General features: G+C 58.4%; 43 protein-coding genes and 1 pseudogene (1 of these 44 cut by a window edge). 23 read left to right on the top strand and 21 right to left on the bottom strand.

Annotated features, from left to right (window positions below; all coding sequences use genetic code 11):
* Nucleotides 1-112 (top strand): annotated as a pseudogene (locus tag GS612_RS17430) (IS5/IS1182 family transposase); the annotation flags it as partial.
* 8 nt (nucleotides 113-120) lie between these two features.
* On the opposite strand, the gene GS612_RS17425 reads toward GS612_RS17430, so the two are convergent.
* From GS612_RS17425 to GS612_RS17405, 5 genes are read right to left on the bottom strand one after another with little or no spacing between them, the layout of a single operon-like run.
* Nucleotides 121-1137: an Ldh family oxidoreductase gene (locus GS612_RS17425; protein WP_152459696.1), complete on the bottom strand. Its 1017-nt coding sequence runs from the start codon at nucleotides 1135-1137 to the stop codon at nucleotides 121-123.
* A gap of 11 nt (nucleotides 1138-1148) precedes the next feature.
* Nucleotides 1149-1778 (bottom strand): DUF3726 domain-containing protein, encoded by a 630-nt coding sequence (locus tag GS612_RS17420; protein WP_171642035.1) that lies wholly within the window; start codon nucleotides 1776-1778, stop codon nucleotides 1149-1151.
* On the bottom strand, nucleotides 1775-3463 hold the full coding sequence (locus GS612_RS17415) for a hypothetical protein (RefSeq protein ID WP_171642033.1): 1689 nt from the start codon (nucleotides 3461-3463) through the stop codon (nucleotides 1775-1777). Before GS612_RS17415 ends, GS612_RS17420 begins: the two co-directional genes overlap by 4 nt.
* A gap of 4 nt (nucleotides 3464-3467) precedes the next feature.
* Nucleotides 3468-4442 carry a membrane dipeptidase gene (locus GS612_RS17410; RefSeq protein WP_171642031.1) on the bottom strand — a complete coding sequence of 325 codons (975 nt, stop codon included), beginning with the start codon at nucleotides 4440-4442 and terminating at the stop codon, nucleotides 3468-3470.
* A complete protein-coding gene (locus GS612_RS17405) occupies nucleotides 4442-5884 on the bottom strand; it encodes an aldehyde dehydrogenase family protein (protein WP_171642029.1) in 1443 nt (480 codons plus the stop codon). The genes GS612_RS17410 and GS612_RS17405 overlap by 1 nt, the downstream gene beginning before the upstream one ends.
* 103 nt (nucleotides 5885-5987) lie before the next feature.
* Here GS612_RS17405 and GS612_RS17400 point away from each other — a divergent pair, with 103 nt between their 5' ends.
* From GS612_RS17400 to GS612_RS17390, 3 genes are all read left to right on the top strand, one after another.
* Nucleotides 5988-6872, top strand: a complete 885-nt coding sequence (locus GS612_RS17400) for a LysR family transcriptional regulator (protein WP_171642027.1) — start codon at nucleotides 5988-5990, stop codon at nucleotides 6870-6872.
* 116 nt (nucleotides 6873-6988) lie between these two features.
* Nucleotides 6989-10264, top strand: coding sequence for an adenylate/guanylate cyclase domain-containing protein (locus tag GS612_RS17395; RefSeq protein WP_171233695.1), 3276 nt, complete (start codon nucleotides 6989-6991; stop codon nucleotides 10262-10264).
* A 20-nt stretch (nucleotides 10265-10284) separates the two neighbouring features.
* A complete protein-coding gene (locus tag GS612_RS17390) occupies nucleotides 10285-11448 on the top strand; it encodes a hypothetical protein (protein ID WP_171642025.1) in 1164 nt (387 codons plus the stop codon).
* Here the strand turns inward: GS612_RS17390 and GS612_RS17385 are convergent.
* On the bottom strand, nucleotides 11445-15044 hold the full coding sequence (locus tag GS612_RS17385; protein WP_171642023.1) for a flavoprotein: 3600 nt from the start codon (nucleotides 15042-15044) through the stop codon (nucleotides 11445-11447). The two genes, GS612_RS17390 and GS612_RS17385, sit on opposite strands and share 4 nt — an antisense overlap.
* 331 nt (nucleotides 15045-15375) lie before the next feature.
* The gene (locus tag GS612_RS17380; protein ID WP_171642021.1) at nucleotides 15376-16953 is read right to left on the bottom strand and encodes a DUF5928 domain-containing protein; all 1578 of its coding nucleotides are present in this window, start codon (nucleotides 16951-16953) and stop codon (nucleotides 15376-15378) included.
* 143 nt (nucleotides 16954-17096) lie between these two features.
* On the opposite strand from GS612_RS17380, the gene GS612_RS17375 reads away from it, so the two are divergent.
* Nucleotides 17097-17915: a sulfotransferase family protein gene (locus tag GS612_RS17375; protein ID WP_171642019.1), complete on the top strand. Its 819-nt coding sequence runs from the start codon at nucleotides 17097-17099 to the stop codon at nucleotides 17913-17915.
* 155 nt (nucleotides 17916-18070) lie between these two features.
* Here GS612_RS17375 and GS612_RS17370 read toward each other — a convergent pair whose 3' ends face one another.
* Together GS612_RS17370 and ilvD are read right to left on the bottom strand one after the other, a co-directional pair.
* Nucleotides 18071-18523, bottom strand: a complete 453-nt coding sequence (locus GS612_RS17370) for an NUDIX hydrolase (protein ID WP_171642017.1) — start codon at nucleotides 18521-18523, stop codon at nucleotides 18071-18073.
* Between the two features lie 104 nt (nucleotides 18524-18627).
* Complete coding sequence (gene ilvD, locus GS612_RS17365; protein ID WP_171120089.1) at nucleotides 18628-20460, bottom strand: dihydroxy-acid dehydratase; 1833 nt, start codon at nucleotides 20458-20460, stop codon at nucleotides 18628-18630.
* 107 nt (nucleotides 20461-20567) lie between these two features.
* Between ilvD and GS612_RS17360 the strand changes: the two genes are divergently transcribed.
* The 4 genes from GS612_RS17360 (at nucleotide 20568) to GS612_RS17345 (ending at nucleotide 23507) form a co-directional block, all read left to right on the top strand.
* Nucleotides 20568-21131 (top strand): helix-turn-helix domain-containing protein, encoded by a 564-nt coding sequence (locus GS612_RS17360; protein WP_171642015.1) that lies wholly within the window; start codon nucleotides 20568-20570, stop codon nucleotides 21129-21131.
* Nucleotides 21128-21397 (top strand): hypothetical protein, encoded by a 270-nt coding sequence (locus tag GS612_RS17355; RefSeq protein ID WP_152459709.1) that lies wholly within the window; start codon nucleotides 21128-21130, stop codon nucleotides 21395-21397. Before GS612_RS17360 ends, GS612_RS17355 begins: the two co-directional genes overlap by 4 nt.
* A gap of 71 nt (nucleotides 21398-21468) precedes the next feature.
* A complete protein-coding gene (gene sseA / locus GS612_RS17350; RefSeq protein ID WP_171120090.1) occupies nucleotides 21469-22323 on the top strand; it encodes a 3-mercaptopyruvate sulfurtransferase in 855 nt (284 codons plus the stop codon).
* Nucleotides 22323-23507, top strand: a complete 1185-nt coding sequence (locus GS612_RS17345; RefSeq protein WP_171642013.1) for an amino acid aminotransferase — start codon at nucleotides 22323-22325, stop codon at nucleotides 23505-23507. Before sseA ends, GS612_RS17345 begins: the two co-directional genes overlap by 1 nt.
* A 70-nt stretch (nucleotides 23508-23577) precedes the next feature.
* Here the strand turns inward: GS612_RS17345 and GS612_RS17340 are convergent, their stop codons facing one another.
* Together GS612_RS17340 and GS612_RS17335 are read right to left on the bottom strand one after the other, a co-directional pair.
* Nucleotides 23578-24900: an ammonium transporter gene (locus GS612_RS17340; RefSeq protein WP_152459712.1), complete on the bottom strand. Its 1323-nt coding sequence runs from the start codon at nucleotides 24898-24900 to the stop codon at nucleotides 23578-23580.
* Nucleotides 24901-24933: 33 nt separating this feature from the next.
* The gene (locus GS612_RS17335; RefSeq protein ID WP_152459713.1) at nucleotides 24934-25272 is read right to left on the bottom strand and encodes a P-II family nitrogen regulator; all 339 of its coding nucleotides are present in this window, start codon (nucleotides 25270-25272) and stop codon (nucleotides 24934-24936) included.
* Nucleotides 25273-25530: 258 nt separating this feature from the next.
* On the opposite strand from GS612_RS17335, the gene GS612_RS17330 reads away from it, so the two are divergent.
* Nucleotides 25531-27705, top strand: a complete 2175-nt coding sequence (locus GS612_RS17330) for a transglycosylase domain-containing protein (protein ID WP_171642011.1) — start codon at nucleotides 25531-25533, stop codon at nucleotides 27703-27705.
* Nucleotides 27706-27780: 75 nt separating this feature from the next.
* On the opposite strand, the gene leuB is transcribed toward GS612_RS17330, so the two are convergent.
* Nucleotides 27781-28884 (bottom strand): 3-isopropylmalate dehydrogenase, encoded by a 1104-nt coding sequence (gene leuB / locus GS612_RS17325; RefSeq protein ID WP_171120093.1) that lies wholly within the window; start codon nucleotides 28882-28884, stop codon nucleotides 27781-27783.
* A 91-nt stretch (nucleotides 28885-28975) separates the two neighbouring features.
* Here leuB and GS612_RS17320 point away from each other — a divergent pair, with 91 nt between their 5' ends.
* Entirely contained in the window at nucleotides 28976-29503 is a 528-nt protein-coding gene (locus GS612_RS17320) for a redoxin domain-containing protein (protein WP_171120094.1), read from the top strand.
* Between the two features lie 3 nt (nucleotides 29504-29506).
* On the opposite strand, the gene GS612_RS17315 is transcribed toward GS612_RS17320, so the two are convergent.
* Nucleotides 29507-30400 carry a LysR family transcriptional regulator gene (locus tag GS612_RS17315; RefSeq protein WP_152459717.1) on the bottom strand — a complete coding sequence of 298 codons (894 nt, stop codon included), beginning with the start codon at nucleotides 30398-30400 and terminating at the stop codon, nucleotides 29507-29509.
* Nucleotides 30401-30484: 84 nt separating this feature from the next.
* On the opposite strand from GS612_RS17315, the gene GS612_RS17310 reads away from it, so the two are divergent.
* Nucleotides 30485-31393, top strand: a complete 909-nt coding sequence (locus GS612_RS17310; RefSeq protein WP_171642009.1) for a sugar nucleotide-binding protein — start codon at nucleotides 30485-30487, stop codon at nucleotides 31391-31393.
* Here the strand turns inward: GS612_RS17310 and GS612_RS17305 are convergent.
* From GS612_RS17305 to GS612_RS17280, 6 genes are all read right to left on the bottom strand, one after another.
* Entirely contained in the window at nucleotides 31385-32410 is a 1026-nt protein-coding gene (locus tag GS612_RS17305) for an endonuclease/exonuclease/phosphatase family protein (RefSeq protein WP_171642007.1), read from the bottom strand. The two genes, GS612_RS17310 and GS612_RS17305, sit on opposite strands and share 9 nt — an antisense overlap.
* Nucleotides 32407-33237, bottom strand: a complete 831-nt coding sequence (locus GS612_RS17300) for a hypothetical protein (protein WP_152459720.1) — start codon at nucleotides 33235-33237, stop codon at nucleotides 32407-32409. Before GS612_RS17300 ends, GS612_RS17305 begins: the two co-directional genes overlap by 4 nt.
* Before the next feature lie 336 nt (nucleotides 33238-33573).
* Nucleotides 33574-34179, bottom strand: coding sequence for a 3-isopropylmalate dehydratase small subunit (gene leuD, locus GS612_RS17295; protein WP_171206408.1), 606 nt, complete (start codon nucleotides 34177-34179; stop codon nucleotides 33574-33576).
* A gap of 42 nt (nucleotides 34180-34221) precedes the next feature.
* The gene (locus tag GS612_RS17290) at nucleotides 34222-34776 is read right to left on the bottom strand and encodes an HdeD family acid-resistance protein (protein ID WP_152459722.1); all 555 of its coding nucleotides are present in this window, start codon (nucleotides 34774-34776) and stop codon (nucleotides 34222-34224) included.
* Nucleotides 34777-34813: 37 nt separating this feature from the next.
* A complete protein-coding gene (gene leuC, locus GS612_RS17285; protein WP_152459723.1) occupies nucleotides 34814-36217 on the bottom strand; it encodes a 3-isopropylmalate dehydratase large subunit in 1404 nt (467 codons plus the stop codon).
* A 43-nt stretch (nucleotides 36218-36260) separates the two neighbouring features.
* Nucleotides 36261-36356: an isopropylmalate isomerase gene (locus GS612_RS17280; RefSeq protein WP_224857982.1), complete on the bottom strand. Its 96-nt coding sequence runs from the start codon at nucleotides 36354-36356 to the stop codon at nucleotides 36261-36263.
* A gap of 115 nt (nucleotides 36357-36471) precedes the next feature.
* On the opposite strand from GS612_RS17280, the gene GS612_RS17275 reads away from it, so the two are divergent.
* The 4 genes from GS612_RS17275 (at nucleotide 36472) to GS612_RS17260 (ending at nucleotide 39350) form a co-directional block, all read left to right on the top strand.
* A complete protein-coding gene (locus GS612_RS17275; protein WP_171642005.1) occupies nucleotides 36472-37824 on the top strand; it encodes a mechanosensitive ion channel family protein in 1353 nt (450 codons plus the stop codon).
* A 164-nt stretch (nucleotides 37825-37988) separates the two neighbouring features.
* A complete protein-coding gene (gene rsfS, locus GS612_RS17270; protein WP_058276550.1) occupies nucleotides 37989-38348 on the top strand; it encodes a ribosome silencing factor in 360 nt (119 codons plus the stop codon).
* A 44-nt stretch (nucleotides 38349-38392) separates the two neighbouring features.
* Nucleotides 38393-38863 carry a 23S rRNA (pseudouridine(1915)-N(3))-methyltransferase RlmH gene (gene rlmH, locus GS612_RS17265; RefSeq protein WP_171642003.1) on the top strand — a complete coding sequence of 157 codons (471 nt, stop codon included), beginning with the start codon at nucleotides 38393-38395 and terminating at the stop codon, nucleotides 38861-38863.
* Nucleotide 38864: 1 nt separating this feature from the next.
* The gene (locus GS612_RS17260) at nucleotides 38865-39350 is read left to right on the top strand and encodes a flavodoxin family protein (RefSeq protein ID WP_152459726.1); all 486 of its coding nucleotides are present in this window, start codon (nucleotides 38865-38867) and stop codon (nucleotides 39348-39350) included.
* Between the two features lie 3 nt (nucleotides 39351-39353).
* On the opposite strand, the gene GS612_RS17255 is transcribed toward GS612_RS17260, so the two are convergent.
* A complete protein-coding gene (locus GS612_RS17255) occupies nucleotides 39354-39701 on the bottom strand; it encodes a hypothetical protein (protein WP_171642001.1) in 348 nt (115 codons plus the stop codon).
* Nucleotides 39702-39736: 35 nt separating this feature from the next.
* A complete protein-coding gene (locus tag GS612_RS17250; RefSeq protein ID WP_152459727.1) occupies nucleotides 39737-40447 on the bottom strand; it encodes a DUF599 domain-containing protein in 711 nt (236 codons plus the stop codon).
* Between the two features lie 79 nt (nucleotides 40448-40526).
* Here GS612_RS17250 and GS612_RS17245 point away from each other — a divergent pair, with 79 nt between their 5' ends.
* The 7 genes from GS612_RS17245 to GS612_RS17215 form a co-directional block, all read left to right on the top strand.
* Entirely contained in the window at nucleotides 40527-41975 is a 1449-nt protein-coding gene (locus GS612_RS17245) for an FAD-linked oxidase C-terminal domain-containing protein (protein WP_171642000.1), read from the top strand.
* 24 nt (nucleotides 41976-41999) lie between these two features.
* Entirely contained in the window at nucleotides 42000-43100 is a 1101-nt protein-coding gene (locus tag GS612_RS17240; protein ID WP_171641998.1) for an FAD-binding protein, read from the top strand.
* Between the two features lie 4 nt (nucleotides 43101-43104).
* Nucleotides 43105-44418 carry a glycolate oxidase subunit GlcF gene (gene glcF / locus GS612_RS17235; protein ID WP_152459730.1) on the top strand — a complete coding sequence of 438 codons (1314 nt, stop codon included), beginning with the start codon at nucleotides 43105-43107 and terminating at the stop codon, nucleotides 44416-44418.
* A gap of 119 nt (nucleotides 44419-44537) precedes the next feature.
* A complete protein-coding gene (locus tag GS612_RS17230; protein ID WP_171641996.1) occupies nucleotides 44538-45329 on the top strand; it encodes a trypsin-like peptidase domain-containing protein in 792 nt (263 codons plus the stop codon).
* Nucleotides 45326-46141 (top strand): serine protease, encoded by an 816-nt coding sequence (locus GS612_RS17225; RefSeq protein ID WP_171206399.1) that lies wholly within the window; start codon nucleotides 45326-45328, stop codon nucleotides 46139-46141. The genes GS612_RS17230 and GS612_RS17225 overlap by 4 nt, the downstream gene beginning before the upstream one ends.
* Nucleotides 46142-46264: 123 nt before the next feature.
* Nucleotides 46265-46732 carry an Hsp20 family protein gene (locus GS612_RS17220; protein WP_152459732.1) on the top strand — a complete coding sequence of 156 codons (468 nt, stop codon included), beginning with the start codon at nucleotides 46265-46267 and terminating at the stop codon, nucleotides 46730-46732.
* 144 nt (nucleotides 46733-46876) lie between these two features.
* Nucleotides 46877-48914: the 5' portion of a tetratricopeptide repeat protein gene (locus tag GS612_RS17215; RefSeq protein ID WP_171641994.1), read on the top strand. It continues 188 nt past the right edge of the window; only the first 2038 of its 2226 coding nucleotides appear in the window; its start codon is at nucleotides 46877-46879; its stop codon lies off the right edge, out of view.

The following is a 48914-nucleotide window of genomic DNA, read 5'->3' as shown; positions in this document are numbered from 1 at the left end:
TATGTTTGGCAGGCTTAGGGATTGGAGGCGCGTGGCGACACGCTATGACCGTTGTTCCAAGGTCTTCCTATCAGCCATCGCACTCGTAGCAAACTTAATTTACTGGTTATGAATCCTGACCTAGCCTGAGCCCAAAATTGCTTCAATCTTTGACAGGGTTGCGGAGTTCACTGCAACTCCCGCTTTGCTTGACGAAAGCCGGCTCTTGCGGCGGCCATCACCTGGCAGATGCGCGCCGTCCTGAGATCTGATCGACTCAACCAGAGTTGCCATGGCGTTTGAAAACAAACCTGCGGACGACGCCACGGGATCAATCGCAATGAAGAACTGCCCCGTTTTCGGGGGGCCACCGGCCGTTCCGGAAAAAGGCGATGCGTTCAACCCAAGTGTCGATCCGGTAAGGGCTGCGGCCATGACTTCGGTCAGCAAAGCAACACCCACGCCCTTGTAGCCGCCCGAGGGGGCCATGCTGCCTTTCAGTCCAACGTCAGGATCCGTTGTAGGGTTGCCGTCAGCGTCCAGCGCCCATCCGACGGGAATGGCCTTGCCTTCCCTTGCATGCTTCATCACTTCGCTTTTGGCGATGGTGCTGGCGCTCTGATCTATCAGCAGTGCAGGTTGACCATCTGTTCCCGGTGCAGCGATCGAGAACGGATTGGTCCCGACGACAGGTTTCGATCCGCCCGAAGGTGCGATGGATGCTGGCGCATTGGTGAACCCCAATCCGACCAGCCCTGCCTGGGCCAGCCGATACGTGTGATAGCCCAGCACACCGCAATTGTAGCTGTTTGTAATCGCCAATGCGGCGATGCCCTGTTCCTGTGCCGCAGGGATCAGCGCCTCGAAACCCAGATCAATGGCCGAATGTGCAAACCCGGTTTTGGCATCGACGCGGATGAGGCCCGGACGCGGGGTTTCAAGGGCAGGTTTTGCCTGACCGTCGACCTTGCCGCATTGAACATGCTCGCAATAGATCGGGATATACGCCAGCCCATGGCTGGCCACGCCGTCCGCTTCGGTCGCGGCTGTGGCAACAGCCAAAGGGCGCGCGTTTTCTTCGCTTGTGCCGGCCGCAACCAGCGCATTGAATGACAGCTCTTCGATTTCGGCAAGCGAGAGGGTTCTGGTTTCGGTCATCGGGTGGTCCTTCAATCGTTGTCTGACAAGCCTGAACCAGCGCCAAGCAGTCGGGATTCTTCAGTTGCGGGGGCATAGGTGCGATGCGCCACAGTGTTGAGGAATTGCCACGCCCCCGGATCCGGGTCAGCGCGGCTGTGCAAGGAACGGGTGGGTCTGATGCGGCCGGTTTCGGTTATCCCGACGCGATTTGCCCTCTCCATTCCGAAATCTTCACAGCTGAGATGAACACCATCAGTGGTCGCGGAAAACCCGTCCAATGTGATTTCCACAGTCGATTTCCGCTTTTTCGCCATGGTGGCGACAAAGGGCAGCAACAGAAGAGGTACGGCAACATTGGAAATCAGAACTTTGCCTTGCGACAGGGCGTCCGGGAAATCTGATAATGCCGATCCGGTCATAAGGGGGCACAGATCCCGGGCGCCGGTCCACATGCCGTTCCGGGCCTCTGGGATGTGATGTTCCAGGTGCGGCGCAAATTCCTGCTCAAGCAACTGGGCCAGGATCGCAGGCCCGTCAAACCCCTGGACGCACAGCCATCGGGTTGCTTTCGCGGCTTCCTCCGCCACACCCCAGGCATATCCAGCCCCACGGGTTGCGCGTTTGGCGGTGGCTTCCACTTCGTTCAACGAGAAGGTCATTGCGCAACCTCTGGATAAACCCAAAGATCGGCGTTCGCGGTGTTCAGCTCTTCCGGGTAGGGCGCGCCCGCATACATGCAGATACGCACCCACCGATCCGAACGCGGGTCGAAATGCGTCGCCCCAAAGAAAGACAGTTTGGCGCGCAGCATATCAATGGGCATCACCTGCGCGCTGATCGTGTTGTCTCGAATTTCACCGTAGGGTGCGATACGGCTGATTTGCGCGCGGCGCACGCTGTGGCGGTGTTCCGGATGGCGCAACAGAAACTCTGCTATCGGAGCGTCATCAGGCCAGTTCTGCAACGCTTCGAAAGCCAGAGTTGCATCCCGCGCCGGTGCAAGAGGTTGTTCATAGTCCGAGATCGGCTCTTCGAACCGCTCCCCCAGCCGGGGTTCCAGCTTTTCTTCGGATACGTACCAGGCCCGCGCGCAGTTTTCGGCGGCGGACCAATCAAGGTTCAAAGCCCAGTCAAAACTGTTCCGGATCAACGCACGCACCGCTGATACCGGCATGGTCCCATCAATCACCTGTGCAGAGGCGTCGGTGTCTGCCATGCAGCTCGCAAGCCCGTCAACAAGCGCGCCGTAAGGTTCAAGGATCAAAGAGGCCAGCAGCTCCTGACCTTCTTCGGCCAGCTCGGCTTCGGACCAAAGGATCAGACGGTTCCAGGGGTGATCCTGTGTCAGATCATCCTTGGCGAGGTATTTTTCGATTTCTTGCAGATCCGAATTCAGCGCCGCCAGCTTTTCCATCTGCACCGGGTGTTCAGATCGCCACCAGGCGATTGACTGTTTGCAGCGTGCAAAGACATCGCAAAAGACACGTGCCTCATCCGCCGAAGCCACATCAATGGACCGAACGCGCGAGATCGCCTCCTCGCGCACCATGATCCAGTTGTTGAACAGTACCGGGTGATTGACGATGAACGGCGCCATACCCAGGCCGGTCGAATTCCCGATGCCCAGCCAGCGCGCGATGTCCGGATCAAGCTCTGCGGTCTGGTCTTGGCCTTTGACCCGCGCCATGTGCTGTACCAGATCGCGCACAAAGGCGCGGGTCAGATAGACCGACAGCATCTCGATCTGGAACGGGCCGCTGACTTCGGCCCGGCCGGCCGTCTTTTCACGGTCCGCCGCGCCAAACTTGCCCGAACCATAAACGGCCGTGGTCCGCATCAGATAGCCGACCTTGTAGATCTGTTCGAGGTCGGGTTGCCGTCCCGCAGCAAGCTGATCCACCACATGTGCCCAAAGCCGCACGGAACGGTTCGCCCGCGACAGGGACAGTTCGGCTTCGCTGACGCGTCCGGCTTCTTGCAACGGAACATTCTGCGACAGACGGTCGATATCGTCCGCCGTTGGAATGCCGTCAAACAAGGTAAAGGTGGCATCCCAAGCCTCGGCAATCACCCGGTCCGATCGTTGATCGGGTGGCAGGTCATGGGCAAAGGCGACCAGCGAATAGGCCCGATCGAGGCCTTGCGCGGTATAGACCGCATGGCCCACACCCTTGTTGTCAATTTCGAACGCGGGGCGCGAAAAGCTCCAGTTTTCTTCGGCCATGCGACGCGTCAGCTGCCGCATAAAGCTGAGCCGACATTGGTGCAACGATCCCAAACGTGACAGCCGCATGACCGTGGATGGGTCACGTCTGGCGATCTCTGTCTGCGCGTGTGGTTCCATTTGGTTACCTTTGTGGGACGAAGTTCTCGGCAAAGAACCGATACCAGTTCCCGCCCATGATCCCGGCCACTTCGTCATCGTTCAGGCCGGTCGCGCTTAACCCTTTTTCGATGTTGCCAAAGTCCCGGTTGTCCTGGAACCAACCCGGCATCGGTGGGAATCCCGGCGCCGAGGCCGAGCCTTCGCCATAGTCGATCTCTTTTGTCCAACGCCCCACACGCATCCATTCCACGACGCCGTCGGGCTGATCCTGACACAGGTCGGTGCCGATCCCCAGATGTTCGGCCCCGTATTTGTCAGCAGTGCGGGCGATCATTTCGCAAAAGCTCTCCAGCGTGCAATCGGACTTGTCTTTCAGGTGGTGAGGGTAGACCGAAAAGCCCAGCATCCCACCTTTTTCCGTTACCGCACGGATGACGTCATCCCGCTTGTTGCGCAGGGCCGGAGACCATTCGTGCGGATTGGCGTGTGTAATCGCGATGGGCCGGTCCGAGATTTCAGCCGCCTCGATCGTGGAACGGTCCGCCGAATGGCTCATGTCGACCACAAGGCCCACGCGGTTCATCTCTTTGATGACCTGCTTGCCCATGCGGGTGATGCCGGTGTCTTCGGCCTCGTAGCAACCGGTCGCCAGCAGGGATTGGTTGTTGTAGGTCAGTTGCATGAACCGCGCGCCCAGATCGTGCAGGATTTCGACCAGCCCGATATCGTCTTCAATGGGCGATGGGTTCTGAAACCCGAAAAACACGGCGGTTCGGCCCGTATTACGGGCCGTGTCGATATCGCTGACCCAGCGGCCTTTCATGATCAGATCCGGGTATTGCTCGAACCAGCGGTTCCATTTCTCGAAATTCAGAACCGTTTCGCGGAAATTCTCATGATATGCGATGGTGACGTGGATCGCGTCCACGCCCCCTTCGCGCAACTGGCGGAAGATCTTTTCCGACCAGTTGGCATATTGCAGGCCATCGATCCGCATCAGACGGGGCCTGCGCTGATATAGGCGGTTTTGACGGTCGTATAGAATTCAGCCGCCGCCTTTCCCTGTTCGCGGGGTCCGTACGAGCTGTCGCCGCGGCCACCGAAAGGCACGTGGTAATCGGTGCCAGCGGTGGGCAGGTTGACCGTCACAACACCGGTGCGCGCGTTGCGGCGGAAATGCGTGGCGCGGGCCAGCGATTTGGTCACGATGCCCGAGGTCAGGCCGAAATTGGTGTCGTTGACCACGCTCAGCGCCTCGTCATAGCTGCCGACCTTGATGACACTGGTCAGCGGTGCGAACATTTCTTCGCGGTTGATGCGCATGTCGTTTGTGGTGTTCAGGAACACGCCCGGCGACATGTAGAACCCGTCATGAGGCATCTCCAGCCGCTGACCGCCACAGGCCAGCTCGGCGCCTTCGGTTTTGCCCAGTTCGACATAGGCAAGGTTTTCGTTCAACTGCTGCTGGCTGACGACCGGACCCATCTGAACCCCGTCCTCCAGCGCGTGGCCGACCTTGATGGCCTGTGCGCCGGCCACAAGCTTTTCGACGAAGGCATCATGGATGCCGGCGTGGACGACCAGACGCGATGAAGCCGTGCACTTCTGACCGGTGCCGCCAAAGGCCCCGCCCAGCGCCAGCGTCACCGCCAGATCCAGATCGGCATCATCCATGACAGCCAGCGCGTTCTTGGACCCCATTTCCATCTGCACCTTGGTCAGGTTCTGGATCGCCGCGGCGGCAATGCCTTTGCCCACGGGCACCGATCCGGTGAAGGAAATCGCATTGACCTTGGGGCTTTCCACAAGGCGTTGACCGATGGAACGGCCCGAGCCCATCACCAGGCTGAACAGACCCTTGGGGATGTCTTGCCGCGCGATGATTTCGGTCAGGGCCACGGCCGAGGCAGGGGTGATGTTGGCGGGCTTCCACACAACCGCGTTGCCATAGCAAAGCGCCGGGGCGATCTTCCACGAAGCCGTCGCGGTAGGGAAGTTCCACGGGCTGATGATGGCAACCACGCCAACAGCTTCGCGGCGCACGTCAATTTCGATGTCCGGGCGCACGGAATCGGCATTCTCACCGATCTGTCGCAGGCATTCGGCCGCATAGTAGGTGAAGAACTGACCGGCGCGGTAGACCTCGCCCTTGCCCTCGGCCAGCGGTTTTCCTTCTTCACGGCTGAGCAGAGTACCGAGCTCCTCGGCGCGGGCCATCAGTTCGTTGCCGATGGCGTTCAGCACGGCCTGCTTGCGCTCCAACCCATAAGCCGCCCATTCCACCTGGGCTGCCCGTGCCTGATCCAGCGTTGTCTCAAGCTGATCAGCACTGGCCTGCGCGAATATGCCGACCAGATCGCTCAGATCCGATGGGTTGCGGTTTTCGATTTCGCTTTCGCCGGCCAGCCATTCGCCGGCAATCAGATTCAGTTTGGTCACGTCAGGCCCCAAATTCGCAAATTTCAGTTTGCGAAAGAATGGAACTTGCCGGCGACATCAGTCAAACTCAAATAACTTTAGAAAACTTCAGAAAGATTGAAGCATGGCCGTGAAAGTGGAAATGCTGCGGTGCTTTTGCACTGTGGCCCAAACCGGAAACCTTGCCGAGGCAGCCAGCCGTTTGGGCCGCACGCAATCCGCGGTCTCAATGATGTTGAAACAATTCGAAGAGCATCTGGGCAAGAAACTGTTTGAAGGCGAACGGAAAAACCACCTTTCACCGCTGGGTCAGCAAGTTCTCGAGCTTGCGCTCAAACAGGTGCGGGATTTTGACCAGGCCGTTCAGAATATTGAACTGGCGGCACAGGCCGAGCACGGGTTGATCCGTATCGTATCCGTGCCGTCCGTGGGGGCGTTGGTGTTTCCTGCCCTGCTGGATCATATGACGTCTCGCTTTCCCGGCCTGAAGATCGAGCTGCGCGACGGAGATTCGCAGCAGGTTCTGGATGCGGTCGCCGGGGACACGTCTGATATCGGCATAGCGTCCGGCCACTTTCCGCTGAACGGGGTCAGTGCAGAGCCGCTGTTTCAGGACCGCTTTGGTTTGGTTGCAGCGTCCGATCATCCGCTGATGACACGGGCGGAACCGCCAGCCATTTGCGATCTGGTGGCTCAGCCTTTCGTGCGAAACGCCTTGTGTGACTTTATCGAGTCTGCGCCTTTCCGAGAGATTTTGGACAGGGCCGAGGTTACCATTCACAACACGCATTCCCTGATCACGACGGTCAGGGCAGGCCAGTGGATCACGGTCCTGCCGCAGACCGTCGCGCAATTCATTCCGGACGCAGTCGCCTTTCGTCCGATTTCGGATTTGCCGGACAGGCGCGAGGTGTATCTATACGTTCGGGAAAGGTCGCGATTCCGAGAAATCTCGGAGGCCTGCCGTTCATTTGTCCTGTCGAGTGGATTTGGAAATTCAAGCCTGTGAATGCATCAAAAGGGGATTAACCCTGCTCAAAATCACAAATTAATTTGGTTTTTGCAGACTCACGCCCGCTGCCATGCTAGGTTCTCGTTTGAAGTGGGGGACTTCAGAGGGGCGATATGTCTCAAGACCTGAGGGGCTGGTTGAGCGCAAATGGATTAAACGAGTACGCGCAGGCCTTCATTGATAACAAGATCGACTTTTCCATTCTGCCTGATTTGACGGCCGAGGATCTGATCGAAATCGGTGTGACCGCTGTCGGCGATCGTCGGCGGCTTTTGCGTGCCATCGAGCAACTTGATTCCTCGCAGATCGCCGCAGAGCCTGAACCCGCAGCGCCGCACGAACCTGCGCGGCGGCAGGTCACGGTGATGTTTGCGGACCTGACCGGGTTCACGAAAATGTCCAGCAAGCTGGATGCCGAGGATCTGCACGCGTTGCTCAATCAGTTCTTCAGCAAAGTGGACAATGTGGTCGAAAAATACGGCGGACGCATCGACAAGCATATCGGTGATGCGGTCATGGCCGTTTTCGGAGCGCCGATCTCACATACCAATGACACGGAAAGGGCAGCACGGGCGGCAGCTGAAATCCACTCGGTTCTTCCGACGTTATCGCCGCCGCTGTCCTGCCATATCGGTATCTCTTCGGGTCAGGTCATCGCCAGTACGACAGGCAGCCAGTCGCATACGGAATATACGGTGACAGGTGATGGGGTGAATCTGGCGTCTCGGCTGACAGATATCTCAGGGGGCGGCGAGACTCTGGTCTCACATGACATTCAACGCGCGCTGGGCCCGTTGTTCGTGGGCGAATCCATCGGGGTCAAGGCGATCAAGGGGTTGAACGAGCCGGTTGAGGTCTGGCGTCTGGACCGGTTAGCCAGGAACATTCGGACCAGACGGCACAAATTCATCGGGCGCGAGCGCGAGATGTCGATTTTCTCGGCCACATTCGACCGATGCCAACGCCATGGAAAAGGTGAAGTGCATATCGTTCTGGGCGAACCCGGAATTGGAAAAACCCACCTGTCCGAGCAAGTGGCGGAACTGGCGACAAGCCTGTCCTACACGATCCACAACGGCGTTGTGATGGACTTCGGCGCGCGCGAAGGTCATTCAGCCATTCAGACCGTTGCACGCAGCATTCTGGGGCTTGAAGCGTCAGACGGGGCGGAAACCGGGGCGGCCGTTGCTAAAGAGGCCATTGCCAAAGGCTGGGTCAGCCCTTCCAACGCTGCGCATCTCAATGCTTTGCTTGAACTCGAGCAGGATCCGGGCCTGGCCGAGGTCTATGCGGTAATGGACAATAAGACCCGTCTGCGCGGGCGGCGTCAGGTGCTGGAGGAGCTGCTTTCCGCCAGCAGTCGGGAATCGCCCTTGCTTATTCAGATTGAAGACATCCACTGGGCGACGCCCGACATCCTGGCGGCGTGTTCTCATATCGCCGCGGTGACGCGGAACACGCCCTGTGTGTTGATGATGACCAGCCGGGCCGAGGGCGATCCGATCGACAGAGACTGGCAGATGGCCACGGATGGCGCGCTGGTGTCAAAACTGGAACTGGCACCGATGGGAGAAGAGCACGTCAGGCAACTGGTCGAAGAGTTCCGGGCCATCGATCGCGACTTGCTGGAAACCTGCGTCCAGCGCGCCGGTGGAAATCCGTTGTTTCTGGAACAGCTGTTGCGAAACACCGATGTGCTCAAACAGGAAACTGTGCCGGGCAGTATTCAGGGTATCGTTCAGTCGCGATTGGATGCACTGGATCGCGCCAGTCGAACCGCCATTCAGGCGGCATCGGTTCTGGGTCAACGGTTCTCGCCCGAAGTTCTGAATTTTATTCTGGGTGAAGGGCATCTGGACACAAGCAACCTGATCCGCTCGGCGTTGATCCGAGAGGCAGGGCCCGATTTCATGTTTACCCACGCGCTGATCCGGGACGGGTCCTATGCAACATTGGTCAAATCCGAACGTGCCCGTCTGCACCGGCAGGCGGCTCAGTGGTTCGAAGACAAGGATGCAACCTTGCGCGCCCAACATCTGGACCGGGCCGGGGCCAATAACGCGGCACAAGCCTATCTGGAAGCAGCCGACAAATTGATTCAGGCCTTCCGGTTCGACGATGCCAGCCCGCTGATCGAGCGTGCTTTGGAATTGCCGTCCCCGGCGGGTGTCCGATTTGACCTGCTGTGCGCGCGGGGCGAAACCCATCGGTTGCAGGGGTTGTCAAACGAAGCTTTGGACGAGTTCAAAGACGCCGCCCGTTTGGCTGAAACAGACGAGCAAATCGCCCGGGCCCATATCGGGCTTGCGCAGGCGGCGCGGCAAGCAAGCCTGTATCAGGACGCGCTGGAAGCGCTCGACACGGCCGAGGCAGCAGCACAGCGCTGCGGGTCCGAGGAAGATGAGGCCCAGATAAGCTACGTGCGCGGCAACGTCTATTTCCCGCTGGGTCGGAACAAAGAAGCGCTGAAGGCCAACGAGCGGGCGCTCTCGCTTGCCCGCAAGCTGGAATCCCCGCGCCTTGAGGTTGGGGCGCTGAGTGGATTTGGCGACGCCAATTTCATGAAAGCCTCGATGAAGACGGCGGCGGGGTTCTATACCCAAGCCGCTGAAAGGGCGCGCGAAAAAGGGCTGGTTCGGGACCTTGCGGCCAATCTGCACAATCTCAGCGTGGCGCGCAGCTATACTGGGGATGTCGGGCAGGGCCGTGCAGATGCCAATGAGGCGATTGAAATCTCGCAGACCTATTTCGCCTTCGTTCCGGAATGTGTCGCGCAAACATGCCTTGGTGTGGCCGAGACCTTTCTGGGCAGCCTCGACCGTGCGCTGGAAGCCTTTGGGGTTTCTGCCGAAATCGCAGAGCGCGTGGGCGCAAAACGCCTTGAAGCGCAGGCGTTGGAACATCTGGCCAGAACGCAGGTTTATGCCGGCCAGGTCGGGCGCGCACGTGAAACCGGTCTGCGAGCGGTCGAAATTGCGCTTGAACATGGCCGCAACTTTGTTGGACCCAAGGCCCTTTCAGCCCTGGCGATGGCCGAAACGGACCCGGATGAGCAAACGCGCCTTTTGAAACTGGGTTCCGAGATCATCGCCGAGGGATGTGTCGGCCACAGCCATCTGCACTTTTTCCCCGATGCCAGCGCCGTCATGCTGGCGCGTGGTGATTGGGATGCCGCACTTGAATATGCGGAAGGCCTTGCCGCGTTCACCAGGAACGAGCCGTTGCCGATGGTTGACTTGTCCATTCGTCAAACACGGTTGTTGGCCGAGAGCGGAAGGCAGAATACTCCACCGTCACAGCATAGCGGTTTTGCCGGTATGACCGAGCATTTTGCCGCGATGGGCATTACCCAATCCTTGCTGGGCCGCGCGGATTTTCTGACCGGTTAGGCGGCAAGGCAGGAGGCTGAATGAGCGTCGAAAAAAAGGTTTGGCTTATCTCTGGCCTGCTGACCTTTGGGTTGGCCGCCTTGTTGCTCAAGCTTTGGATCGAACTGAACCATTTCGAGGAAGACCTGACGCAGCTGCCCGATCAGGCTTCGGTAGATGCGTATCTGTGCAGAATGGACGTGGCGCCGGACTATCGTTTGAGAACGGGGATTTTCATAAAGTCGTTCAGCTTTCTGGGCGCCAGTGACGTGCGGCTTACCGGCTATATCTGGCAGCACTACAAGGAAAAGGAACATGATGCGATCCTTCCCGCCGAAGGTGAGGTTGGATTTCTTCTGCCCGAAGCGGTCGATACGGCAAGCGGCCTAGTTGAAGAGGCATACCGCTTGTCACAACCCGACGGCGTCTTGATTGGTTGGTATTTTGAACAAACCCTGCGCCAGAGCTTCGACTACACCAGCTATCCCTTCGATCATAAAACGGTTTGGGTGAGGTTCTCGCCCGCTTCTTTCGAGGTCAATATCGCGCTGGTTCCTGACTTCGAGGCTTATCCGGCGACCGGACCGGATGACATTTTCGGGATCGACAACCGGATCGTGATGGGCACGTGGGAGCGAGAAAACACCTATTTCGACTACAAGCTGTCGAAACTGGATACGACGCTGGGCATCCGGCAGAACGCTTACCAGACCAACACGCCCGAGTTGCATTACAACTTCGTCATCAAACGCAATTTTGCAAACGCGTTCATCGTTCACATGATCCCGTTGCTGGTCGTGGTGATGCTGCTGTTCGGTGCGGTCATGACCGTCACGCGCCGCGAGGGGCTGGTAGAGCGGCATGACTTCAGCACGTCCAGCGTGATCGGCACCTGTTCGGTTCTGTTCTTCGTGATCCTGCTGGCCCATGTGCAACTGCGCGAAGGATTCGCCGGATCGCCCGTGATCTACATGGAGTCGTTCTTTTTCCTTATGTACTTCATGCTGTTGGCAGTTTCGATCAACACGTACCTTTTCGCGTCAGAGGCGGTGCCGTCGCTGCGGATCATCCATTATCGGGACAACCTGATTCCAAAGGCCAGTTTCTGGCCCTTCGTGCTGCTGTGCATGGTGGCGATCACGGCCTATAACCTCAGCATCAAGGACAGCTTGGAACCGCCATCGATCAGCACGCGGGAGTGTTAGGCCACCGGTTCAAACCCGGGTTTGGGTTCGCCTTGCGCCATATCCAGCGTGTAGTCGCTCACCACTTCGGATGTACCCTCGCGCCAGCTTTTCAGGTATTTTTCCGGATCCGCGATCACATAGGCATATGCGGGTTTCATCGCCCCGTCGATGACGACGTTGATTTTCTTGCGCACATAGACATTCTCGGGTGAGCCGGGGCCGTGATACCCTTCCAGCCTGTCCAGTTCGCGGAGACCGGATTCGGTGACACGGTAGACCTCTCCACCCACTTGCTTGCCCATCCCCTGCTGATCCACAAGGGTTGCCATGCGATGCAGATACCCACAGTTGGGATTGTCGCAGAATGGTTCCTTCGGGATGATCAGGGGCATTGGCTGCCGGGTGCGCGCCGTTCCCACGAATTCATTCAGGACCGCGCTGTGTGCGTCATGATTGGGGAACCCCTGCTTCAGTGATCCATAGGTGAAATACAGGTAGGAGGGTTCGTTCACCGCTACGAAGCTTTCGTCACGCCCCTGTTCGGGGTCTGCCATCTTCAGGTTGTGATCTTGCGCCCAGGCGTCCAGCATGGAACGGATTTCCGGTTCGATCTGCATGCCCTGAACGAATTCGATGCACGAAGTCGCATCCATGTCTTCAGCCCGCAGCAGGATTTCCACCATCTTCGGTGCCTTGTTCATCACCGCTACATGCAATGCGGTGAACCCGTGATCGTTGACAATGTTGACGTCGATATCCCTGTCGATCAGGTCCTGGGCAGCCTCATAATCCGGCTTGCCCAGATCATGGCCGCTTTCGCCCAGTTCGCCTTCACCGCCCGCTGCATAGTGCAACAGTGAATCTCCATGGGCCTCGTCCACGATGTTGACGCCCACGACCCCTTCGTCGATGGCACGGAACACGCGCTTCCATTCGTTGATGTCATCGGCGGCGGCGGCCTCGCGCGCCCATTTGCAGACGCGATACTTCTGGTCGTCCAATTCCTCGAACGCATCCGCCAAAGCTTCCATGATCTGGTCCGGCGTTGCCATCATGCCGATGCCCATCCGGCCGTTCGACAGGCGGCCTTCGCGCGGTCCGACGAAATCGACCCCAAGCGTCTTAAGCTTGTCGACGTTGTTCTGCGTGGTGATATTGTTCCACATATTCGTATTGCACGCGGGGCAGAGGATCACGGGTTTCTTCTGGTATTGCCAAGCCACGAAGACCGAGGTCAAAAGATTGTCGGCGATGCCATTGGCAACCTTGCCCATCGTGTTGCAGGTGATGGGGGCCACGATGACGCAATCTGCCCAGTCGCACAGTGCCAGATGCGAGGCGCGCACCGGCATGTCGAAATTCAAATAGCGGAAATTCCACTCGTCATCGTCGCGGTAATAGTCATTGTGGGTGATCTTGGCGTCGATCCGTTCGGCACCGAAATCCCGAAAGAATTTCTCGGCCGAAACAGACGGGATCAGTTTCACGTTATGCCCCGCGTCGACAATACGTTCGACAAGCTCGGGGATCTTGTCCGCCGCCGACGACCCGCAGGCGCAGAGCAATACGTTTCGCTTTCCGGCGTTCACTTGATTCATCACCCCCTTGGGGTAGCCGAACGGGTTCTTCTCAAGGCTTGGGGTTTCATTCAGTTCGGATACCGGCAGCCCTTCCTTGCGCATCCTGGCCTGCAATTCACCGGCCTGGATCATGTCTACGATGTCTTCCAGCTTTTCACTTTTGCTGATGCATTTCCCTTTGAAAAACAAATACGGCACGTCCGGTCTTTCGCCCAGCGTCACCAGTTGCCGCCGCATCCTGATCATATTGGGATCGCGCCCGCCTACGTCGATCTGCTTGACGGTCGTTGCCCCGATATTAGAAAGAATGCTGCGCAGCATATAGGACCACGGGTCCTCGTCCTCGTAGAACAGAACCATCGTATTGTGCTTGATGATGCTGGCAACATCGCTTGGGTTTTCGGGCGGTTCGACCTCTTCGATCACCAGCAATGCAGGGTCTTCGAGATCCCGCAGACCACGGAAGATGTTGCTGCGCGGCGCTTGCCAGACCTGCGAGGTTGCCGGGCTCATATCGACTATGGTCACAACGTCTTCATCGTCGTCATAGTCTATGCACAGGCACCAGAACTCTTCGAGCAACGCAGTTTCCCGGAACACGTTGTCCGGCGGGCGGATCGCCTCGATCCCGGTGACGCGATTGAAGTCGATGTTGATCATCAGGTGGCGATTGCTGTCGGGGGTCAGGCTTTTCAACTGCGCCTTGAACCAGTTTTCGGGGGTTTGGATTGATTTGTCATCGCGGGTCTCAAAGCTCTGGAACGAGCTGCTCAGATGCAGGTTCTCGGATTGTCTGATATACTTTTCGACCATGTCGTGCATGTCTTTGGCGGTGGCGACCCGGCGGACAGTATCCGTGAACGACACCTGGGCCGCCCGCAGCAACTCGTCCTCGTCCACCCTGTAATCGCCGTGAATGGCGAGGCTTTCCACCAAAACGCCGATCGAGTTCATGTTGGGCGTTGCCCGGCGGAACAGGTTGCGGCGTTTCTTGGGATCTTTCGCCAGATAACGTGTGCTGTCGACGTAATTGCACCGCTGCTTGAAGGTCTTCAGGTGCGTCTTGACCGCGGCCCGTGCCGAAAACCGCAATAGGCCGCGGGACCGCATCGAGGTTCCGTCACGATCCGACATGGCTTGCCACAACCGTTCGACGGTTGTCACCCAAAGCTTGCCGTATTTCTCAGGGTGCACATCCATCATATGCACCAGCCCCGTGCTTGGATTGCACTTGGCGATGACGGCAAAATGGCCGCCGGGCATAGTCTCGTTGCCATGGGCAAGACCGACCTGGAAATTCGCCACCAGAATGTCGTTGTCACCGCCCAGCCGGTTGGATTCGTCGATCGCCTCAAGCAGCAGCGGCACACTGGTTGTGTCTGCGTCCATGAAATAGGCCTGAACCTGAACCCTCTCGCGCAGCCCCTGCGTGTGAATGTAGGTGCAGGCGACGTCAAAAAGCTCGCCCAGCGAGATTCCGTCGTTCACGACAAAGGACGAGGGCAATGCGCATTCGCGGAAGATGTCATTCACTTCGCAGCTGAACCCCAGCGCCGACATGCTGAGAGCGGCCGCAGTGACACTGCAACAATTGATCGGCTGCTGAAAATTCTGCAACTGAACGCTGACCAGATCACCAAACATCGTTGCAAAACAGGGTTGCCGGACGCTCTCTGGTATCTGAAGCCAGTTCTGGCTGGATAAATACGCCAACCGGGTTCCATCCAGCGCAAGCGCTTCAAGGCTGACAGGGATATCCGAGATCTGAAGGTGTTCTTCATAGAAGTAATCACCGACATCCGCGCTGGCCAATGGTTTCCCGTTCTGGCGCAACTGAACCACGCCACGCAGCACGATATACATGCCGTTCGCTGGCAGAACCGCGTCTCCGGTCACCTCGATACATTCGAATTGTGGGTTGATGACGGCTGGGTCGGCGATCTGAGCCTTGCCCGGAAGAACATCATATATCATCTTCCAGTCTGCGTCGCTTGGGGTGTAAGGTCTGGATTTGGAAATTTGATCTATGGTCACAACTGTGTCCCCCCGGAGTTGCGTTGCAATATTTCAATCTTCGGTCAGCCAGTGCCTCTGGTTCTTCGAAGCTCGGACACCGGTCATTCAGAATAAAAGACCTGCCTGTTATCTGTGTTTGTTCCTGGCAAGGGCCGTGTTGCTGATGGAAAAAGTATGAACAAAATGGCCCAATTGGCTGCACAGTATCCGATATTTGAATAAAAATCACGAGTGCAGTTGCGGAGGCGGCTGCTGCCTTGCGTGGCGGAACATCTGCCATCCGCGATTTGGATTGCGCGGGTCACGGGTGCCAGCCTTCGGGCAGACAATCTGTGAAGGGCTTTGGGGATCAGTCGAGGAAAAGGTAATCCAACTGCATAATGGCTTGGGCTTTGTCTTCACCAACCCCAAGAAACTTGGCAATAACCGCTTCATTGTCGGCGCGCGTGGCCGTTTCCCGTAGGCGCAGGTAATTGTCCAGCCGGGCGGCGCGGATCCTTTCGGATTCATAACCCAGATCGTTGCGAAGGGTCGGCAGCAAGGAAGCAACGGTTTCCGTTGGGCTGTTGTCTCCGGCCAGCCCGACGCGACGCGCGTGGCCGATCAGATAATCGTCCGAGTATTCGCATTCTATCTCAAGCACGTGGGTTTTGGCTTGGTCGCCGCAGAAATCCTCGAGCGCGTCAAGATAGGCCGGGTCAAGGCACAGCACCAGCTGATCCGACCCGAAACTGTCGAACAACAGGCGCAGAACGGCGCGCCGGTGACGAGAGCGCTTAGTCAGTGTGGATTCGATCCCGCCCAGGTCCGGCAGCAACGTTTTTTCTTCGTTGAACAGGTATTCTACGCAAGGAATATCCGTTTCAGATGCGATCTGATCCACAAGACGTTTGGCGACATGCCATTTCTTGCAGACGATCACGAACAGTTCCCGTTCCGGGCCGAGTACGCTCCCGGCTTCCCAGAAGCGTTGTCCGAACCGGCGGCCGATGCGTCCGCGGCCGGTGAGAAACGCGTACAGATTGCGCCCCTCGTTCGAGATCGGGAAATCGACACCCTCACTGGCATAGAGCGAGCCGAGCCGGGCCTTCAACTCATGCGCCTCGGCGCTGATCTTGCGGGCGAACAGATAATCCTGGCCCAGCAACATGTCATAATGGTCATTGTAGAACGTGACCGGCATTCCATAGTCCGAGAACATCAGGAATGTCGGCGTTCGGTTTTCAATCTCGTTTTTTGGGATCAGGTGACGCACCAGCGTCTGAAAGAAGGTTTCATCAGGGATCCACGTGGTCGAAAAAAAACGGATCACATCCCGGCGCTGACGCAGGAAATCCAGAATCATTTCGACGGTTCTACGACGCAGGCACCACCATTGGCTGCCAATCATCATCTGAATGTCCTGGGGGATGTCCCGCGTCAGACCGAGGCGCTTTTGCAATTCATAGGCGGCATAAAACAGCTTGGACTGCGTACGTTCGTTGAAGTAGTGGCGATAGATCAGCCGGTCTTCCTTCATGCCGGTCTTGATCCAGTTGCTTTCAAAGAAATCGTGACTTTCGATGAAATCCTTGTCGTTATCGTCGAGGTAACGGTGCGTGTATTCAGCGGTTTTAATCGCCATGCAGTCACCAGACAGCATGTAGAAATGTGTGGCGCGCGGGAAATTTTCCACGGCGGCTTCCAGGGCGTTCAGCGTGGCCCGGACCAGCGACCATTCTCCCCAACCGCATCTGACGCGTTTTTTTGCAAAGGTCACATTGGGGTTCTGATCCAGTGCGGAACGAATGCGCTCATAGGCTTTGGCGCTGGCGCTGGCGTCAAAATGGATGGCCATGCAATCGCCGACAGCGGTCAGTTGTTCGGCCTGTGCAATGATGGCTTCAGGGTCCTTGTGACACAGCAATATATAGGCGACTTTTGCCATTGAGATTACGCAATATCCGTTTCTGCCTGATTTCAACCGTGATACTGAGGATGAACGATTGAATAAACAGAATAATTTTGGTTCTTTGTAACCAAAAGCTGGCGTATCGGATCGAGACCTGGCCAGCGGAGGAGGCGCAGCAGATGGGGTTTCCCGGTACCTGGATGACCGAGAGCGAAAGCATGGTGTACCGCGTGGTGCCCAAATGTGCCTGCTCGACCATTGGTCAGATCATGTATTTCTCGGATCATGGTCAGTTCTTCGACGGTGACATCCATGATGCCAAGGACGGCATGCACAAATGGGCATTTGATCAGAGCCAGGAGCTGATCTCGAACAATGTGCGCAATCACGCGTCCTATTCGTTCACTTGCGTGCGCAATCCCTACACCCGCATCCTCAGCTCATTCTTTGACAAGATCTGCGGCATTCAGCGCAACGGCAAGAGATACCGCGGCAATCTGGTGCCGACGCTGATCTATAACTACGGGATCGAAGTGGGCGGCGACGACGGCAAGGGAGAGTTTGACCAGATCGCCAGCTTCCGCCGGTTTCTGCTGTTTGCGCGCGATACGATCCGGTGGCGGCGCCCGATGGACCCGGACATTCACTGGTCTGCGATGTCAGGCCACGTGTCCACTTTCATCGTGAACGGCGGTCATTATGACCGGATATTCTGGACAGAAGCGTTCAATGACGGGATGCAGGATGTTCTGGACAATGTCGAGCTGAGGCACCCGGTCAAATTGTCCGAGATTCCACGGTTCAATGAATCCGAAGGGCACGGGCCAAAACGTGCGCATCCGGTCGAGGACTACTTTGACGATCTGTCAATGCATCTGGTCTATGAGATCTACAAGCAGGATTTCGAGCTGTTCAAATACGACTTCGAAAACCCGGCGAACAAGATGCCGATCGGTGAAATCGATCTGGATGAAATCCACGCCAAATTGGGCGACTGACGGTGGGGTGCTCCTGCCCGTCGTCGATATTTCTTGCGAAACATCTCCTCCGGTTGGGCCCGGCGCCGCGCGTTGCGCGGCGCCGGGCCCAAGGCCAAACGTGGCATCAGCGAAGCTGATGGTGCGATTTGGGCGCGGGAGGGTCTTTTTGCGTTTCAGTCTGAGCTCAGGTGCTGTTTGAGACCGTTGGGAAAAAGCTGCGGTCCGTCACGTGTGCCCAGTTTGCGGATGTCGCGCCAACGGGCGGTGCAGATTACCCCGTAGTCTTCGCGGAACGTGATGGGTGCATCCGGCAATTCTGCTGGATTTGCAAGGCGCACGTCCGCAGCGAAAATGATCTCATGCCCAAACGATCCTTCGTGGGTGTAGATGTTTTCGAGCACCAGCGGCGCATCTGATACTTCGACATCAACTTGGAGTTCTACACGAAACTCGCGTTTCAGCGCAACTTGCCAGGTCTCGCCAAACTCGATGCTTCCGCCAAGCGGGTGCACACCTTTCAACACGTTGTCGTCGTCACGAACATCTGCCACAAGCAGCCGGGGTCCCCGCCAAAGCAAGCCAATGGCTTTGACACGAATACTATTTTGTGGACGCCAGATAGTCATGTCTCAGCACCGGAACAGCTGATTGGACGGAAGAAGGCCCCGCTGATTTTGAATAGCGAGGCCTTTGAAGCTATTGCGGTTTTGATGATTTGAAAACCAATTCGTCAGACTTGACGCACAGCACCTTTCGCAGCGCTTGTCGTCAGCTTGGCATAGGCTTTGAGCGCAGTGGACACTTTACGTTTGCGCGGCGCGGCGGGCTCCCACCCTTTTGCGTCCTGTTCAGTGCGGCGGGCGGCCAGCTCTTCATCCGAAACCGCCAGATGAATGGTGCGGTTGGGGATGTCGATCTCGATCGTGTCGCCATTCTGAACCAGACCGATCTCACCGCCTTCGGCCGCTTCGGGTGAGACGTGGCCGATCGACAGGCCTGATGTGCCGCCCGAGAAACGGCCATCGGTCAGCAACGCGCAGGCTTTGCCAAGTCCTTTGGACTTCAGATATGACGTCGGATATAGCATTTCCTGCATCCCCGGGCCTCCGCGCGGGCCTTCATAGCGGATGACGACCACATCGCCTTCTTTCACCTTGCCCGTAAGAATGTCGTTGACCGCCTGATCCTGACTTTCGCACACGTAGGCCGAGCCGGTGAATTTCAGGATATTGGCGTCCACGCCAGCAGTTTTCACGATACAGCCGTCGCGGGCGATATTGCCGAACAGAACGGCCAGACCGCCATCCTGGCTGAACGCGTGTTCTTTCGAGCGGATCACGCCGCCTTCGCGGTCGGTGTCCAGTTCCTTGTACCGGTTGGACTGGCTGAACGCCTGTGTGGTGCGCACACCGCCGGGGGCGGCCTTGAACAGCTCCTGCGCCTTTGGATTGTTGGCGACCTTGATGTCCCAGTTGGCGATCGCTTCGCCCATTGTGGCCGAATGTACCGTGTTGCATTCCTCGTGCAGCAGGCCTGCGCGGCTGAGCTCTCCGAGGATCGAGAAGATACCTCCGGCGCGGTGGACGTCTTCCATGTGCACATTTTCGGTGTTGGGCGCGACTTTGCACAGGCAGGGAACGCGGCGGCTCAGGCGGTCCATATCGGACATGGTGAAATCAACGCCGCCCTCATGCGCGATGGCCAGCAGATGAAGCACCGTATTGGTGGACCCGCCCATGGCGATGTCGAGGCTCATGGCGTTTTCGAATGCTTCGAAGGTGGCAATCTCGCGTGGGAGAAAACCTTTTTCATCCAGATCGTAATGGCGCTTGGTGATCTCGACGATCCGGCGGCCTGCCTCAAGGAACAGCTCTTTGCGGTCGGCATGTGTCGCCAGTGTCGAGCCGTTGCCCGGCAGGGCCAGGCCCAACGCTTCGGCCAGGCAGTTCATCGAGTTCGCAGTGAACATGCCAGAACAGGACCCGCAGGTCGGGCAGGCATTCTCTTCGATGTGTTGAACCTGTTCGTCGGTGAATCTGTCGTCCGCCGCGGCGACCATGGCGTCGACGAGGTCGATTTTCTTGGCATCCAGATCTGCGATATCGATCTTGCCGGCCTCCATCGGCCCGCCCGAAACAAATATGGCAGGGATGTTCAGGCGCATCGCGGCCATCAGCATGCCGGGGGTGATCTTGTCGCAATTCGAAATGCAGACCATCGCGTCGGCACAATGCGCGTTGACCATGTATTCGACCGAATCCGCAATGACTTCGCGCGAGGGCAGCGAATACAGCATCCCGTCATGGCCCATTGCGATGCCGTCATCCACCGCGATCGTGTTGAATTCTTTTGCAACGCCACCGGCGGCCTCGACCTCGCGCGCAACCATCTGACCCAGGTCCTTTAGGTGGACGTGACCGGGCACGAACTGGGTGAACGAGTTGACGATGGCAATGATCGGTTTGCCAAAATCATCGTCTCCCATGCCGGTGGCGCGCCAAAGGCCGCGTGCGCCAGCCATGTTGCGGCCGTGGGTTGAGGTTCTGGATCGGTACAATGGCATGATGCTGTTTCCCTGTTGCCTCGGGTTGCATGTCTTGGGGTTCGTACGTTATAGCGCACGTACCACATGTGCGCTATAACGCACAAGAGGATTCGCGGGACGACGAGATGAGCTCTGACGATATAACGCTGAAACTCCGAGACGTGCGCGCGGCATCGGGCCTGAGCCTGTCGAAAGTGGCCGAGATGACGGGCGTGAGCAAAGCCATGCTGGGGCAGATCGAGCGCGGCGAATCCAGCCCGACCATCGCAACGCTGTGGAAAATTGCCAAGGGGTTTCAACTGCCGCTCAGCGCGCTGATCGATACGATGAACGGGGATCCTTCGGTTTTTCAGACCGTAACTTTCCCCGGCACGATCGAGGTCAAGATCGTCTTTCCATTCGATCCCGCTCTGGGGGCCGAGACGTTCCACGTCAACCTCAAGCCGAACCAAAGCCACGAGTCGCCCGCCCACGCGACAGGCGTGACCGAGGAGGTCTTTGTTCTGAACGGCACGCTTGAGATCCTGCGCGGAGACGAGTGGGTTTCCCTACAGGCCGGGCAGGGGTTGCGTTTCGCGGCCGATCTTCCACACGGGTATCGCGCCGGTCCAACGGGGGCGGCCTTTCTGAACATGCATCATTACGCCCAACACACCGAATTTGTAGAGAACGGCAAGGCCAATTCATGACCGCATTTTTCGACAGCCTGACCATCGTCGACGCCATCGGCTCTTTCGGGGCCTTGATCGTGGTCGCCGCGTATTTCGCAACACAGATGCGGATGATGAACTCGGATGATCTGGCCTTTCCGGTGATCAACCTGCTGGGCTCGGTGTTGATCGTCTATTCCCTGCTCCAGAACTTCAATCTCGCGTCAATGTTGATCGAGGGGTTCTGGATTCTGATCAGCCTCATTGGGATTATCCAACATTTCCGCCTGCGCAGCGCTAAGTGAGCGCTATCCAGCCTTGAACCCCTATGCTGCCGGGTATAGGGAAAAATCAAGCGCGCTTAGGGGAGGCTTTGATGCAGGACGATCCAAAAACCCTCGTATCCACTGAATGGCTGGCCGCGCATTTGAAGGATCCGGATCTGCGGATTCTGGACGGGTCGTGGTACTTGCCCGCGCAAAATCGTGATGCACGGGCGGAATATGACGCAGGCCACATACCCGGGGCGCGGTTCTTTGACATAGACGAGATATCAGATCACCGTTCCGACTTGCCGCATATGGCGCCTCCGGTCGAGAAATTCATGTCGCGCCTGCGGGCGATGGGTGTGGGTGATGGTCATCAGGTCGTGGTTTACGATGGCGCCGGGCTGATGTCGGCCGCGCGAGTCTGGTGGCTGTTCCGTCTGATGGGGCAGGAAAACATCGCGGTTCTGGATGGTGGATTCCCCAAATGGCAGGCGGAAGGGCGCGAGGTTGAAGACCTGCCGCCAGTCATCCGTGATCGTCATATGACCGTCCGGGTGCAAAATCAGCTTGTCCGGGACGTCACGCAAGTTTCCGCCGCCGCCAAGCTGGGTGATCATGAGATCATCGACGCCCGCTCTGCCAGCCGGTTTTCCGGGGCCGAGGCCGAGCCGCGCGAGGGGCTGCGCTCGGGGCATATTCCGGGTTCACGCAATGTCCCCTTTGGCCAGTTGCTGAACGCCAATGGTACCATGAAGTCGCCGGAAGAGTGCCGCGCCATATTCGAGGCCGCGGGCGTCGATCTGTCGAAACCGGCGATCACCTCGTGCGGGTCTGGCGTGACCGCCGCGATCCTCAGCCTTGCGCTTGAACGCATGGGCAAGAAAGACCACTCGCTTTATGACGGCTCATGGGCTGAATGGGGCGCCTTCCCGACCCTGCCCGTCGCAACCGGAGAGACCTGATGTTCGAGAACCTGAAACCGCAGCCTGCCGACAAGATCCTGGCGCTGATGCAGATGTACCGCGAAGACCCGCGCGATCAGAAGATCGACTTGGGCGTCGGCGTCTACAAAAACGCGGAAGGCATCACCCCGGTCATGCGCGCCGTCAAAGCGGCCGAGCAGCGCGTCTGGGACGAGCAGGAAACCAAAGCCTATACCGGGCTGGCCGGCGACCCGGCCTATGCGGATGCGATGATCGGGCTGATTCTCGGCACGTCGGTTGAGCGCGGCAATATCGCCGCCGTGGCGACGCCGGGCGGCACCGGCGCCTGTCGTCAGGCGTTCGAGATGATCCGTATGGCCAACCCGTCGGCCCGCGTCTTCGTGTCGAACCCGACATGGCCGAACCACTTGTCGATCCTGAACTACCTGGGGATCGAGACGGTTCCATACCGCTATTTCGATGGCGAAACACGTGGCGTCGATTTCGACGGCATGATCGAAGACCTGAAGACCGCCAAAGCGGGTGACGTGGTTCTGCTGCACGGTTGCTGCCACAACCCGACCGGTGCCAACCTCAACATGGTTCAATGGCAGGAGATCGTGAACCTGATCAACGCGCTTGGCCTGGTTGCGATGATCGACATCGCCTATCAAGGCTTCGGCGACGGTCTGGAAGAGGATGCGCAAGCAACACGTCTGGTCGCGTCTTCGGTCAAGGAATGCCTGATAGCGGCGTCATGCTCGAAGAATTTCGGCGTGTATCGCGAACGCACCGGTTTGCTGATGGCCATCAGCGCCGATGCCGGGCAGACCGCTTTGAACCAGGGTACATTGGCATTCCTGAACCGCCAGAATTATTCCTTTCCGCCAGACCACGGTGCGCGTGTTGTGACCACGATCCTGATGGACGAAGCCCTGCGCGCCGACTGGATGGCCGAACTGGAAGAGGTGCGCCTTTCGATGCTGGGCCTGCGTCGCCAACTGGCCGACGAACTCCAGCGTCTGAGCGGCTCGGACCGCTTCGGTTTCATCGCCCAGCACCGTGGCATGTTCTCGCGCCTAGGTGCGGCCCCGGAACTGGTCGAGAAACTGCGCGTTGAACACGGCATCTACATGGTTGGCGACAGCCGCCTGAACATCGCCGGTCTGAACGCTAACACTGTTCCGATCCTTGCGCAGGCGATTGTCGACGTCGGCGTCTGATTTTCAGGCATTGCCAAACAAGAAACCCGGGCATGAATGCCCGGGTTTTTTTGTTTGGGTGGAATTGGGATCAGCCTTTCGAAAATTCGGGATAGGCTTCCATGCCCAGTTCGCCCATGTCGAGGCCGTTGATCTCTTCTTCCTCGCCAACCCGCAGGCCGACGGTGGCCTTGAGGATCGAGAACAGGATGAAGCTGACCACGAAGACGAAGATGCCGATGGCCGCGAAGCCGATGATCTGGGTCACGAAGGACGCATCACCGTTGGTCCAGGCCACGATGAAGGTGCCCCAGAAGCCTGCGATCAGGTGAACCGGGATGGCGCCGACCACGTCATCGATCTTCATCTTGTCCAGCAGCGGCACGGTGTAGACCACGATCACGCCGCCGATGCCGCCGATGATCAGCGCCTGGAACAGCGACGGTGCCAGCGGTTCGGCGGTGATCGAGACCAGCCCGGCCAGCGCGCCGTTCAGAACCATGGTCAGGTCGACCTTGCCATACATCACCTGTGTCAGGATCAGGGCGGCGACGGCACCGGCGGCAGCGGCCATGTTGGTGTTGGCGAAGATACGGCTGATGTCGGCCATGTCACCGATGGTGCCCATGGCCAGCTGCGAGCCGCCGTTGAAGCCGAACCAACCCAGCCACAGGATGAACGTCCCCAGGGTTGCCAGCGCCAGGTTCGAACCGGGGATAGGCACAACTTTGCCTTCCTTGTTGTATTTACCGATGCGTGGGCCCAGTACGATGGCACCGGCCAGAGCCGCGAAGCCACCTGCGGCGTGAACCAGGGTCGAGCCGGCGAAGTCGCTGAAGCCCATCTCGGACAACCAGCCGCCACCCCACTGCCAGGACGCTTCGATCGGGTAGATGATGCCTGTCAGGACGATCACGAAAAAGAAGAAGGGCCACAGTTTGACGCGCTCGGCCATGGTGCCCGATACAATGGACGCGGTGGTGGCGCAGAACATCAGCTGGAAGAAGAAGTCCGATCCGACGGACGCATATGACAGGTCGGTTTCGACACCTTCCAGACCAACCGGTTCCAGTGACGTTGGCGAGAACGCGCCCAGAATGCCGGTGATGGTCCAGCCGTCGCCCGGATACATCAGGTTGAAGCCCACCAGCCAATACATGATGGCTGCAAAGGAAAACAGGCCCATGTTCTTGATCAGCTGCATGGCAACGTTCTTGGAACGCACCAGGCCGGCTTCGAGCATGGCAAAGCCCGCAGCCATCCAGAATACCAGAAAACCGCCGACCAGAAACAACAGCGAAGTCAGGATGTATTGCGTATGCTGTGCCGTCTCGCCGGTGGCCTCTTGCGCCAGGCCCATCTGCGGCAGCGCGACGATCGCCGCGGCAGGAATGAGAGATTTCATCAGGTTCATGTTCAGTCCTCGAATGATTGTCGGTCGCGGCGCCTACAGCGCCTCTTCGTTGGTTTCCCCGGTCCGCACGCGCAGCGCCTGCTCGACATCGAGGACGAAAATCTTGCCGTCGCCGATCTTTCCGGTCTTGGCGGTTTTGGTGATGGTCTCGACGATCTGGTCGGTCATCGCGGCAGGCACCACGATTTCCAGCTTGATCTTGGGCACGAAGTTCACCGCGTATTCGGCCCCCCGATAGATTTCGGTGTGACCGGACTGCGAGCCGAAGCCCTTGATCTCGGTCACCATCATGCCGCGCACGCCCGCCTCGGTCAGTGCCTCGCGCACCTCCTCCAGCTTGAACGGCTTGATTGTCGCAATGATCAGTTTCACGTCTTTCCCCTCTGGTTCTCCGGTGGAACCGGTTTGTTTGCACCCGCAGAAAAATGCGCGACTGATCGTGGTAAGAAACGGCTCTTGAGGGCCAAAGGATCGCCAAACGGCGAAAAATTGCACATTATTTGCACAAAATAGGCACGCTGATTAAATAATGGGCAATGTTGTGAGGGGAATTTTCGGAAATTCGGACCTCTACATACTCAGATCACCGAGGTATGGTGGCGCAAAAGAAAACCCGGGCAGAGTTTGAGCATGACTGAGTCCAAGCGACGCAAGCCGAAATTGGTTGCGGATAAAAGGTACCCGTCAAAGGGTCGTAAACCGTCGGCATCCAAGCGACCGGCGGGCAAGAAGGCGACGGCTCGCAAAACCACCTCACGCAAAACTGCGCGCAAAAAGACGCGCAAAAGATCGGGGGGCAAAGGCGGCGGCATCTTGCGTCGTTTCTTCCGTTGGGTCTGGCGCATGGTCTGGGGTCTGACCTGGCGGGTCGGAGCGGTCGTGGCCATCCTGATCGCCTTGGCGGTGGGTGTCGTCTATTCCTCGTTGCCTGACTTGGATGCCTTGTTGGACGGCCGTGCGCGCGGGTCTGTCACGCTGCTGGACCGCGACGGCAAAGTGTTTGCCTGGCGGGGCGACCAGTTTGGCGGGGTGATCACGGCTGATACGGTGTCGCCGCATCTGAAAAACGCCGTCATCGCGACCGAGGACAAACGGTTCTATCGCCATTTCGGGGTCAGCCCGCGCGGTGTGGCAAGCGCCGTGCGCATCAATCTCAGCGAAGGGCGCGGCCCGTTGTCCGGGCATGGCGGGTCAACCATAACGCAGCAAACGGCCAAATTGTTGTGTCTGGGCGTGCCTTATGATCCGACAGAATGGGAAACAGAGGCCGCCTATGAAGCCGATTGCCGTCAGGGATCGCTGTGGCGCAAGGCCAAAGAGGCCATTTATGCAATGGCGATGGAGGTGAAATACTCCAAGGATGAGGTTCTGACGATCTACCTGAACCGGGCTTTCCTTGGTGCAGGCGCGCGCGGGTTCGAGGCCGCAAGCCAGCGGTACTTTGGCAAGTCCGCCGCCGAAGTCTCGCCAGCCGAGGCAGCGATGTTGGCCGGGCTGTTGGTTGCGCCCACACGCTATGCGCCGACGAACAATCTGCAACGGTCGCAGGACCGGGCCCGCCTTGTAATCGGTCTGATGGAGGATCAGGGCTATCTGACCGCTGCGCAGGCCAGCGAAGCGCGGGCGCGCCCGGCCCAACTGTCCGAGGCGGCGGCTGCGCGGGCCGGGGGGTATTTTGCGGATTGGGTCATGGCCAGCGGGCCCGAGTTCTTTACCCGCAACACGACCGAAGATGTGGTGATCCGGACCACCTTGGATCAGCGCATTCAGACCTCAGCGGAAGAGGCGCTGAAATTCATCTTTCAGGAAAAAGTGCGCGAAGGATCAAAGGCACAGGCGGCCATTGTGGTGATGTCGGCCGACGGTGCGGTGCGCGCGATGGTTGGTGGGCGCAAGACACGCGTGTCTGGCGCGTTCAACCGGGCGACGCAGGCGTTGCGACAGACGGGATCATCGTTCAAGCCATTCGTCTATGCCACCGCGCTGGAACTTGGATATTCGCCGCTGGATACGGTGATGGATGAACCCTATTGCGTCGATATTCCGGGGTCAGGCCAGTGGTGCCCCAAGAACTACACCAACAAGTATTATGGGCGGGTGACCTTGGCGGATGCGCTGAAAAACTCGCTTAACATACCGGCGGTGAAAGTGGCCGAGATTTCCGGCCTGGACAATGTTCGGACGGTCGCCAGCGGCTTTGGGATTGCCAGCGACCTGGCACAGGGGCCTGCGCTGGCGCTTGGTGCATCTGAAAGCACGTTGATCGAGATGACCGGGGCTTATGCAGGCATCCTGAATGGTGGGTCACAGGTTGAACCTTATGGGCTGACCGAACTGAAGCTGCTGGGCGACGAAACACCCGTCATGGTCACGACGACCGGTATTGGCGAGAGGGTGATCAATGAAAAGGCCGCCAAACAGCTGACCTGGATGATGGAGCGCGTGGTCTCTGAAGGAACCGGCGGGCGGGCCAAATTGCCCGGCTGGCAGGTGGCCGGCAAGACCGGAACGACCCAGGCCGCGCGCGACGCGTGGTTCATCGGGTTCACGGCGGATTATGTGACCGGGGTCTGGATGGGGTATGATGACAACACGCCCTTGTCCGGCGTGACCGGTGGTGGCTTGCCGGCCGAGATCTGGAAAGAAACCATGCTGCGCGTGACCGAGGGGATGACACCCACGCCCTTGCCGATGATGGCGCCGGAACCACCGGTTCAGGTTGCCCAGCCGCAGCCCCGCCGAAAGCGCGGAGGTTTTGCCAATGACATCAACAATCTGCTGAAGAACATTTTCGGCGGCAACTAAAGCAATCTCGAAACGCCAAAACAAAAAAAGGCGGTGCCCGGTGCACCGCCTTTTGTTTTTTCTTACTTTCGTCACTCAGACGCTTGCGTCCAATGCAGATAGGATCGCGTCGCCCATTTCGCTGGTCGAGACGGGCTGAACGCCCTCATCCGCAAGCAGGTCGCCGGTGCGAACGCCGTCGGCCAGAACTTTCTCGATAGCAGCTTCCAGCCGATCCGCTTCCTCGCCTTGATCAAAGCTGTAGCGCAGAGCCATCGCAAAGCTGAGGATGCAGGCGATCGGGTTGGCTTTGCCCTGACCCGCGATATCGGGGGCAGATCCGTGTACGGGCTCGTACATCGCCTTGGGGCGTCCATTGGCCATCGGCGCGCCCAGCGACGCCGACGGCAGCATACCCAGAGACCCGGTCAGCATCGCGGCGCAGTCGGAGAGGATGTCACCGAACAGGTTGTCGGTCAGGATCACGTCGAACTGTTTCGGCGCGCGCACCAGCTGCATGGCACCGTTGTCGGCGTACATATGGCTCAGCTCAACTTCGGGGTAGTCAGCGGAAACGCGGTTGACCACTTCGCGCCACAGGATACCCGATTCCATCACGTTGGCTTTTTCCATCGAGCACAGCTTTTTGTTCCGGCGCATCGCCAGTTCAAAGGCCGAACGCGCGGCGCGTTCAATCTCGGATTCGGTGTAACGCTGGGTGTTGATGCCGACGCGTTCATTGCCTTCCTCGAAGATGCCGCGCGGTTCACCGAAATAAACGCCCGAGGTCAGTTCGCGCACGATCATGATATCCAGACCGGCAACGATGTCTTTCTTCAGCGACGAGAAGTCAGCCAGCGCGTCAAAGCACTGGGCCGGGCGCAGGTTCGAATACAAGTCCATTTCCTTGCGCAGGCGCAGCAGGCCGCGCTCGGGCTTGAGGCTGAAATCCAGATCGTCGTATTTCGGTCCGCCAACGGCGCCCAGCAGAACCGCGTCGACCTCTTGCGCCTTGGCCATCGTCTCATCGGACAGAGGCTTGCCGTGGGCGTCATAGGCGGCACCGCCGACCAGGTCCTCGCTCACGTCAAATTGAAGACCGCGATTGGCGCCGAACCAATCGATGATTCTGCGCACTTCGGCCATGACTTCCGGGCCAATTCCGTCTCCGGGCAGGATAAGGAGCGAAGGGTTGGACATGAAGGGTCTCCTTGCGTTTTGTTGCACAGGGCCTAGCGTCTGCGTTGCATCGGGTCAATGAGACGAACCTGCCAAAACAGAAGGAAAACACATGCTGACTCCTGGAAATCCGGTTCCTGCGCTGAAAATCGAAACTGTTGCCCATGGCAGCTTCGATCTTGACGCGGACAAGGGCGAAAACGGGACGCTGGTGATTCAATATCGCGGGCTGCATTGCCCGATCTGCATCAAGCAGATGGCCGAGGTCGAAGCGGCGCTGGATGACTTTGCGGCGCTGGGCGTCGAGGTCATCATGATCACCACCGATACGGCCGAGCGCGCGGCGGAAACCGCCGAAAAAGCCGGAGCGTCGCGCCTGCGTGTGGGTCACAGCCTTCCCCTGTCCGCCGCGCGGGATGATTGGGGTCTTAACATCTCGACCAAGCGCGAAGGCAGCGCCGAACCGGACCTGTTCGCAGAGCCGGGGCACTTCTACATCGCACCCGACCGCACGCTGTACTATGCATGGCAACAGACCACGCCTTTCGGTCGCCCGTCCATGTCGGATATTGCGGGTGGTTTGAAATTCACATTGGGCAACAACTATCCCGCGCGTGGAACTTATACCGGTCCGCTTTGACCCTCAAAGAGCGGCTTTGAGCCCTTCTGCCAACAAATCCCAGACTCTGCGGATGCGCGGGGTCTGGCGCATGGCCTGAGGTGCGGCCAGCCACACGGGTAGAATCGGGATGTCCACATCCAGCGGCAGGATTTCCACGTCGGGGTCGGCTTGGGCAACCTGTACCTGGCTGAAGCCTATGCCACAGCCTGCCCGGATCAGTTCCCAATAGGCGCTTTGCAGGTCACAGCGGGTGGCAAAACTGTCGCGGCTGGCTGGCCACCCCTTTTCACGCATGGCTTTGATGATCTCCTGGTTCGCGTCAAACCCTACCAGATCATGCGTAAACAGTTCTTCGGGTGTCTTGGGGCGCCCCTTCCGGTCCAGATAGGACTTTGCCGCACAAAAACACAGCGGCACATCCCCGAGATAGCGCGAAATGAGATCCACCTGCGCAGGGCGATACATCCGCACGGCGATATCCGCCTCTCGATAGAGCAGATTCTCGGTGGTGTCAGTGGCCACCAGTTCAAGCTGGATAGTGGGCTCCTGCTTGCGGATTGACGCCAGTATCGGTGGCAGCAGGTGATGCGAGGCAAAGACGGATGCGGTGATACGCACCGAACCTTCAAGCTGTTGCGATTGCCCCGCGGCGGCAAGACTGAACGCGGTCATGGCGCTGTGCATCTGCTGGGCCATCGGCAAAAGCTGTGAACCCGCTTCGCTGAGCTTCAGACCACGCGCGTGGCGATCGAAAAGAGAGACACCCAGCTCGTCCTCGAGGTTTTGGACCTGCCGCCCTAAAGTGGGTTGGCTGCGATTCAGATGCCGTGCGGCGGCGGACAGCGATCCCGTCTCGGCCACGGCCAGAAAGCATTGGATCAGAGACCAATCTGCATGTGTCAGAGCTTTGTCCATTCAGAAATGAATACACGTTCTGCGAATTGCGGCAATTCCCTGCGCGAAGTGAATGGCTAGATTGATCTCAGTCAGGAGGCAAACATGGCACAATCTGCACTGGTACTGGGCGCAACAGGTCGTTTTGGACGCAACGCAGCCCTGGCGTTCAGGCGCGCGGGCTGGGACGTGACAGAATTTGACCGCAGGTCTGATTCACTGTCACAGGCGGCGCGCGGCTTGGACGTCATCGTGAACGGATGGAACCCGCCCTATCCCGATTGGGCACGCGATGTGCCGGTACTGACCAAACGGGTGATAGACGCGGCCTCTGATACGGGGGCGACCGTGATCGTACCGGGCAATGTCTACGTATTTGGTGGAAATACGCCGGGCCCATGGTCGGGCGGGACTCCGCATCAGGCCAGCAACCCTCTGGGCCGGGTTCGGATCGAGATGGAAGAGGCCTATCGCGCGTCAACCGTGCGCACCATCCTTTTGCGCGCCGGGGATTTCATCGACACCAATGCATCCGGAAACTGGTTCGATCAGGTCATGATCAAGCGTCTTTCGCGTGGTCAGTTCGTTTACCCCGGTGATCCGCACGCACCGCATGCGTGGGCCTTTCTGCCTGATCTGGCCCGCGCCGCCGTCGCGCTGGCTGAGATGCGGCAAGACCTTCCCCGTTTTTGCGATGTTCCATTTGAAGGGTACACTTTGACCGGGACGCAGATTGCTGAATCGCTTTCGCAAGTCACCGGCCGGCCGGTTGCAGTGCGGCGCATGAAATGGTGGCCTCTGCAATTGGCCCGCCCGTTCTGGAGCATGGCCCCTCATTTGATCGAGATGCGGTACCTCTGGCACGTGCCGCATCAATTGGATGGCGGCTATATGAATGAATTGCTGGCCTCGTTTTCTGAAACGAACCTGGAGGATGCCTTGCGTTCCGCCATTCCGCCCCAACGTGCCGCTTCATCGTCAACAACCGGGAACAGGGGCGAGGTTCTAGGGTAGGATTATGTCAACCCAGACCAATCGATGCCTGCTGGCGCGTCGGGCACTGTCGTACAGCGTGTCACCTTCCACGGGCCAGACAATGCCTGTTTCCGAGGTTTGCAGATCACTGGATGGCAACACATAGTCAACGCGCATTTCCCCGGTGGCTTTCCATTCGACCGTTGCCGATGACCCCGATAGGTCCTTTGGCATCGGGTCCTGCACCTTGGGATCGGTCAAAAGCGCGCGAATGGCCTGCTTGTGGCCTTCTCCGCGGGTCGGGTCGAGATTGGCGTCCGCAGCTATCACGAAGGGGCCCTGAGGAACTGGCCCCAGACCGCCATTCAACAAAACCGACCACAGGCGAATCTCATCTCTGTTGCGCAGACCGTTGCGATCCTCGGGTCCGTCAAAAACCGGTGGGGCAGCGTGAAAGGTCATCAGGCTGAATCGCCCTTGCGGGGTTTCGATAGGAAGCACCCAATGCACGGTCGAGGACAGGCGCTGAATGTCGTGCGCAGCTTCAGACGGGAAGGGGAGCCCATCACTGCGTGGCAAAGCAGCCCCAGGCAGATCTTTCCACCGCAGATCGGTGTAATCCTGAACGTCATCGGTCATGATTTCGAAACGGGACAACACCGCCACTCCTCCATGGCCGGTGAACTTCCCCCAGCCCTGCGCGTCGCCGGGGCCTTGCATTTTGCCATCACCATCCAGATCCAGCGGTGTTTCCAACCCAGCATTTGGTTGGGCGGAAAAGTGATAGGGGAAATCCAGGCCCGCCTCGCGCAGTTTCTCGGACAGGGCGCTCAGGGCTGCGCCTTCGAGATCCCAGTCGATGCCTTGCAGGGCAATTACATCAGGTCGCGCAGCGGCAATGACCTCGACAACAGCTTCAACCTGCGCATCATCCCGCTGGATGTCGCGCAGCAGCAGGCCGGGGCCGTTTCTGCTGAGTTCAGTGTTGTAGGTGGCGATGCGATAAACCTCTGCCTGCGCCGATAAAGGCAGCAGCAGGGCAAGGGCACGGATCATGCGGCTTGCGTTGTCTCGCTTGTCGAATAGGCGCGGCGCTTTTCTACGATCAGACCCGCGATGCGAAGCGTCGCCATGCCGCGCATGATCATGCTGGCGGGAAGGAAGGCCCAAGCGCACATGGTCCAGATCAACGTTTGCGGATTGCTCAGCGAGATCGGGGCGACGACGCTACTCATGAGCTTGATGACGGCCGGAATGAGGAAGGGAAGCAGAACACCAATGCAGATATTCAGGCGACCATCGCGTTGCAGGCGGGTGACAACATCGCCGCCCTTGGTGGGATCAAACAACGGTAGATTGGTCCAAACGTTGAAGGCGCCATTACCCGTGGGCCAGCCACGCACTTTGACCGCATAGGCAAAGCTGGCGACGGTGACCAAGGCGGCCACATAGGCCACACTGGCTGCGATCCGAACCAATTCGATCAACGGCTGGCCCGCATCCAAGGGCAGCATCAGCACGATCAATCGAACCGGGGAATAGGGAAAGTCCGCGACATTCGCGACGGCCAGACCCGCGGTGTAGGCAAACGCGGTCAGCTCAGTCGGCTCATAGGCGTTTTTGCAAACCAGGGTCAGAAAGGTGACCATCGACATCAGCCCGACAAACCGCAGACGGTTCACCGGCGGCGCATCGCGAAATTCAATAAAGCTGGGAAAGGCAGAATTGTACTCGGCGAATGTCAGGATGAACGCGAGAATCGCGAGGAAGACCAGAATCTCGGTCCCGTTCGTCGATGATACAGGCAGGTACAACGCGGGTGTCAGCACCATCAGTGCCACAAGTATTCCGCGTATCGCCGCCCCTGTTGTGCGCGCAATCACTATCCGAACCCTTTTTCAAACCGGATAAGTCGATCTTCGCCGACTTACATTCCAACTTGCTTGTGCCCATCGTCTCGAGTTTTTGACGGATGCCTCTTTAGCGCCAACATGGACGATAAGCGGCATTTCGCTCAAGACAGGGTGCAGAAAACACGTGATTTCGGGCAAAATGATGGCGCAACTGGTGCGGGATTGCATCATTTTCGACGCAAATCCGACGTGTATCTCAATGTGAGACCAAGATGTTGTGGTTCTGGTAAAATCAACCCCAAGAATGAGAACGGGGCCGCCTTGGCGACCCCGTTAGGTTGAGTATCCAAAGAATCGGCTAAGGCCTTACACCCAGGGGCGGGCCTGACTTGCGTGATCCTCGAATTTGTCGATGTGGTGATCTTTCTCCATGGTCAGACCGATATCGTCCAGACCGTTCAGCAGACAGTGCTTGCGGTGCGGATCGATGTCGAATTCGATCACGACCCCATCCGAAGTGGTGATCTGCTGATCTTCCAGGTGCACGGTCATGCGGGCGTTCTCACCCTTATGTGCGTCTTCCATCAGGATCGCGTGGTGTTCTTCTTCGACCACGATCGGCAGGATGCCGTTCTTGAAGCAGTTGTTGAAAAAGATGTCGGCAAAGCTGGTCGAGATCACGACCTTGATGCCGAAATCCTTGATCGCCCAGGGAGCGTGTTCGCGCGACGAGCCGCAGCCGAAATTGTCGCCGGCGACCAGAATTTCGGCCTCGCGATAGGCGGGTTTGTTCAGGACGAACTCTTCGTTTTCCTGCCCGTCATCATGATAGCGCATTTCATCAAACAGCACGACGCCAAGGCCGGACCGTTTGATGGTTTTCAGATGCACTTTGGGAATGATCATATCGGTATCGATATTGATCAGTGGCATCGGGGCGGCCACCCCGTGGACTTTTTCAAACTTTTCCATGTCTGCACTCCTGCAGGAGAGGGCCGCGCCCGTATCCCGCGATTAAGCTTCTTTCGCTTCTGTTGTTTCGTCCTTGGGTGCGTTCTTGACGAAGAACGCCATGAACACCAATCCGAACCCGTTGAACAGCATCTCGATGCCCAGCAGGATACCCAGAAGGCTCAGCAAAGCGGCGGGTTCGCTGCTTGCATAAGACCAGATGATACCTGCGAGGATGATAGACAAGATGCCCGAGATCATCGTGGGCCAGAAAAACTGTGTTCCTTTCATCTGGAACGACAGAATGACCCGCGCGATGCCACCTGCCATGAACAGGATCAGCATCACGGTTGCCAGCGTCAGTGTTCCCTGAAGCGGATGATCCAGAAAGGACCAGCCCAGGAACAGCATGACCGCACCCATGATAAGTGACAGAATCTTGTTGCCTGTGCCTTCGACGGTGAAACCGCCGACCACCTGCATCGCGCCTGCAATCAGCAGCAGCGCACCGGTTACGACCGTTACGGCAAGCGAAGCCGCAATCGCATTGCCCAGCGCAAAGACGCCGAACGCAATTGATAGAAGCCCCAGCAGGAGCCATTTGACCCAGTCACTCATTTGTTCAATCCCTCAAATATCTAGATATGAGGGCACCTTACATCAATTCACGGACGTCTGTCAGCCGTCCCGTGATTGCCGCTGCGGCAGCCATTGCCGGGCTCAGCAGATGTGTGCGCCCGCCCCGGCCCTGACGGCCTTCGAAGTTGCGGTTCGAGGTCGCGGCACAGCGTTCGCCCGGTTGCAACTGGTCGGGGTTCATCGCCAGGCACATCGAACAGCCTGCCAGACGCCATTCGAACCCGGCCTCTTTGAAGATGTCGGCCAGGCCTTCTTCTTCGGCCTGGGCGCGGACCAGCCCCGAACCCGGCACGACCATGGCGCGCATACCGTCCTTGATCTTCTTGCCTTTCAGGATCTCGGCTGCGGCACGCAGGTCTTCAATACGTCCGTTGGTGCAGGACCCGATAAAGACGGTGTCAATCTCGACATCGCTCAGCTTCTGACCGGCTTTCAGACCCATATACTCGATTGACCGGCGGGCCGCCTCGACCTTGCCGCCTTCGAAATCCTCGGGGTGCGGCACGGTTGCAGTGATCGGCAGAACATCCTCGGGGCTAGTGCCCCAGGTGACGACAGGCGCGATGTCTTCGCCACGAATCGTGACAACCTTGTCGAAATGCGCGCCTTCGTCGGTGTAGAGTGTTTTCCACCAATTCATCGCGGCTTCCCACTGCGCACCTTTCGGCGCATGCGGACGGCCTTTGACATATTCGAACGTGGTCTCATCCGGTGCAATCAGCCCTGCGCGTGCGCCGCCTTCGATGGCCATGTTGCAGACGGTCATGCGGCCTTCCATCGACAGGTTGCGGATGGCTTCACCGCAATACTCGATGACATAGCCGGTGCCGCCGGCGGTGCCGGTTTCGCCGATCACGGCCAGGGTGATATCCTTGGCGGTCACGCCCGGCTGCAATTTACCGGTGATTTCCACCTTCATGTTCTTGGATTTCTTCTGGATCAGGGTCTGCGTGGCCAGAACGTGTTCGACCTCGGACGTGCCGATGCCGTGGGCCAATGCGCCGAATGCGCCATGCGTGGCGGTATGGCTGTCGCCGCAGACGACGGTCATGCCCGGCAGGGTCCAGCCTTGTTCGGGGCCGACGATGTGCACGATGCCCTGACGGACGTCATTCACCGGGTAATAGTGAATGCCGAAATCCCGGGCGTTCTTGTCCAGCGCTTCGACCTGAATGCGCGATTCGGGGTTTTCGATCCCGTTCACCCGGTCCGGTGTGGTCGGAACGTTGTGGTCCGGCACGGCAATAGTCTTTTCTGGGGCGCGCACCTTGCGGCCCGCCATGCGCAGGCCTTCGAACGCCTGCGGGCTGGTGACCTCGTGGACCAGATGGCGGTCGATATACAGCAGGCAGGTTCCATCATCGGCTTCGTGCGCGACATGGGCATCCCAGATCTTGTCATAGAGTGTTTTGGGGGACATGTGTCCTCTCCCGTATGTAATGAGAAATAGCTGGCGAGTTGGCTCAGGCGACGGGTAGGCGCGCCAGGACCGTGCGGGCAGCCCCAAAGAACCGTTCGCGCAGACGCGCGCGGTCTTCCAGATTCTGTTCTTGGGCCACATTGAGTCTCATGCGGTTCAGATATACCGCGCCTTTGCTGCAATCAAGGTTCAAAACCGGTGTCAGACTTGCATCGCCTAGCATTGCTGTCCAAGCTGCCGTGCAGGAGGCGCGTATGAACCAAGACCTGATCCCCAGCTCGCTGACAGACCTTTACAACAACATGGTCGCGGGGTTCTCTTCCGAGCTTCAAGAACTGGTCGAGTTGGTGGTTACGCCGGGCTGGCGGCAGTATCAGTTGGTCATCATCCTTTTCATTTGGGCGCTGGCTTTCCTTCTGAAAGTTCTGACACAGCCGCGATGGGATGCCTGGACGCGCGCCCGCACCGGATGGCCGAAATGGCGGCTTCGCACCATGGTACAGCTGATGCAGCGGCTGACACTGGTCTATTTCGTGCTGCTGTCCTGGTTCCTGTATCAGGTTATGCAGCATGTCACCTGGCCGTCGCGCAGTTATCTCATTGGGATCATTGCAACTCTGGCAACTGCGTGGCTGGCGATTGCACTGGTGGCGAGGCTTGTCCGCAACCGGACGCTGCGACGGATATTCAAGTGGGCAATGTGGGTCTATGCAACGCTTGTTGCGTTGAATCTGACGGATGACGTGGCCGAATTCCTCGATGGGGTCGCGATTTCCGTCGGTGACCTGCACATTTCTGTGCTGGGCATTCTCAAGGCCATCCTGCTGATCGGAGTCCTGTTGACGCTGGCCCGCATCGGCACCCGCGCGGCCGAGCGTGGATTGCAGAGCAATGACGACATCACCCCGTCCATGCAGGTGTTGTTGGCCAAGGGAATTCAGGTGCTGCTGTATGGCGCGGTCTTTCTGGCTGCGATCCGCACGCTGGGCTTCGATCTGACCGGCATTGCGCTGTTGTCGGGCGCGATCGGCGTGGGCATCGGGTTCGGCCTGCAAAAAGTGGTGTCGAACCTCATATCGGGGATCATTATCCTGATGGATCGGTCGATCAAGCCAGGCGATGTGATCTCGCTGGGCGATACGTTCGGTTGGATCAATGCGCTGGGCGCACGCTATGTCTCGGTTGTCACGCGGGACGGGCGGGAATACCTGATCCCGAACGAGGACCTGATTACCAACCAGGTGGTGAACTGGTCGCATTCCGACAAATTCGTGCGGTTGGATCTGGATTTCGGCACCAGCTATGAGGATGACCCCCACAAAGTGCGGGCAACGGCGATCCGGGCTGTAAAGGCAGTGACCCGCGTATTGAGTGGCGGAAAACATGAACCGGTTTGCCATATCACCGGTTTTGGCGACAGCAGCGTGGATTACGTTCTGCGGTTCTGGATCAGCGATCCGACCAAAGGGCTGACCAATATCAGGGGCAATGTCTATCTTGCGCTGTGGGATGCGTTTCAGGATGAAGGCATCTCGATTCCCTTCCCGCAGCGCGAGGTTCGGCTTTTGTCGGAAAACGCAAACATGCAACAAATCGCAGAAGAGTGATCAACCCTGCGCGGCGCCGGACGCGCTTTCATTGAAATGTTGCATTCCCCTTGTTACCTTATTAGTACCCCGGCGCCGGGGTTTCACGGCGCGCAGCAAAGGAGGACTATGTCCTGTCACTACATACACAGGCGGGTTTGCCTGCCGAAGACGGGTCCCGTGTAATGGCCCACTCTCAGTCAATCAGCGACAAGCTGCTTGAGCGTATCCTTTCCTCACTTTCCGATGACAAGGCCGAAGACGTCGTGCAGATCAACCTGCAAGGCAAGTCGTCTGTCGCGGATCACATGGTCATTGCTTCGGGTCGGTCGACCCGTCAGGTCTCGGCCATGGCGGAAAAGCTGACGGATCGCATCAAGCAGGAATTCGGTTTCACCTCGAAGGTCGAAGGCAAGGATGCCGGCGATTGGGTGCTGATCGATACGGGCGACGTGATCGTCCATATCTTCCGCCCCGAAGTGCGCGAATTCTACCAGCTGGAAAAGATGTGGCTGCCCCAGGGCGGCAGCGCCTCGGCGAACTGAGGCGCCATCCCGGCCCGTATTGAGGGGCCGGAGGCGAGAGAGATATGCGTATCAGCATAGTTGCGGTCGGGCGATTGCGCGCCGGACCGGAAAAGTCCCTGCTTGATGATTACCTGACCCGCTTTGACCGGACCGGCCGTGGTCTGGGCCTTGGTCCCGCGCGGGTGATCGAGGTCGAGGACAAGAAAAACGCAGGCATGGGGGCCGAAGCCGCGTTGCTGCGCAAGGCGCTGCCCAAGGGCGCGGTGATCTGTACGCTGGACGAACGCGGGCGCGTGATGTCTTCGCCCGATTTTGCCAGGAAACTGGGCGGTTGGCGCGATGCGGGGCGGCAGGATCTGGCGCTGATCATCGGCGGAGCGGACGGAATAGACCCTGCTTTGCGGGCGGAAGCCGACTTTTCCCTCTCGTTCGGGTCGATGGTCTGGCCTCATATGCTGGTCCGTGTGATGCTGGCCGAGCAACTGTATCGGGCCGCGACCATTCTGTCAGGTGGCCCCTATCACCGGGTCTGACATGGCGCAGCTTCTGATCGTTTACCATTCGCGCACAGGCGGTGCCCGGCAGATGGCCGAAGCGGCGGCTGAATCGGCGCGGGCAGAGACCGAGGTTGAGCTTGTGCCTGCGGATCAGGCGGGGCCGGAGGATGTGCTAGCCGCCGACGGCTACATCTTCTGCGCGCCAGAGAATCTGGCGGCGATCTCTGGCTTGATGAAGGAATTCTTCGACCGCTGTTATTACCCAGTTCTGGGACAGATCGAAGGTCGCCCCTATGCGCAGATGATTTGCGCCGGGTCGGACGGAGAGAACGCAGCCCGCCAGATCGCACGGATCGCCACTGGCTGGCGGTTGAAAGAGGTCCAGTCGCCGCTGATTGTCTGCACGCACGCGCAAACGCCCGAGGCCATTCTGGCCCGAAAAACCATTCCGGAAGATCAGCTGGATCGGTGTCGTGAGATCGGCGCCGCGTTGGGTGCGGGCCTGACCATGGGGATTTTCTGAAGGTCAGTTCAGTTCGACCAACGTCGTGTCTTCGTTCCAGCCATCCACATTGCACCGGGCCTGAATCTGCACCTGTGAAACGTTTTCCGGAATCACCACGCCACCAAGCGAGCGGGTAAAAGGTTGTTCTGTCTCATGCGGGTGGTGCAGCACACGCAGTCCCAGTTCATTCCCGTCCATGTCCAGAACGCGCCAGCCGTCGGCGTAATGATCCCAGCCTGTATCGGGATGCCGGATTGTCACGTCGAACCGCCACGTGTCACCGGTGGCACTGGCGTGGACCTGTTCGATTGTCGGCGGGTCGGCAAGGGCAGGTGCAGCCAGAAGGGCGCTGAGAATCACATATCGCATGGTTTGAACCTAGGGTTTAATGCCGCGCTTGGGGATCACGTCTCTGTGTTCGACGTTTGGGCCATGAGGATCGCGCGGGAATGCGATGCAAACTCGCGGCGATACAGGACACCGAATGTGATCATCGTGCCCAACACCAATGCCATCGGCCCAAGAAACCATGCCAGCGAAGCAAGGGCGAAATAGGTGGCGCGGAGACCACGGTTGAAACTTCGGGCGGCGGTCACGCAGATCTCGGCCGCCTGACCGGCCCGAGGATAGGCGTTTGGGTCTTCAGGATCGTTTGGGACCGAGGCCATCAAAACGGCGCAATACCCAAAAAGACGATGTGCCCAGACGTATTTCAGAAAAGCATTGGCCAGCAGCAGGACAACCACAAGTATCTTGATTTCCCAGACCATCGCCGGTGCGCTGCCGATGGCAAGATCCGTCGCCACCCCGGCCAATCGCTCGGTATTGCCCAACAGGGCCAGACCGCCCCCGATGGCAATCATCGTGGTTGAGGCGAAAAAGGTGCTGCCTTGCCGCATGGCAGCCACGACCTGCGCATCGAACATCCGTGGCTGGCGCGTCACCATCTCGTGCATCCAGTCGCGGCGGTAGCCATCCATCACAAGGGCGACGGACGGCTTCTGTGGTGACGGGTGTTCGATCTTCCATCCGATCCACAGCCACGCACCCAGCAATATTGCAATGGCAGCATAATCCAGAGGGGAAAATAGGGCGGCACGTTCGATCCAGGTCATGGCGCGACAGTACGACCGGACATCGCAACTTGCCAGAGTGGTAAATTGGTAATATTATTTTACCAAAGGGAGGGATGCCATGGAAATGCCAAAGCCAAGCCCGGACGTACTGAACCGGAAAAGCGCGATCGTTTCGCGGCTGTCGCGGGTTTTGCCAGATACGGCAATTATCCATGATCCGGCTGAAACCCGAGCCTATGAGTGCGATGCCCTGACGGCTTACAAATGCCCGCCGATGCTGGCCGTGCTGCCGTCGAGCACGCAGGAAGTCTCGGACGTTTTACGCATTTGCCACGAAGAAGGCGTGCCTGTCGTGCCGCGCGGTGCGGGCACGTCGCTGGCCGGCGGGGCATTGCCAACGGCCGATTGCGTCATTCTGGGCGTCGCGCGGATGAATGAGGTGCTGGAGGTTGACTATGACAACCGTTTCATCAGGGTGCAGACGGGCCGCACAAACCTGAGCGTCACCGGCGCGGTCGAGGAAGAGGATTTCTTTTATGCGCCGGATCCTTCCTCGCAACTGGCATGTGCCATTGCCGGCAATATCGCGATGAATTCAGGTGGCGCGCATTGCCTGAAATATGGCGTGACAACGAACAACCTTCTGGGCGTGACCATGGTGATGATGGATGGCAGTGTCGTCGAGATCGGCGGCGCGCATCTGGATGCGCCCGGTCTGGACCTTTTGGGCGTCATTTGCGGCTCGGAAGGTCAGTTGGGCGTGGTGACCGAAGCAACACTGCGCATTCTGCGCAAACCCGAAGGCGCGCGGCCGGTTCTGATGGGGTTCGACGACAACGAAGTCGCGGGTCAGTGTGTTTCTGACATTATCAAATCGGGCATTCTGCCGGTCGCGATCGAGTTCATGGACACGCTGTGCATAAAAGCATGCGAAAACTTTGCGCATGCCGGATACCCCGACTGCCATGCGCTGTTGATTGTCGAAGTGGAAGGGTCTGAAGCGGAAATCGACCATCAATTGTCGAAAATCATCGAGATCGCCAAACGCCACAACCCGGTCGAACTGCGAGAAAGCCAGTCAGCCGAAGAAAGCGCAAAAATCTGGCTTGGTCGGAAATCCGCATTCGGCGCCATGGGGCAGTTGAACGACTATATGTGCCTTGACGGTACGATCCCGGTGTCGGCCCTGCCAACGGTGCTGCGCCGCATCGGCGAGTTGAGTGAAGAATTCGGTCTGCCTGTTGGGAACGTTTTTCACGCAGGGGATGGGAACATGCATCCGCTGATCCTTTTCGATGCCAACAAACCGGGTGATCTTGAAAAATGCGAGGCATTCGGGGCCGAAATTCTGAAATTATGCGTGGACGAAGGCGGTTGTCTGACCGGTGAGCACGGCGTTGGCATCGAGAAGAGGGATCTCATGTCGCATCAATATGCGCCTGCCGATCTTGAGGCGCAGATGGCGGTCAAGGACGTTTTTGACCCCAAATGGCTGCTGAACCCTGCCAAGGTGTTTCCACTGAACGTTTCGGAAACCCGTCGCTACGCGCAGATTGCTGCCGAATAACAGGCTCTAATAACGGATTTTGCCATGAAACCTGAATCAGAATCTGAACTGGCCGACATGGTGGCCGGATTGAAAGACCCTGTTCGCATCGTCGGTGGCGGAACGCGCGCGGTCACCGGTCCCGAAGCGAATATCGAAACCGGGGCTCTGCGTGGTATTTCGCTTTACGAACCCGGAGCACTTACTCTTGTGGCCAAGGCCGGGACATCATTGGCAGAGATCCAGGCCGTGCTGGAAGCGGAAGGTCAGCAACTGGCGTTTGAGCCGATGGATCACCGCAGTTTGCTTGAAACTCAAGGTGAACCAACGATCGGCGGTGTTGTCGCGGCCAATATCTCGGGCCCGCGGCGGATTCAGGTTGGCGCCTGCCGGGATTTCCTGCTGGGTGTGCGTTTCGTCGACGGGCGCGGGCAGGTGGTCAAGAATGGTGGGCGAGTTATGAAAAACGTCACCGGTTATGATCTCGTTAAATTGATGGGTGGGTCTTGGGGAACACTGGGAATTCTGACCGAAGTGTCGTTGAAGGTGCTGCCCAAGCCGGAAAGAGTGGCGACATTGTCCGTCGCCGTTCGGGATGCCGGCAGCGCGGTGAAAACTCTTTCCGCTGCGTTGAAATCACCTTTTGAAGTGACTGGTGCCGCTTATGACCCGGCGGGTGGAAATGCCCTGCTTCGGGTCGAGGGATTTGCAGAATCGGTGACGTACAGGATCGGTCGGTTGACCGCCTTACTGGCAGATTTTGGTGAGGTGACAGACGAGGGAGACGCCGCAACGCTTTGGACCGGGATCCGCGACGTTCACCCATTTCAGGGCAAGGACGGGGACGTCTGGCGACTGTCCGTCAAGCCCGGTGACGCGGCGGAGATTTCGGCGCGCGCCGAAGCGGATCAAGCGCTGTTTGACTGGGGCGGTGGTCTTGTCTGGCTGCGGGTCCCGGCTCTCACGGATGTGCGTGCCCGGCTTGGCGAGTTTTCAGGTCATGCCACTTTGGTACGATCCGACCACGACACGATCAGAAAACTGGGGCGATTTCATCCGGAACCCACATCAACATCTGCTCTAACAAAGGGCTTGCGTGCGAAATTTGATCCTCGCGGTTTGTTCAACCCGGGGCTGATGGGATAGGGCGATGCAGACAACATTCACCGATGAGCAATTGCAAGACCCGGCAATCCAGCGCTCGAACGAGATTCTGCGAAACTGCGTCCATTGCGGATTTTGCACGGCCACGTGTCCGACATATCAGGTGCTGGGAGACGAGCTCGACAGTCCGCGTGGGCGCATCTACCTGATCAAGGACATGCTGGAAAACGAGCGTGTGCCCGACGAAAAGACGGTCAAGCACATCGACCGCTGCCTGTCCTGTCTGGCCTGCATGACCACCTGCCCGTCAGGTGTGCATTATATGCATCTGGTCGATCACGCGCGCGAATATATCGAGGCCAACTACAAGCGCCCGCTGACGGATCGGGTGTTGCGCTGGGTTCTGGCGCAGATCCTGCCTTATCCGATGCGGTTCCGTTGGGCCCTGATCGGGGCCAGGCTGGGTCGTCCTTTCCGGTTCCTGATGCCAGATGCCCGGCTGCGCGCGATGTTGGAGATGGCGCCCAAGCATATCCCGTCTGTCAGCCGCAACGATGATCCGCAGAGTTTTGCGCCCGGCGGTGAACGAAAGATGCGAGTGGCGCTGATGACGGGCTGCGCACAAAAGGCACTGAACACCGATATCAATGACGCCACGATCCGCCTGCTGACACGGTTGGGGTGCGAGGTCGTGATCGTCGAAGGTGCCGGGTGTTGCGGAGCTTTGACCCATCACATGGGCAAGGTGCAAGACAGTCATATGGCGGCAACCGCCAATATCAGAGCCTGGAAACGGGAAATGGACGGTGATGGGTTGGATGCCATTGTCATCAATACCTCTGGCTGTGGCACCACCGTGAAAGATTATGGGCATATGTTTCGCAATGACCCGCTTGCCGAAGATGCGGCGCGTGTGTCTGCAATCGCCATGGATGTCAGTGAACTTCTGATCCAGCTGGACCTGCCGGCGGGGGAAAACCAAAACCTGACCGTCGCGTATCATGCGGCCTGTTCATTGCAGCATGGGCAGAAGATCAAATCCTATCCCAAAGATTTGCTGAAACACGCGGGTTTCACGGTTGTCGAACCCGCCGACAGTCATTTGTGCTGCGGCAGCGCGGGAACGTACAACCTGATGCAGCCGGAAATATCAGGCCAGTTGAAACAGCGAAAAGTCAGAACACTTGAGGCGAAAAAGCCTGATATCATTGCCGCCGGCAATATCGGGTGCATGATGCAGATCGGTTCTGGTACGCAACTGCCGATCGTTCATACAGTAGAGTTGCTGGACTGGGCGACCGGCGGGCCAAAGCCACCGGCCTTGCAGAGAACAGGGAACCCGGTTCCCGTCTTGCGGTGAATCATGCTGATGCCAGCGCGCATCATTTCCCAGGGAAATACCTTTGGTGCATGACCGCCCTATTTTCGCCCAACGCGGCACGTAGGACAAAAGCTTCGAAGTGAGTCTCGGAGAACCGCGTGCGTAACTGGATCAAGGCGATCGTGCTCTGTGTCTTGCCATTGGCGGCCACGGCGCAGGACACTAGGCTGGAAAGCCTGGATACGTCGGATTCCGGGCGCGAGTGGATGGCTGTCGGGCGGTTGGATATCGCCGGCGCAGGGTTTTGCACCGGAACGCTGGTGTCGCCGACGCTTGTACTGACAGCGGCGCATTGCCTGTTCGACAAAAGATCAGGACAACGGATCAACCCCGCGGATATCGAGTTTCTGGCCGGGTGGCGTTTGGGACGTGCGTTGGCCTATCGGACCGCGCGCCAGGCTGTGATCCATCCGGACTACCAATATGGCGTCGATTCAACGGCCGACCGGGTAAGCGCGGACGTGGCTTTGATCGAGCTGTGGCAGCCGATCCGCAATACAGCCGTCATTCCGTTTGAGGCGGGCGATCAGCCCAAACGCGGTGCCAAAGTGGGCGTCGTGTCTTATGCGCATGACCGGTCAGAAGCTCCGTCGCTGCAACAGGTCTGCTCGGTCATGAATCGGCAGGCCGGGGTCATGGTCATGTCCTGCGATGTTGATTTCGGGTCTTCGGGGGCACCCGTTTTTTCTTTCACGGGCGCGCGCCCTCAGATCGTATCGGTGGTTGCGGCCAAGGCCAGTATGGACGGCCAGAGTGTCGCAATTGGAACCGCGGTTGAGCATTCGCTGCAATTGCTGCGTGACGAACTTTCTGCGGGGCGGGGATTTGGGCTTTCCTCGTCCGGATCGGGAACGAACAAGAACATAGGCGCAAGGTTCATTCGACCATGATGAGAGTCTTCTGGAGCCTGTTATTGGGCCTGAGCGTCTTGGCAACAGCGCCGCAAGCGCAATCCAACAAGCGCAAGCTGACCGACCGGGATGACCTTTATGGTTGGGAGGCTATCGGTCGGCTGGATGTCCGCGATGCCTCGTATTGCACCGGCACGTTGATCGCACAGGACATGGTGCTGACTGCAGCCCATTGTGCGGTGGATCGTCGTACCGGGAAGACTTATGTGCCCGAAGATATCACGTTTCGTGCAGGCCTTAGCAACGGCAACGCCTTGGCCGAGCGTCAGGTCACGCAAATCGCCCTTCATCCCAGCTATGGGGCGCAGAACCCGCTGTCGCACGAAGGTGTCCAGTTGGACGTGGCCCTGATGCGGCTGAACGAGCCTATCCCGTATTCGGTCGCCGACCCTTTTGCGCTGCACAGCGGCCGTGTTCCGGGCAACGAGATTAGCATTGCCTCGTATGGGCGCGGACGGTCCGAGGCGATCACCCGAGAGCGTTCGTGCCGTATCATCGACCGCAGGCAGGGTCTGATCACCTTTGATTGCGACATTACTTTCGGGTCTTCCGGGTCTGCAATTCTGGCGAAAAACGGTGCGCGCTGGCAGATCCTGTCCGTGGTATCGGCAGTAGGGACGAACGGCCGCAGAAAGGTGGGGTTTGGCATGGAGCTTGACGGGATCGTCGCCGAGCTCAAGGCCATCATGCGGCGCGACGCACCTCAGCCCAAGGCGTCGATCCGCCGATTGCAGGTCGGGTCCGGTAAGTCAGGATCTGGTGCGAAATTCATCAGTTCTGGCGGGGGTTGAACTCGGCGAAATCGCTACCCATGTGATGTGTATCGGACCGCCACAACGGGGTCCGGTACTTGAAATCGCCCGTCCAGTCGGAGGGCACTTATCGCAAATCGCTCAAGAATGAGGATATGACACATGCGTACGTTTGATTTTGCACCGCTGCACCGCGCCACCATTGGCTTTGACCAGATCGCCGACATGATGGATCGCGTTCTGACCAACGACGGGGCCCAGCCCAGCTATCCACCCTACAACATCGAAAAAACCGATGTCGACACCTACCGGATTTCGGTGGCCGTTGCCGGTTTTTCGGAAAACGACCTGACCGTGGAAGTGAAAGAGAATTCGCTTGTCGTGGCAGGTAAAAAAGCCGCCGAAGACAAAGAGCGCACCTATTTGCACCGTGGCATCGCCACCCGCGCGTTCGAGCGTCGGTTTGCCCTGGCGGATCATGTCCGCGTCACCGGTGCGAGCCATGAAAACGGCATGCTGAACATCGAACTGAAGCGCGAGGTTCCAGAGGCCCTGAAACCGCGCCGGATCGAGATCACCTCGGCCAAAGCCATCGAGAAGGATGTGGTGGACGCCAAAGCCGTGAACTGAGGCTTCTGAATATCCCGCGGCAGTTCACTCCTCCCGGACTGCCGCAACACACGCCCCGCGTTCCTCCAGACGCGGGGCGTTGTGTTTTGGGCGTGTGCGAAAACTGGTTCCCAGCAAATTATCCGCCTGATAGTCTTCGGTATTATGGAAAGCCGACCAAAACGTCGACTAGCAGCTATCCTGGCAGCCGACATCGCCGGCTACTCAAGATTGGTTGGTCTGGACGAAGAAGGTACCATCGCAAGGCTTCGCCTGATCCGCAGCGAAGTCATAGAGCCGGCGATCTCCCGGCATTCAGGGCGCATCGCGAACACTGCGGGAGACAGCTTTGTGATCGAATTTCGCAGCGCCGTCGATGCGGTTCACGCTGCCGTGGAAATTCAGGCCGACCTTGCAAAGAGAAACGCGGGCACCGATCAAGATAGTGTCATCACGTTTCGGATCGGCCTGAATGTCGGCGATGTGGTTTCGAACGGGGGTGACATCCTTGGCGACGGGGTGAACGTTGCCGCGCGGCTTGAGGCACTGGCAGATCCCGGTGGTATCATTGTTTCACAATCCATCGTCGATTATGCGCGCAACAAAGTGCCCTATGGTTTTGCTCCGATCGGGCCACAGAACGTCAAGAACATCGCAGACCCGGTTCAGGCTTTTCGCGTGGAAGCGGAAACTTTGCCTTCCCCGCGAAAAAGCCGCACGAAGAGGAAATCCCGCTGGCTGCCATTGTCGGCTCTATTGGTCATGTTGGCGGCCGTTGGGCTTTTTCTGACGAAACCGTGGAAGACCGGCCAATTGCGTGCCTCAGAGGCGCAGATGGTTTATCCCTTGCCGAATCTACCTTCCATCGCAGTGTTGCCGATTGCGAATTACACCGATGACGCGTCCAAGGACATGCTGATCAACGGTATCTCTGAGGATTTGATCACGGACCTGTCCCGAATATCCGGTTTGTTCGTCATCGCGGGCAACTCATCCTTCGCATACCGCGGCAGAAACATAGATATCGCACGTTTTGCCGAAGAGCTGGGGGTTCGATACGTCGTTGACGGCAGCGTGCGACGTGCGGATGAAGATTTCCGGATCAATATTCGCCTGACCGACACATTGAGCGGGCGATTGATCTGGGCCGAAAGACTCGATGGCGCGATTGATGACATCTTTGAAGTGCAGAAAACCATTGTTCTCGCAATTGCTCAGGAGCTGGATCTTCCACTCGACCCTCAAAGCCGGCAGGCCATCGAAAGCGTGGAAACCCAGACCATTGCAGCACGCGAAGCCTTCCAACGCGGGTGGGAGCTGTATTCGCAGTTCAACGAACAGGACAACCTTGCGGCAATTCCCCATTTTGAAAAGGCCGTGGAACTGGACCCGGATTATGGGCGTGCCTGGGCGACGCTTGCCCTGGCGCATTTGCGACCGCACATCTTTCATCATTGGAATGGGTTCGCAGGGTCAGGCGCGCAAATGCACATTGGCCTGTTTTTCAAGTATTACCGGGAAGTGATAGAGCAGGACACCGCCCTGGTGCACGTTATCCGGGCTATTGTCAGTCTCAGTCTTCCGGATTGGAACAGTGCCGAAGGGGTAGGCCGGGGGACGGAAGACGCCAGACGAGAAGCAGCGAAAGCCATTGCGCTGCAACCCAGTGACCCCGAGGCGCATCTGACGATGGGATGGGCCTTGATTGCAGCGGGTGAGCCCGAGGAAGGATTGGCCTTTGTGCAGGCCGCGACCCGGCTGGATCCCAATTATCCCAGCCACTACGCGCTGTTTGAAGCGGCGGCTCTGTACGCATTGAATGACCTGACGGGCGCAGCAGATGTGATCGAGAAAGAGTTGAACAGAAACCCTCAGGCAACCGAGCTGATGCCATTTGCAGCCTCGGTTCTGGCCCTGAATGGAGATCGCCGTGCGGGCAGGGCCATCATCGACCGATGGCAAAAGGGCAAGCATGCCGGTGTCATACAGGACGCTGTTCAGAATTACCTTTTTATCATCCACTGGGTCGGAGAAAACCAGCATCTGAACGCCCGGCTGAACGATGGGCTTCGTCTGGCGGCGTTGCCTCCGGAAAAAACCATAGCAAGTCTGAGGGCAGATCTGTCACGGGGGGATGCCAAAGATCAGAGGACGGCAGCCCAATCACTGGCCCTGTTTGGTCCCGAGGCAGAGCCAGCGGTGC

Origin of the sequence: Ruegeria sp. HKCCD6157 (assembly GCF_013110685.1) — a bacterium.
Taxonomy (GTDB): domain Bacteria; phylum Pseudomonadota; class Alphaproteobacteria; order Rhodobacterales; family Rhodobacteraceae; genus Ruegeria.
Note: the sequence above shows the minus strand (reverse complement) of the source record. Positions and strands in the feature narration are given on the sequence as shown.

What these genes read in the sequence shown, in the direction of transcription:
- GS612_RS17425 (WP_152459696.1), bottom strand. Translation starts at nt 1,137, where the DNA reads ATGACCGAAACCAGAACCCTCTCGCTTGCCGAAATCGAAGAGCTGTCA.
- GS612_RS17420 (WP_171642035.1), bottom strand. Translation starts at nt 1,778, where the DNA reads ATGACCTTCTCGTTGAACGAAGTGGAAGCCACCGCCAAACGCGCAACC.
- GS612_RS17415 (WP_171642033.1), bottom strand. Translation starts at nt 3,463, where the DNA reads ATGGAACCACACGCGCAGACAGAGATCGCCAGACGTGACCCATCCACG.
- GS612_RS17410 (WP_171642031.1), bottom strand. Translation starts at nt 4,442, where the DNA reads ATGCGGATCGATGGCCTGCAATATGCCAACTGGTCGGAAAAGATCTTC.
- GS612_RS17400 (WP_171642027.1), top strand. Translation starts at nt 5,988, where the DNA reads ATGGCCGTGAAAGTGGAAATGCTGCGGTGCTTTTGCACTGTGGCCCAA.
- GS612_RS17395 (WP_171233695.1), top strand. Translation starts at nt 6,989, where the DNA reads ATGTCTCAAGACCTGAGGGGCTGGTTGAGCGCAAATGGATTAAACGAG.
- GS612_RS17390 (WP_171642025.1), top strand. Translation starts at nt 10,285, where the DNA reads ATGAGCGTCGAAAAAAAGGTTTGGCTTATCTCTGGCCTGCTGACCTTT.
- GS612_RS17380 (WP_171642021.1), bottom strand. Translation starts at nt 16,953, where the DNA reads ATGGCAAAAGTCGCCTATATATTGCTGTGTCACAAGGACCCTGAAGCC.
- GS612_RS17375 (WP_171642019.1), top strand. Translation starts at nt 17,097, where the DNA reads ATGGGGTTTCCCGGTACCTGGATGACCGAGAGCGAAAGCATGGTGTAC.
- GS612_RS17370 (WP_171642017.1), bottom strand. Translation starts at nt 18,523, where the DNA reads ATGACTATCTGGCGTCCACAAAATAGTATTCGTGTCAAAGCCATTGGC.
- ilvD (WP_171120089.1), bottom strand. Translation starts at nt 20,460, where the DNA reads ATGCCATTGTACCGATCCAGAACCTCAACCCACGGCCGCAACATGGCT.
- GS612_RS17360 (WP_171642015.1), top strand. Translation starts at nt 20,568, where the DNA reads ATGAGCTCTGACGATATAACGCTGAAACTCCGAGACGTGCGCGCGGCA.
- GS612_RS17355 (WP_152459709.1), top strand. Translation starts at nt 21,128, where the DNA reads ATGACCGCATTTTTCGACAGCCTGACCATCGTCGACGCCATCGGCTCT.
- sseA (WP_171120090.1), top strand. Translation starts at nt 21,469, where the DNA reads ATGCAGGACGATCCAAAAACCCTCGTATCCACTGAATGGCTGGCCGCG.
- GS612_RS17345 (WP_171642013.1), top strand. Translation starts at nt 22,323, where the DNA reads ATGTTCGAGAACCTGAAACCGCAGCCTGCCGACAAGATCCTGGCGCTG.
- GS612_RS17340 (WP_152459712.1), bottom strand. Translation starts at nt 24,900, where the DNA reads ATGAACCTGATGAAATCTCTCATTCCTGCCGCGGCGATCGTCGCGCTG.
- GS612_RS17330 (WP_171642011.1), top strand. Translation starts at nt 25,531, where the DNA reads ATGACTGAGTCCAAGCGACGCAAGCCGAAATTGGTTGCGGATAAAAGG.
- leuB (WP_171120093.1), bottom strand. Translation starts at nt 28,884, where the DNA reads ATGTCCAACCCTTCGCTCCTTATCCTGCCCGGAGACGGAATTGGCCCG.
- GS612_RS17320 (WP_171120094.1), top strand. Translation starts at nt 28,976, where the DNA reads ATGCTGACTCCTGGAAATCCGGTTCCTGCGCTGAAAATCGAAACTGTT.
- GS612_RS17315 (WP_152459717.1), bottom strand. Translation starts at nt 30,400, where the DNA reads ATGGACAAAGCTCTGACACATGCAGATTGGTCTCTGATCCAATGCTTT.
- GS612_RS17310 (WP_171642009.1), top strand. Translation starts at nt 30,485, where the DNA reads ATGGCACAATCTGCACTGGTACTGGGCGCAACAGGTCGTTTTGGACGC.
- GS612_RS17305 (WP_171642007.1), bottom strand. Translation starts at nt 32,410, where the DNA reads ATGATCCGTGCCCTTGCCCTGCTGCTGCCTTTATCGGCGCAGGCAGAG.
- leuD (WP_171206408.1), bottom strand. Translation starts at nt 34,179, where the DNA reads ATGGAAAAGTTTGAAAAAGTCCACGGGGTGGCCGCCCCGATGCCACTG.
- GS612_RS17290 (WP_152459722.1), bottom strand. Translation starts at nt 34,776, where the DNA reads ATGAGTGACTGGGTCAAATGGCTCCTGCTGGGGCTTCTATCAATTGCG.
- leuC (WP_152459723.1), bottom strand. Translation starts at nt 36,217, where the DNA reads ATGTCCCCCAAAACACTCTATGACAAGATCTGGGATGCCCATGTCGCG.
- GS612_RS17275 (WP_171642005.1), top strand. Translation starts at nt 36,472, where the DNA reads ATGAACCAAGACCTGATCCCCAGCTCGCTGACAGACCTTTACAACAAC.
- rsfS (WP_058276550.1), top strand. Translation starts at nt 37,989, where the DNA reads ATGGCCCACTCTCAGTCAATCAGCGACAAGCTGCTTGAGCGTATCCTT.
- rlmH (WP_171642003.1), top strand. Translation starts at nt 38,393, where the DNA reads ATGCGTATCAGCATAGTTGCGGTCGGGCGATTGCGCGCCGGACCGGAA.
- GS612_RS17260 (WP_152459726.1), top strand. Translation starts at nt 38,865, where the DNA reads ATGGCGCAGCTTCTGATCGTTTACCATTCGCGCACAGGCGGTGCCCGG.
- GS612_RS17255 (WP_171642001.1), bottom strand. Translation starts at nt 39,701, where the DNA reads ATGCGATATGTGATTCTCAGCGCCCTTCTGGCTGCACCTGCCCTTGCC.
- GS612_RS17250 (WP_152459727.1), bottom strand. Translation starts at nt 40,447, where the DNA reads ATGACCTGGATCGAACGTGCCGCCCTATTTTCCCCTCTGGATTATGCT.
- GS612_RS17245 (WP_171642000.1), top strand. Translation starts at nt 40,527, where the DNA reads ATGGAAATGCCAAAGCCAAGCCCGGACGTACTGAACCGGAAAAGCGCG.
- GS612_RS17240 (WP_171641998.1), top strand. Translation starts at nt 42,000, where the DNA reads ATGAAACCTGAATCAGAATCTGAACTGGCCGACATGGTGGCCGGATTG.
- glcF (WP_152459730.1), top strand. Translation starts at nt 43,105, where the DNA reads ATGCAGACAACATTCACCGATGAGCAATTGCAAGACCCGGCAATCCAG.
- GS612_RS17225 (WP_171206399.1), top strand. Translation starts at nt 45,326, where the DNA reads ATGATGAGAGTCTTCTGGAGCCTGTTATTGGGCCTGAGCGTCTTGGCA.
- GS612_RS17220 (WP_152459732.1), top strand. Translation starts at nt 46,265, where the DNA reads ATGCGTACGTTTGATTTTGCACCGCTGCACCGCGCCACCATTGGCTTT.